This is a genomic window from Edaphobacter aggregans DSM 19364, assembly GCF_000745965.1.
Lineage (GTDB): Bacteria > Acidobacteriota > Terriglobia > Terriglobales > Acidobacteriaceae > Edaphobacter > Edaphobacter aggregans.
The window spans coordinates 1-51,953 of sequence record NZ_JQKI01000045.1; the positions used below are offsets into that span (position 1 = coordinate 1).

Sequence of the window (51,953 nt, forward strand, 5' to 3'; positions counted from 1 at the left end):
CAATCGAGAATACACGCTGCGCCAGCAACTCGCGCAACGAATGTTCGATCTTCCCAGCTTGCCGCTTGTCTTCCAGGCACCCGGCCAAGCCGCCGATCAAGCCGTAGCCTCGCTCGGCCGCCTTCAACAGGATGGCGCCGCCATCGGAACTGCCCTGCCGCTGATCGAACTGCGCCACGACCGGCTTGGGAAAAATCTCAGCGAACAACAAACACTCTGTCGTGCTATTGTCTGACACGCATAGGCCTCTTTGGCTTATTTAAACACTGTCTTGACAGCATGTCCGGAGCTTTCGCTTCTTCAACCTTCAAGAATTATTCGGGCTAATAGCGTCGCTTTTCATTTGAGGCCATAGAACCGAGAACTTGCCGGAAAGCGGACTTTGCGGAAATGGAGGCTCTTTAGTAAACACAAGGAGCGTCTTCTATGAGCAGGTCACTGATGTCAAGGTCTGCTCTACCAAATTCCAACCCACAAATTGAAGAGAGCCGCGCTACTGGGTACTCCTGATTTCTGTCTCCGGGCCTTGATTTTTTGTCCGGGACCGACGTGAAAGTTAAATATCGGGCTAATTTCAAAACCGGGTATCCAACCGGGGTCGGGAGTATTCGCCGCATGGTGAGCGACACCTCCGGCTTGGATCGACATGCTGACTGGCTGCCTACCGAGTGTAACGACCTTTCCCATCTGCGCTCCAAGCGGGATGGTTGCAGCCCCGCCATTTTTCCAGTTGAAGCTGAAGTGATAGTCGCTGAGACCCACGAACCAGCCCTCCTTCAGGTTGAAGGTAAAGGTGGGAGTGATGATCATGTTATTCACGTCTGGTCGGTCAGGGGAGCCCGCATAAGAAATTGGATTTTGTATGATCGCCCCGGCGGTAAGATTCTTGACGCCGGTATACATCAAGGCCACCGATGGACCGGCCTCCCGTTTGCCAACACCCAGCGCAGTCTCCGACGCCGTAGGAAAAACCAGCGCTGGGCCGAAGCCCCAACTTCCCCAGGATTGCTTAATCGAGACGAGATCGAAAAGCTGCAAGTCGCCTATACCCTGTGACACCGAACTCTGGACGCTGCGAGGAGCCGGGCACCACGACAGACAAGGGCACAGCACCAGGAAGCGCGACATACAAAGGCATCGTCAGCTTTACCAATTGGACGTATGGAAACTGTTTGAACGGTCCGATCGGGAGGACCGGTTGCATTTGCAACGAATTGACGACGCCCTTGGCGTCGGCTACGTTGGGCGCGAGTATATTGCGAAACTGAACAAATGTGACTGGAGCCGCCGGATTGTTGACTTGGTTTGCAAGCTCCTGGGCAGAAGGGGGCGTTGTCATGCCTGGGGGCTTTTGCGTTTCACCGGATGATTGAGCAAGCAAATCAAACGGCCCAAGAGGTAGGCCGCTAACAAAGCAGGAAGAAAAGAAGTCGTGCATCCAATTCTCGCCAATCGTCTCGCGCTCTGCGCTAGGTCGAAGCCAACACTGAATTGGCTACTGCTAGATTGACACATCATTGGAACCTCATCTCCGATAGGAGCGGACGGCAACGCCCAGCCTGCCCTACTTCGGTGGTCCCTATGGACTGGCATGTCCATAGGGATCGACAGATACTTCTTCAGGTTGTCCTCGAACTCACCGACGATTCTTAAGCAGTGTGCCAGCAGTAAGAGACAGAAGCGCACACCCACGGAATGGGGGAAGGTTGGCTGGCTCCGCAACGTCGGGCTTCTTTCATACGGCACCCGATAACAAGACGGTAGCACGAACGATTCCTGTGCTATTTCCATAACACCAACCCGAAAAAACGGGGTTAGCGGCAAGTCCGCCCATCGAAGGGCAGCCAACAGCTCGAAGTGGTCGGTAACCCGACTCCTCAGGAACTAATTTGCGAAGCTGCCCAGAGCCTTCCCCCGCATCCGCTATTACGGTTGGCTCGCCAACCGTAATAGCAGAGAGTTGCTGCCGATCTGCCGCTGCCTCCTCCACGAATTACTGCAGGCAACTGCTGCATCGTTGTCCAGCAAGCTTACTACCTGGCCATGCCCTCACTGCCACGGCCCCATGCGCGTGGTCGAGCGGCTTACCGCTGCCCAGATCGCCTTCGCCGAAACCAGACTGGCATGTACGTATGACACCTCTTGAGCGCCCGCTGAACCCGACCCATTGCGCATGCCTCTCGCCATGCTCTCTGAACGTCTGCCCCGTGCCTCGAAACGGCCGTGTGACCATCGAAGTCACCAACACTCTGTGCCCTGACCGCATGCAGGATGCGCACTCCCCACATTCCGGAGTTCGTCGCTTGCCGCGCTTCTCACCAGCCCCTCCAGCCATCAACGGGTTGAAAACCCATAGCCCCGAGCACCCTCCCCCACCGCACCATCGGCTTCCTTCTTACGGCTCTATCCGAACCGCTCCCCGAACAGGTCGAGCCTCGTCGAATGATGTTGGTATGGAGCGGTTCCGATAGAGTACTACCGTGACACGGGAGCAACGCTACTAGCTATTAGTCAGCCGATCATCGGACCACAATCGCGCTAATGTACTGATCCTTATCCTGGGTTATGCCTTCGCTTCAGGCCGCAGTCTGCCTACCAACCATAAAGGGGTCGCCAATAAGCCAGCACCACATCTCGTCCGGCTGGCCGACGTGCAATCTCGATCGCATACACGGAAATTGACTGAGGTGAGGACACCGTCCACTGAGTGTGCATCAATGCGATATCGCCAGATTGAATGATCTGCATGATGGCGATTCGCGAAACCGCACGCAGGATGATTGAGCGCGGCGTGCTGGGCTACTGGGGGGCAAGATGGTGGTGGTTCCGATCGCGCTGCCCTTGTTGCGCTATTGTCGGCAACCAGCCATTTCCGACATTAGCCAAACATGGCTTTGGCCATGGCTTCGAGACGAGTTGAATTATTGAATAGAGCGATGGCGGCGTTGGCCATGGCGTCGACGTCTCCGATGGGAAAGAGCAGGCCGTTTGTGCCATCGTCGATGCTGCACGCCGCACTGCGCAGGACCGCTTCTGCGCTTCACGCAATCATCCCGTTGTACGAGGACTATTACCGCCGCGTCCTTTCAGCGGTATCGGCTAACGTGCGGAACCGTAAAGAGTGGGGTTGAAGACAGCCATCGGCCTGGCGGCTTGTCTAATCCAACCGGGAGTTCCCCCGGCTTTGCAGGGGAGGCAGTAGAAGTTTGACAGTTCCGGGAGTATGCACGGTTTGAAACAGGCTGCCGCCGAAGGCCAGGGAAGCGCGTTGCCTGAACCGTGAAGTGCCGCAGAGATATTGGATTGGCATGATTCTGTCTTTCCACGATTGCGATTAGGCCCTTTGAGGGGCCAGCAATCGTAAAGCCTCCGGCTCTGCCGGAGGATACTTACTAAGAGGACTATTCCCCGACATGGTTGAACAAAACGTTTAAGTAGAATAAAGAGCGCATTTGGAGGTGCAGAAAGTCGTTGCCGCGCTACTCGTCGTCATGGAAGTCCACTTGGATCCGGAGCGAAGTCATCGCCGGTGCTCTGAAGGTACTGGGAGCCGCGTGCCTTCTGGCACAGGCGCATAGTCCAGCGCCGCCGCCACCAGCGGGTGCTAAGAGCCTGGTGTGCAAAGGAAGAGCCATCCCTGAGTTGGTCGACGTTACGGAAAAAGTGGGGGTGCGCTTTCGCCATCTGTCGGCACCGGAGAAGAAATACATCGTGGAGTCCATGAGCGGTGGTGTGCTGATTGTCGACTACGATCGCGATGGATGGCCGGACATTTACTTTACGAATGCGCCTACGGTCGAGATGGCGTTAAAGGGCGAAAAGGCGCGTAGCGCTCTGTATCACAACAATCGCGACGGAAGCTTTACTGAAGTGACGGACAAGGCTGGGGTGGCAACGCCTTGTTTCGCGATGGGCGGAGCGGTTGGGGACTTCAACAACGATGGGTATCCAGACATCTACGTTACATGTCTCGGAGGGAACGTTCTTTATCGCAATAACGGCGATGGGACGTTTACCGATGTCGCCAAACAGGCTGGGGTGCTGGATGGGCGGTGGTCAACGGGTGCTGCCTTTGGCGACTACGACGGCGATGGTTTCGTTGACCTAATGGTGACGAATTATGTGGACTTCAAGCTGAGCGATCTGCCCGGATTCGGCAAGTCGCCGACCTGCCGATACCGGGGAATTGATGTTCAGTGCGGCCCCCGCGGCCTAAAGGGCGCCGGTGATTCGCTGTTCCATAACAACGGCAACGGAACGTTCACCGATGTTTCCAAGACAGCCGGCGTAAGCGATCCCAACGGCTACTACGGGCTGGGAGTGGTGTGGTCGGACTTCAGCAATTCGGGGCGACCGGATATCTACGTAGCGAACGACTCGACGCCAAACTTTCTTTACCGGAACGATGGCAATGGCAAGTTCACTGAGATCGGCCTCGAGTCGGGAACTGCAGTTAGCGCTGACGGATCAGAGCAGGGATCGATGGGCGTGGCTGTCGGTGACTACGACCACAGCGGGCAGTTTTCCATTTATGTCACCAACTTTTCAGACGAGGACAATGCGCTTTATCACAACCTGGGGAAGGATGACTTTCGCGATGTTTCGTACGATGCGGGTGTTGCCGTTGCAACGCTTCCGTGGGTGAAGTGGGGAGATGCGTTTGCCGACCTGGACAACGATGGGTGGTCTGACCTGATCGCAGTCAACGGCCAGGTTTATCCACAGGTTGATTCTCTGCCATCAGGCGCGCGTTACCGCCAGCCGAAGAACCTCTTCATGAACGAGCGAAACGGCACGTTCTGCGATGCCGGTCAGCAGGCAGGGGCGACATTGCAGGAGCCAAGAGTGAGTCGCGGACTGGCTGTGGCTGACCTGGACAATGATGGAAACGTTGACGTTGTGGTATCCGACATTGATGGGACCGCGATGATCCTGCACAACAAAGGTGTTGCAGGCTCGCATTGGGTGAGCTTTGAACTGCAGGGAACGAAGAGTAATCGTTTGGCATTGGGTGCGCGGGTAACGATCACAGCTGGGGGGATGAGTCAGACCGATGAGGTGAGGAGCGGAGGGAGCTATTTGTCTCAGAGCGACCTGCGGTTGCATTTCGGCCTGGGTACGAGTGCAAGGATCGACTCTGTGGAGATACGCTGGCCTTCCGGCAAGGTGGAAAAGTTGGTCGGATTGGCTGCTGATCAGTTTTATTCCGTGGCGGAAGGTAGTGGGATCGTTCCCCGAAGTGGGATCGTGCCCTCCGGGAAGCATCAAGGTCGTTAATAGGACTCCGCAAGTTGTCTCGCTTCTCGGCGGATCGCGGCTCAGACGACAGAGTCATGCGTAAAGAGGCCGGAAACCCACAGGCCTAGTCCCTCGCAAAATCAAATTTGGACTTGACAACGTTGAACTAAACGTTTAAACGTTCTGGCGCGGTTCAAGAGTCACTTTAAAGACAGTTCAAACCGTTTAGTAGAGCTAAAAACTCCACATCGAACGATTCAGTTGCAAGCAAGAAACACTATCAGGGGAGGCAATCACTATGAAGAGACCAGTAGGCTGGTCGCTTCTTGTTGCGTTCATCATGGCTTTGATTTTTTGGCCAGGTTCAGCGCATGCGCAAAAGTTAACGGGAATACTTAGTGGAACGGTAACGGATTCCTCCGGTGCGGCTGTATCGGGCGCAAGGGTCACAGTTGTGAACACAGCCACGTCGAAGACGTTTACGGCTACGACGGACGCACAAGGCAACTACACGTTTGCAGAATTGCCGGACTCAACCTACAACGTCAAGATAGTGTCTGCCAACTTCAAGGAGTTCACGGCACAGGGAGCTGTGGTCCACGTCGCGACGACGACGACCGTGGATGCGCATTTGCAGGTTGGCAGCGTTACTGAAGCCATTACGGTCCAGGCCAACGCTCTGCAGGTACAGACGGACAGCGCTGCTCTTGGCGAAACCGTCGATGGCACGCAGGTGAAGGAACTTCCGCTGAACGGTCGTAACTTCGTTCAACTGACCCAACTCCAGCCGGGCGTATCAGCCGCGAATAACTTCCAGAACACAGGCAAGGGACTGAACGGCGGCGTGGACATGTCGGTAAACGGCAATCCCACCACGAACAATCTCTTCCTGGTCGATGGCGTGAACAATAACGACGTGGGATCGAACCGCACGATCCTGATTTATCCGTCGAACGAGGCTATCGCCGAGTTCAAGATGCTGCTGAACAGCTATGGCCCAGAGTACGGGCAGGCCTCTGGTTCGGTCATCAGCATCATCACGCGCAGCGGAACGAACAGCTTTCACGGCAGCGTGTTCTATAACGGCCGCAACGACGCATTGAACGCATACACCTACTTTTCTGCGCAAAATGCAGGAAAGGGCCTGCCTCTAGACGGTAAGGACAAGCAGCGCCGCAACGATTGGGGCTACTCGATTGGTGGACCCATCCTGCGGGACAAGCTCTTCTTCTTCTTCAACCAGGAGTGGAACCACGAGATCAAGGGCCGCCAGGTGAGTGCCTGCGTGCCGACCGCTGCTGAGCGCGCTGGCGATTTCTCGGTCCCGGGCTGTAACACGGCGAATCGCCCCGACTTCAGCAGGGTTCCTGCGAACAAGCTGGCGGGGCCACTGAAGCTTGCTGCGGTGGATCCATCGGCGACGGCAATGATGCAGATGCTTCCGTTGCCCAATACGGCAAACGGTGCGCTGAATTCGAACGGACAGAACTGGTCGGTGTCGCAGCCGACAGCTCTCAACTGGCGCCAAGAGAACGTGCGCGTCGATTATGACCTGAATCATTCGAACCACATCATGGGACGTTACACGCAGGACACCTGGTCGAACCCCGCCTTCAATGCAGGGTACTGGGGTGATACGGTGTATCCGGCGCTGAACAGCAACTGGGCGCAGCCGTCGAAGTCGATCACAGCTCACTGGACGTCCACCATTCGCAGCACTCTCGTGAATGACGCGGCCTTCAACTACTCCGACAACCGCATCCTGATTACGCCTGGCGGAACGAACGCGAGCATCCTGAGTTCGGTCTCGGGTTCGATCCCGACGCTGTATGCTGCATCCCTGAAGCACAGCCCTCTCGGTGTGCCTTCAGTGAACTTTGGCGTTTATGGAGGAACAACTCAACTTCAGGCTCCATGGCAGAATCAGCTGGATATTTACACCTTCCGCGATGATCTCTCGTGGGTAAAAGGACAGCACACGTTCAAATTCGGTGCATTCTTCGGCTTCAATGGCAAGGATGAGGACGTCAACAGCAGCACGGGAGAACGCCCGACAGTTGGCAGCGTTGCTACCAGCTCCGGCGGCATCGACACTAACGACGCGCTGGCAAATCTCGAGTTGACCGGCAATGTCTTCAATATCAATGAGACATCAACCAACGTTCGCGCACAGCTTCGTTGGCGCGATTATGAGTTCTACGCTGGCGATACGTGGAGGGCGCTGCCGAAGTTGACCCTCACCTACGGTGTTCGCTACTCACTGTTGTTGGCTGCATTCCAACCGAACGATCAGCTCACCAGCTTCCAACCGCAGCTCTACGATCCGGCGAAGCCAGCCAGCGACGCGTGCAACGGCCTGTGGGTTGCGCCGGGTAAGGATCCCTGCGGAGCGGCAAACAGTCAGTTCGGCACGAACTTCAGCCACGGTACTCCGGGACCGAATCGTTCGCTGGTGAAGAACGGATACAATCACTTTGCTCCGCGTATCGGTGTCGCCTACGACGCCTTCGGTACGGGCACGACAGTGATCCGAGCAGGCGTCGGACAGTTCTATCAGCGTGAGCGCATCTCGCGGTACACGCTGGTTGCCAACGCCCCGTTTGCTCTGACGACGAACAACTACGCCCGAACGCTGGGCGGACCGACGCCGGCGAGCCTTTCGGGCACAGCAAGCCCGTCGGGTGGCGCCGATCCAAGCTCAGTGCTGCCAAACTCATGGCAATGGAACCTGGCCGTCGAACAGCAGCTTGGCAGAAACACGATCTTCCAGGTGGCCTATGTGGGCAACCGTGGAATCCACCTGACAAGCTCGTATGACATCAACTCGATCGCTCAGAGCAACTGGATGACGGCGACGTTTGCCAACAGCGGAGATGTCAACAAGCTCCGTCCGTATCCTGCGGGCGGCAATAACGGCACGCTGACCTACTGGGCGCACGGAGGCGGATCGAACTACAACGGTCTTCAGATGTCGTTGAAGACGCGAATCGGCGATATCCTGCAGCTCGGTGCGGCGTATACATGGTCGCATGCCCTAACGGATGTGATTACGGATGATTCAAGCGGAGGCATCGGTAACCAGGCTCGTACGTATTACACGATGCCGCGTTTGGACTATGGCACGTCGAACGTAAACCGGCCGAATATGTTCGTGGCCAATGCCATCTGGTTCCTGCCGAAGTTGCGCGGGGCCAATGCACTGGAGCGCGGCGTACTCGGTGGATGGGAACTGGCGACGATCGTCACCTCGCAGAATGGTAACAGCTTCAGCATTTATCAGGGAGCACACGAGGCAAACCTGGGAGTCAACCCTGTAACCGGGACGACGTACACCAGCCAGCTAAACCAGAGCGGTGCTCTAGTGCAAACCGGCTTCACATCGCCGCTTCGTCCTCTGGCGACGGGACAGAGCTGCGTCAGCGGCCGTCATGACAACACAATCATCAACCCCGGCGCGTTCACGCTGGTTGGCTACGCTCTGGGTACGATCCCGAACAACATGGCCCCGCGCGGTATCTGCGGTGGGCCGAATTTCAACAATACCGACTTTTCTCTTAGCAAGAACTGGCCGGTCTGGCATGAACGAGTCGTGATTAAGTTCCACCTGGACTTCTTCAACCTGCTCAATCACCCGAACTTCAATCCCGGCTCGCTCTCGCAGAACTCGCCCTTCTCGGCGATCAACTGCGGCAGCCAGATTGGAACGGATGCCTCCACGGGCCATAAGCTCTATGCGCCCTGCAGTGCGACGAATAACATCGTCAGCGCTCAGGACCAACAGAGCGGATTTGGAACGTCGAGCGGTCTAATTGGAAATGCGCGGCAGATTCAGTACGGCCTGCACGTGAACTTCTAAGACAAAGGGCCGGGCGGATTGCTGTACGGATTCGCCCGGTTTTCTTTGGCAGGGTTACTCAACCTTCTGTTCGCATGACTTGATTTCAGTCGACCGTGGCACTATTACTCAATGGATCCTGCTGTACGGTTTTTGCAATTGCTTGTATTAACCATCTCCTTGTCCGGCGCTTTGCTGGGGCAATCGCCGAGTCAATCGTCGTTCTCCGAAACAGAGAGCAGAAGGCTTCAGGACCTGTTGGCCACGCGGCGACAGGCTATCTCGCAGGGCGATCCGTCTCAGGTAATCGCGTCGTCACAGGCGCTTACAGAAGTGGCATTAGACGATCTGGCCCAGGTTCACTCTAATCTCAAGAAAGTCCAACGATCGTCGGCGACCAGAAAGCAGCTTGCTGCGCAGGAGCGGCAACTACGGAAGATTCTCGGAAGCGCCTTTGACGATTGGGGAACGGCAGAGGCTCGCCAGCGAAGATATCGCGAGGCGCTGGGACATTTCCAGGACGCTGAGAGATGGGATCCTTCCACTCCAGGCGTGATGAGAAACCTTGGCACGGCTGCCTTCCGGCTGGAGGAGTACGGCGAGAGCGTACGCGCGCTGTCGGCTGCTGTTGCTGCGAATCCGTCGGACCAGAGCTCTCGCCTGATGCTTGCAATGTCTCAGTTTTCACTGGAGCAATTCGCGGAAGCGGCCAAAAACTTCACGCTCGTCAGCGAAGCTGTTCTCAAGGACCCCCGAGCGACGTATGCGTGGGCGTACTCGCTGATCCGGACGAACCAGCCGCAGCAGGGAAACACACTTGCCGGGATTCTGGAGGGCAGAGATCTAAGTCCGGACGTTCGCTTGCTCGTCTGCAAGTTATATACAGCGTCGGAGAACTACGAGCAGGCGATGAAGTGCCTTCGGACGCTGGAGGCATCGGCAGAGTCTGCGGAGGTTCACTACCAGATAGGTGCGACGTTGATTCGGATGAACAGACCGGCAGATGCAATCGCCGATCTGAAAGCGGCGCTGAAGATTGAGCCGCGCGACGCTGACTCCCAGTATGACCTTGCGTTCGCTTTGCTCCAGACCTCGCAGAAGGAAGAGGGAATTGCACAATTGCGCAGCTTGATTGCGGCAAACCCGAACTACCCGCAGGTTCAATATCAACTTGGAAAGGTGTTGCTTGAGAGCGGCCAAACGGCAGAGGCGATTCCATATCTGGAGGCTGCAGCGAAGCTGAGTCCCAAGGATGATTTTGTTCACTATCAGCTTCAGGTGGCCTATCGCCGGAGCGGACGCGCAGAAGATGCCGATCGGGAGCTAAAGAAGTACAAGGAGTTGAAGGCAGCCGCACGCGACAAGGCTGCGGACCGTTTGAATCAAAGCAGCAAGCCGTAGGCTCGTCAGCGTCGCTTCAGTGCTTCCAGTTTAGTTGAGCGGCCTAGCTAGGAAAATTCACGAAGGAGCAACAACGGAAGGCCTCATCTGCTTCAAACATATTGTCAAGACAGTGTTTGAAGAAGCAGAAGAGGCCTTCGCGTGTCAGAGGTTAGCACAACAGAGCGTTTGTTGTTTCCGGATATTTTCGATAAGCCGACGGTGGTGGCCTTCGATCAGCGTCAGAGCAGTGCTGCTGCGGGCGGCCGAGCGGGGCTATGGGTTGATCTCCGGCATGGCTGGCTGCCTGCGCAATGAACGGCACGCTGGGAAGGTTTGCGCAGCGCGTGTTCTCGATTGCCTGCGGCTATCCCGATGCCAACGACTCGGCCCGTCTCGGGGCCGATCCCATTCATAAAATGCTGCTGGACCGTGGTTGCCTGGGTCCGACAGAGCTTTCAAAGCGCGACAGCGTAGGCTGCGAGGCCAGATCAACTCCCGTAACCGGATGACGATTAATTGGATTGGATGCCGCAACAAATCTTCCATTTACACGTATAAGAGAGCACAGTCTTATTGTCTAGCTGGAGGTTCCTTTGGATCGTCGCAGCTTCGTTGCTGGGTTTTCAACTGCCTGCTCTTTCGCCATCGTGAAAAGAGCATTGGCATCGATCAAACACAAATCTCCTCTGGAGCAAAGAGTCCATTCCCAGCGTGATCTTGCTGTCGCTGACGGCCTGACAGTCGGCGCAGTGATGATGGTTGTTCAGCATAAAAAGGTACTCGCATTGGAATCCGCAGGTTACGCAGCGCAACCGGTTGCGCTGCGTTTTTTGCGGTGAATAAAACTGGAACGAGCTAGTTTTTGGAGGCAACATGCAGCAATTAGCAAGTCTACGGATTGCGACCTCAAAGCCGCTTTCGACGATCCGCAATCTGATTCTTCTTGCGGCCGCCTGCGCGATTACGATTTCGGCGCAGGCGCTCGGCGATTCGTTTCTGATAGGTGTCGTACAGGTCTACTTCCTGTTGCAGCACGAACAGCAGTTCCGGACGCCAGTTGCCCTCCAGGCTTTTGGCGATTTCCTGGCTGGCTTGAACCCGCGGATCACTGAGCGTAGCCAGCTTCCGTGGATTGCGTTCGCCGGCCACGATCGCCCGTATGATCGCCTGTCCGGTCAGCCCGCTTATGTCGCTGATCACGTTGGCTAATTGCACGTTCATCTGCGTCAGGGCTTTTTGCATCCGCTGAATGCAGGTCGCCGCTTCACGCACGTGTTCTCCCCGTTGCCGCCAATAGGTTCGAAGCACCCGAATCTCGGACACGGGTTGGAAGGAGTTGTTCAGTAGCCCATAGGTGTGCAATTTCAGCAACCACTGGCTCTCTTGCACGTCGCTCTTGCGTCCTGGCAGGTTCTTGGTGTGCCGCGCATTGACCAGATAAACCTCCAGGCGCCACGCTCTTCCAGAATCTCGTAGAGCGGAATCCAATAAACCCCAGTCGACTGCATAGCGACTGTCTTTACTTCACAACTCTGTAGCCAGTCGGCCAGACGATGGCTCGGCATCTTACTGCGACTTTCCTCCGACGCCTGCATCTAGAAGGCGACGGCCTGATGCGCACTTCGGCATCTTGGCTTTGGCTAGATGCCGAGAGGAGACAAGCGATGTCCTACACCATATCGACTTTGCTGACCCGCAATCTGGCTATTTTTGCCCAACCCCCTCGAAACGGTCTAATTGTCAGTGAGGATTGTTGATGTCTGTTCTCGAAACGTCAGACTCAGTCGAAATGGATATCCTCGCCATGACGAAGCCGATTGTGGAGGAGAACGTCAAGAAGCCCGCGTCGGGCCCCAAAGTGCTTGACGACGAGGACTGGGATCTTTGATTCCATTAGAGTACGTTCTGTCTCGCTGCCGAGGAGGATCGATGCCGCGGCGCTTCGGCCGCGCGTACCCATGACAATAAGATCAGCGCCTTGCTCAGTACAGACACGATGAATTGCGTGCGCTACGTTGGACTCCTCTATAGAACGAGGCACAATCCGGAGGCCATGAGGATCGAATCTCTGGAGAAAGCTTGCGACCTCGTGTTCATCCTTGCGGAGCATCTGGGTCTCCCGTCCGTTATACGTCACGGTTGTGGGATCAAAGTAAACGTGAAGAGCGGTGACCTCTCTGAGGCCAGCCAATATCGCAATGTAAATTGCTTCCTGTAGGGAATCCGCAGAGTGGTCCGAGAGATCTATGGGGGCCACAATGCGCCTGAGTTTCACGGGCGACTCATTCGGAAACAGCCAGACAGAGCACAGGGCCTTTCTAACAAGGCTCCGGGCAAGTGAGCGCCGCGGGTTGTGACTGGCGCTATGACCGACGAGGATCACATCATTGTGCCGTTCAGCAGAGAATTCAACGAGCTTGTCGCATCGGTCGCCCTCCAATAGGTGGTGGAATAGACGATTCGACTGAATGTAATCCGGAAATCTCTCGCCTACCCTCTGTGTTCGATCGTCCAGGATGCGCTGCAGTTCCGGTGCGCGATGCGCGGTGACGTGGACCAGATCGAGTTCGCCAATCCCGTTGATACAACACAACATGGACACGTAATCTAGAAGCTGGAAATCCTGGTCTCCCAATGACAACGCGACTAGGGCCCGCCGATAATGAGCCATACCGTTAAAAGTATATAGATTTGTGGCATGCCCGGAGCGACCAATTCGACCTGCGCGGCTGAGTTGCGCCATGTTTTGAGCTGTGGCCGTTGCCCCTTGGGATCGGCGACCAGCCGGCAATCGCGCTCGACGCCAGCCGATGAACGCGACCCGGCTTACCTGAACACTACAAATCATGCTCCTGTTACACGAATCACAGATCGTGCAAGTCGTGCCGATAAGCCGCTGAAGAGTTATGATATGTGGCAGGAAGGGAGGTCGCTTGATGCGCACCTCTCGAGTCTGGTCGTGCGGCGCGCTTGCCGCGCTTGTGCTGTTGCTCGTCGCGGCGGCTTGTGTTCCTGGCTCGCGCTCCGCTCTGATGAACGCGGGGGCAAGGAGCGGCGCCATGCGCCCCGCGCGCTTCGAGCCGGGCTACGGTTGTGCGCTTGAGGGCGACACCCACTCAGCGGACACTCACTACGCACGACACGCACAATGCGAGTCACTCATCGTTGCTCCGGCCGATACCGACAAAGGCTCCAAGTGCGATGAATCTCTCTCTGCTGCGCTTCCTTCTGGGCGCAGCTTAGCCGGTACTCTCGCGGACGCCCATTCAGCAGCTGTTGACCGCTCTGAACCCCTCCTCTCTGCTCCTGCAGCCGTGTTCCGCGAAAGAGCTCCTCCTGTCGTCCAGTTCGCACTCTTTTTGTGAAGTGTTGGAGTGTGTCCCTGGCCCGTTCTCCTGAACTGAGTGCCTGCTTGTATGCGCTCTGTTGCCGACGGCTAGCCAGGGAGAGAAGTAAGTGACAGGGACAGCAAAAAGGATATAGGCAAGATCTTCTAACGCGCAGCGTGGCTTTAGTACAAATTCCTGAATATACAACGACTGTGTTGCGGTTTTCCGCTTCGCAACGCAATGAGAATGTGGAGCTGAATGCACCAGTAACCGGTTGGTTATCCGGACTGAATTGTATTTGGTCGAGACCGTGACTGGAACGGGCGCACGCGGCCGGCTATACGACATGCGAAGGAGAGGTGGTCCATGAGGAACGGAAGAATTGAAATGCTCAGTTCGGAAGAGATGCTGAAGAAGGAGGTAGTTTCGCCAGAGGGGCTGGCGAACGCTCCGGACGAAACCGATCTGTTGCGTCGGCTTAGATACTTTCTGAATCCAATCGACGGCCGCTATGAGGATCTCCGGAACGGTGATTGGAGACTGAATGTATTCCGCGATTTCACTGCCGGGCTGATCGTCGCTATGGTTGCCATCCCGCTGGCCATGGGGTTTGCGATGGCTTCAGGCCTGCGTCCTGAACAGGGCATTGTGGGTGGCGCGGTGGCTGGCCTTATTGGGGCATTGTGGGGCGGCTCAAAGTACCAGGTCTACGGCCCTACTGCTGCTTTCATACCCGTCATCGCCGGTCTTATGGAGAAATACGATCATTCCGTGCTTGTGCTCGCCTCCATTCTCGCCGGCATCATCCTCATAGTGCTCGGCATTGCGCGGCTGGGTCGGGTTGTGGCCAGGGTACCGCACTCAATCATTGTGGGATTCACTATAGGGATCGCAATCACCATCGCGCTCTCTCAAATTGGCGAGGTTCTAGGCCTCCAAGTCAAGATCGGTCACGGCTTCATCGGGAAGGTGCAAGCGATCGGAGCAAATCTCGAACAGGTAAACATCTACGCGATCGGTCTTGGAATCGGGACCTTTTTGCTGACTAAATACATACTTCACATCTCAATCTTCATCCCTGCGCCGCTACTCGCAATCGGCATCACATCTCTGGTTGCTGCCACGGTCTGGGCCGACGAGGGGCTCACGCTAGTTAGAGACAGATACGGATCCATTCCAAGGAATTTCCTCGTCTTTACCCTTCCAGCAGCCATCGCTTGGAGGGGCGAGTTTCTGGCCGACCTCGGTTACTACGTGGTCGCCATTGTCTTTGTCGCCGCCGTTGAAAGTCTACTGTGCTCCCGTATGGCAGATCGACTAGCGGATAACCGCGGACTTCCATTCAATCCAAACAAGGAACTTTGGGGACAGGGCATCGTTCAGGTGATCGTTCCGATGCTGAACGGCTTTCCGCATACCGGTGCGCTAGCCCGCACTGCCACCAACATCAAGGTCGGCGCCATCTCGCCTCTTGCTGGCATATGCAAATTCGCATTGAAACTAATCCTTGCTGTTTTTCTGGCGCGCTATCTCGAACTCGTGCCTATGGCGTGCATCGGCGGAATCCTCCTCTATGTCGCCACCGTCATGGTGAAGCCGGCCGAAATCAACCAGGTGCTCAAACACAATCGTTTCCATGTTGCCCTGATGATCTATACGGCCGGCATGGTTGTCCTCACCGACTTTCTTACTGGTGTGCTGTCGGCAATCGTTGCTTACGGGCTATTGTTCCGATTCTTCGATAAGCGCCTCGCGAGAAGCTGACGCCGCGTGAAAACCAACTGACTGCTTGCGTCGCCGCGATGGAGGATCAGGCACGTGGTGCGGGGCTCGAGTCCGGGTGGGTCGGGTTCAAAGTTGGGGACGAGAGCCTGGTCAATGCCAAGGCAGTACGGCATTGCCCACGTCGGCGTGTTGTCCGGGTTCAGGCGCTCGAGCCACGTCCCAGTTGTGAACCCAGTTGCTGCCGAGGGCGCTGCGGTCGTCGCTGCGAGAGTTGTAAGTGCGCGTGAACGCCAGCGGACTACTCGCGCCGGGAATAGGAGATCCGTCTGAGATAGATCGAAGCTGCCGTCGCCGAGGAGGATCGGATCCGCCGTCTGTCCTCCTGTGCGTGCGCTGCCGTGATTGAGCGGATCAATTCCCTCCGTGTTGGTGTTCGATCCTGGCTTGGGCTTGTTCGGGTCTGGGCTTTGCGGTGTCTTCTGGTCGGTATCACGCTCCGACTCCTCGGTCTTGGGGGCGGGCGCTTCCTTCTCCGGTTTTTTCTTCGCTACCCTTCGCCTCGATCGTCGCCGCCGGCAACCGATCTCGGACGACCAGGAAGACAGTGCCACTGAATGGCTTCGTGCCGTCACCGTCGCTCAGCGTCGCCAGCGCGCCCGCGGTTCCAGGCGCGTTTGCCTGTGCCGTCACACGAACCGCGCGCTGGACAGTGGCGCGATCCACACGAAAATGTTGTGCGCTTAGCGCCTCCAGAAAGGCGCTTTCGGGCAGCACGATCAGCGGAACTACAGCGCGCCGTTCGATTGCGTCTCCTGACGCACCTGGCTGCGCGGACGCGGGCTGCCGCGAGAGGAGAAGCATCGCGAGAGACAGCGTGGCGATCATCCAGCAGGAAGCCGTCTCTGACACCGGCGCGGGCGGCCGAGTTGCAACGGCGAGTTGCTGATGGCGACTCGAAGGCTGCGCTTGCTCGTGAGTTCGGCATCAGCCGGGATACGCTATATCGGTATGTTCCGGTAAAAAAGCGCCGGGCTGGCAAGCTTGGAAAATGAATTGTATGCAGGGAATCGGAGGAGGGAAGCGATGAGTGAATCGGAGATGCAAGCGGAGTTGGAGCGCCTACGGGCTGAGAATGCCCAGCTCAAGACCAAGACAAGGGCGGCCTTACTTTGAAGGTGAGCGAGAAGGGCGGGCTCTCTCTGTACGGGATGGGCCGGTTTCCGGTCACGCTCTACAAAGAACAGTGGCTCCGCATCCTGGCGAGCGCGCCTGAGATCGAGGCGTTCATCCGCGAAAACGACTCGAAACTGAAGACGAAGGAGTAGGGCTTTGAAGAAAGGAGTCCAGACCGCAATTTGCTGTCCCTGCGGGAATGAGAAGATCCGAGCCCTGGCCTCTGCGCTACCTGCTACACGCTGAAACGGCAGGATGCCGAGTATTACGGCGGCCTGCGAGAGCAGGTCTTAGAACGCGATGGATACGCCTGTAGGGTGTGCGGTGATCCTGATCCCGGAGTCCATCATCGGGAACCGGGCAAGTCTGTTCTGCATCTGATGATCGCTCTCTGTGCGGGGTGTCACGCGAAGGTCCATCGAACGAAGGTCGTCCTTACCGAATTTCCGCCGCTTCTGCTGGTACTGTGGCGAGAGCAGCACCCCGAAGGCCGCGAACAGACGTACCTTGATTTCAACGTTCGCAAACCGCCGGCTCAGAGTTTGCCACTGAACTTTGAAACCGCTAAAGAAGATTGAGCTATCTAAGCTGGGGAAAAACCCAACATTTCTGTCACCAAGGGCAATCTGACTTACTAACTTACTGAAATCTACACTTTCCTTGCACAACGGGATTGGTTCCGGTTAGACCGTCAACCGCCCCAACCGAAGCGGTGTGTGGTGATGGCTCGGGGCCTGTTCCGGCAGTACCCTCCCACACGAGGGCTCTCGGCGTGCCGCCGCCCGGAGCTTCTACGACAACCCCAACGGTTGTGGCTCGATATTTCCACGGTCGCAGTCTTTTCCGGAAATCGGTGCACGGAGGCCACCGATCATGAAGCAGAAACTTCGTTTTGCTCGAACGTTACCGCCTACACGCTTCTTCTGGACACGTTCTCCTGACCAACTCATTGTAGCGGCCGAGCAAATGACAGCTCGTGGCCATCCGGATCGAGCACGTGAAAATAGCGTTCACCCCACGAGGCGTCCCGCGGGCCTTCAGGATCAAATCCCTTTTCCTTCAGATGTGTCCAGAACACATCCACATCCGCAACGTGGAAGATCAGCCTGCCCCACCGCGACACACTGTCGCCTTGTTCGAGGTTGAGGATTGCAGATTCTGAATCGTTTGCTCGCAGCGAAGAGAAACTTGCCCCTTCTCCTCCATAAAGCAGTTCCATGCCGAGCACATTTCGGTAAAACTGGACTGAAGCCTTCATGTTCACAACCCGAAAAGTAACCGCAGAAATCTTTTCAATCGTCGGAGTCATACGCCAGCAGTGTACGTCGAATTTCATCGCCGCAGAGCATCCGGTGAAAGGTCACAGACGCCGTGAGACTTATCCGTGTTGAACCTGCTCCAGTCACTTCGATAAATTTTCCTTCGGTACGCTCCGAAGTGTAGTTGGTGAGATGCTAAACCCAACGCTCACGCGCCGCAGAGTAGTCAGCCGTCTTCAGGCACTATAGAATACGCACTCCTGGAAGTTTGACAACGGGAACGCCGGTAAAGCGAGGTGGAGCATTGCCCGATTCCATTGACTGGCCGCAGACGCATTCGCCGCGGCGCTGGCGCCGCTTCCTTGTTATTGTCGCCGTCGTTGCAGGCATCGTCTTCGGCGGTCGGACTGCGTTGTCGTACTGTGTGGAGGTGCTCTGGTTCAGATCGCTCGGCTACGGGGGGGTGTTCTGGAAAACACTGAGCCTGCAGTGGGGGATTTTCACGGTTTTTGCAGTGGCCACATTTCTCATCTTGTACGGAGCGTTTTCAGCTCTGAAACGGGCGAATCAAGCCGATCTGCCGAGCGGTCACACGATTTTCATCAACGGGCAGCCAGTGAGGCTGGCAGTCGAGCCTGTCATGCGCCTTATCGCTTTCGGCGGTTCACTCACCATTGCCGGTACGACCGGCACCGTGATGTTGGCGGAATGGCCGACGCTGGCGCTCTTCTGGTACGGACCGCACGCCACTGGTAGCGTCCTGGATCCGATCTTTGGCAAGCCGCTGAACTTCTTTCTGTTCACCCTGCCCGCATGGCAGCTCATCGTCGGCTGGCTGCTTATGCTGGCCCTAATTACTTGTGTACTCGCAGTTTTCTTCATCCTCATCACGAGCGGATCGCGTGCGCTCGACGGGCGTCGCAGCAGTTACGCCCCATCGCCCTGGCGCGGGCTCTCCGTCGCGGTTGCATTCCTGTTGCTCATCCTCGCGACGCGTGTGTATGTCGATCGATTCGAGCGCTTGTTCGATCGTCATACGATCTTTGAGGGTGTGACCTACACGGACGCGCACGTAATGCTCCCAGGCATGCTCGTCGTCTGTGCTGCGCTCGTTCTCGGCGCGGTGATCGCGGGGGTCAACGCCGTGTCGGTGCTACGCGGGCGCTGGCTCGTAGCTGCGATCCTTCCGGCCACGGTCTGTTATGCCGCACTTGGGGCAGTTGGCTGGTACGTCAGCAGCTTTGTCGTTAAACCGAACCAACTGGTTCGCGAACAACCCTATATTTCCCACAATATCGACATGACGCGGCGGGCGTACGGATTGGACCGATTCTCGCTACGCGAGTTTCCTGCTGAGGCGACCGTCGAGGCTACCGATCCAGCGAATAATCAGTCTACGCTTCAGAACATCCGGCTGTGGGACTGGCAAGCACTCCGGGACACCTTGCGTCAGATTCAGGCAATTCGCACCTACTACGACTTTCCGGACATCGACATTGATCGCTACGAAATTGATGGCAGGATGCGCCAAGTGATGCTCGCTACGCGCGAACTGAACGTCGACAAGCTTCCGGCGAGCAGCCGAAACTGGATCAACGAGAAGCTGATCTACACCCATGGCTACGGTATTACGATGAACCCGGTGAATGGGTTCACGACCGAAGGGCTGCCGACGCTGATGCTGAGCAACATGCCCGTCCAGAGCACGGTGCACGGTCTCACCGTCACGCGCCCAGAGATCTATTTCGGCGAGCTGACCAACACCGACGTGTACGTCAAGACGCGGCAGCAGGAATTCAACTACCCGCAAGGCCAGGCCAACACCCTCACGTCCTACGAGGGCAACGGGGGCATCGTTCTGGGTGGCTTCCTGCGCCGCATCATCCTCGCGCTCGACCGCGGCGATCTCGGAAAGTTGCCGTTCAGCGATGATGTGAACGCGGGGAGCCGGCTGCTGATGCGGCGCAACGTGCGCGATCGCGTATCGGCCTTAGCGCCGTTCCTCACTTACGATCAGGACCCTTACATCGTGGTGGGCGACGATGGCCGACTGTCGTGGGTTATGGATGCGTTCACGGTATCGGACCGTTATCCATACTCGAGCCACTACCGTCTCGGCAACAATCTCATTAACTACATGCGGAACAGCGTTAAGGTAGTCATCGACGCCTACGATGGGACGACAACGTTTTACGTGTTTGACACCGAGGATCCGGTCCTGGGGGCGTACCGCCGCATCTTTCCGACCCTATTCAAAAATGCGGCGGCGATGCCGGCAGGACTACGCAAACACGTACGCTATCCAGAGTCGTTGCTCAAATTGCAGGCGGAAGTGTACGGCCTGTATCACATGACAAATCCGGGGGTGTTCTACAACCGTGAGGATCTGTGGACAGTCGCCACCGAAGTCAGCATGAGCGAAGGTGGGGAACAAACGGTACAGGTGATGCAGCCGAATTTCGTGTTGATGAAACTGCCGGGCGAAACCGGCGTGGAGTTCGTAGAGATTCTCCCGTTCACGCCAGCCAACCGCAACAATCTGATTGGCTGGATTGCCGGGCGCAGCGACGACGCGCTCTACGGTACATCGGTGGTCTACGACTTTCCTAAAACCAAGGTGGTTGATGGGCCGCTGCAGATCGAGGCGCGAATTGATCAGAACGCGCAGCTTTCAGGACAATTGACGCTGTGGAATCAGCAAGGCTCACACGTGCGACGCGGGGCGCTCTTAGTGATTCCGTGCGGGCGCGCGCTGTTGTATGCGGAGCCGATTTACCTCCAGGCTGAGCGAAGCCCGATGCCGGAGTTGCGCGTCGTCGTGCTCGCGCTTCAAGATCGGCTTGCGTACGGACCGACCTTCGAGGCGGCGCTGACGGCTCTTTTTGGCGGAGGGGTCTCGTCAGTGAGTCCCACGGAGCCGGCGCGAGCCGCTCCGGCATCCGCCGCCGCGCCCCAGCCCGCAGCAGATCTCAACTCACTCATCGCGGAAGCCGCCAAAGACCTTGCCGACTACCAGCGCCTGACAGCGGAAGGCAAGCTTGGCGAGGCTGGGCAGAAGCTTGAAGAGCTGAAACGCACAATCGACAAACTGAACGCGCGTCAACGATAGTTCCCCTGCGACGCTGCGTTCTTACCTGTCGAAATCTTCATAAGAAAAACTACCCAGAGACCAGCTTCGGGGATATTTCCGCTGTTGTCGCATGCCAAGAAGTTGCAGGATTGTTTCCTAATAGCCCCGTCTTCCGGGAGCAACTAAGCGATTTTAGGAACGAACCGCAGGTCACTTCTAGTATGCCGACTAAAAGTCTCGATAACCATGCTCGATACTTTTTTGCCCCGCGTGAACCGCTTCAAGAATCGTCACCTTCGGTGGCACATGCCCAGCGAACGGGATCGTATTCTACACGCAAAGTGTGCCTCTCGGCATCGGTTCCTGCGCTCGGGAGAACCAGACATCCAGGATCACTAACAAGAAGCGCCAATCCTGATCAAATGTGAAGCGAAGGCCCTTGACGTATTCATTGAATGGGGCAACTGTCTCTTTCTTGAGTTCTGAACCAGCACACGGCACCGTGTAGAGACATGCAAAGCAGACAAATGCACTAACCAACATAGGCAAATTGCAAGCGCGTATAAGTACGTGGGCATGCCTACTCTCTCTGGCCCAATCCGCGAATAAGAGTCGAGAAATTCAATACAGCTCTTTGCTTGATCGTGAAAAGGTGTATGTTGGTCAACCAGAGGCAGAACAACGAATCTTTGCGAACGAGCTGTTGGCGCGCGGCTTTCCCCGTTTGCCCAATTAATGGTCTGGCGTTCCCGCACCCGTACCCAGCAGCCGCTGCCGCCACGCCACTGCCTCGTCGACAAAACCCGCCTGCATCAATCCCAACAGAGTGAATGCTGTATCGCGCAGCCAGCAGTAGCGATAGTCCTAGTTGCGCGGTCCACCGATCTTCTCCGGAAGCGACGTCGTCACCGCTGCGACAACGCCTCCGGACGGTTGGTACGTCAGAGCCTTCAGTATCATAAGCGAGCGCTACACCGCGTTCGCATACGCTACCCCTGTACCGACCCGTCCCGCGAGACCAGCGCCGCCGTCTCGCAGTGTCTCCGATTATGCAATAGGCCTCGATTCTTGCCGCATGTAGCGGCCCTTGCGTACGCGGCTTCGGTTCTACCAATGTTCCTCCCTCGTGGCCGGTATTCGTGCTGCAACCACATACCTGCTGGGCGCATCTGTCTACGCGGGAACAGGATGCACAATCTTATTGGATGCGGAAAACGCAGCATCGCAGATGTCCTGAGTCGGTGTAATGTCGCTTTGACAGAATGAATAACAATGCAGCATAAGCTAAATCAGAGACTAGATTGAGATGAAACCGTCCGAGGGTCGCAAGCGCGTCATCATCGAGGAGATTCGTCCACAGGTTGACTGTGGCCGTTACCCAGCCAAGCGCACTCTTGGCGATGCCATCACCATCACCGCGGCCGTCTTCGGCGATGGACATGATCATGTCGCCGGGCGCCTTCTCTACCGCAACGATTCAGAGAGTGACTGGCGTTCGACACCGCTCACTCCGCTCGGCAACGATCTGTGGTCCGCGAGCTTTACCGTCGACAAGCTCGGCTACTGGAGCTACACCATCGAGGCCTGGATCGACCACTTCGAAACATGGTGCGCCGACTTACATAAGCGCATCGAAGCGCAGCCCAGGAACGGCGACAAAAACAACGGGCAGGATATCCCGCTTGCCCTTCGGACCGGCGCCAAGCTTCTTGAAGACACGCTGCCCCGTGCCCGCTCGCAGGACAGCAGGGACGCCAACCTGATCCAGCAGGTCGTCCTCTCTCTGCGCTGGCTTGCCGATCAGAACTCTCCCTACTACGAATATCCCCTCTCCGATGAGCTCCTCGACGTCGTCGCGCGTCATCCCGACCTCACTCTCGCCACTCGCTACCCGCAAGAGCTTCGCTTATGGATCGATCGCGAACGCGCCAGCTACTCCACCTGGTATGAGCTCTTTCCCCGCTCCGCCTCGCCCAGCCTTAGCCGTCACGGCACTTTCGCCGACGTCAAAGCTCTTGTGCCCTCCATCGCCGCTATGGGTTTCGACGTGCTCTACATGCCGCCCATCCACCCTATCGGCCGCGCCTACCGCAAGGGTCGCAACAATAGCGTCACAGCAGCCGCTGACGATCCCGGCAGCCCATGGGCCATCGGCTCCTCCGAAGGAGGCCACAAGGCTATCCATCCGGAACTCGGGACCTTCGAGGACTTCCATCATCTGCTCGCCACCGCTCAAAGTCATGGTATGGAGATCGCGCTCGACATCGCATTTCAGTGCTCGCCCGATCATCCCTGGGTCGCCGAGCATCCGGAATGGTTCGTCATTCGTCCCGATGGTTCCATCCAATACGCCGAAAATCCCCCAAAGAAATATCAGGACATCTATCCGCTCAACTTCGAGTCAGAAGACTGGGAGGCGCTCTGGCAGGCCCTCTACGACGTCTTCATCTTCTGGATTGGCAACGGCGTCCGGATCTTCCGCGTCGACAACCCTCATACAAAGGTATTGCCCTTCTGGGAATGGTGTATCGCGGAGATCCACAGCGAACATCGCGACGTCATTTTGCTCTCCGAGGCATTCACGCGACCGCACATCATGTACTCGCTCGCAAAAGCCGGCTTCACACAGAGCTATACCTACTTCACCTGGCGCAATAGGCGCGACGAGCTCGAACAGTACTTCGAGGAGATTACCCGGCCGCCTATCTCCGACTTTTTCCGCCCGAACCTGTGGCCAAACACCCCGGACATTCTCCACGCGACTCTCCAGCAGGGAGGCCGCCCCGCCTTCATGCAGCGGCTCATCCTCGCCGCCACCCTGGGAGCCAACTATGGCATCTACGGTCCGGCCTTCGAGCTCAGCGAGAATATCCCCATCAAACCCGGCAGCGAAGAGTACCTTCACAGCGAAAAGTACGAGCAGCGCCTGTGGGACTGCGCCTCCAACCATTCGCTCGCTCCGCTCATCACGCGCGTGAACCATATTCGCCGCGAGAACCCTGCCCTGCAAAGCGACCGTTTCCTCTTATTCCACCACACCGACAACCCGCGCCTGCTCTGCTACAGCAAGCAGACCCCCGACAATCTCATCCTCGTCGCGGTGAATCTCGATCCGCGCGAAGTGCAGGTCGGCTGGATCGACCTCGATCTCAAGCAACTCGGCATCCCCCATGACCAGCCCTTCGAGATCGAAGACCTCCTCACCGGTGCTCGCTACACATGGCGTGATCGCAGCAACTACGTCGCCCTCCGGCCCGAGGTTATGCCTGCCCACATCTTTCGCGTCACCCGCCCGCCGCAGACAACGTCTAAACTTGCCTCACCAACGCCTGAACCGGAGAGCTACGAGTGAAGAAGCAAGGAAGCGCCACAGGTCCGCTCTGGTACAAGGACGCCGTCATCTACGAGCTGCACGTTCGCGCCTTCCAGGACTCGAACGCCGACGGCATCGGCGACTTCCCCGGCCTCATCTCGCGCCTCGACTACCTTCAGGACCTCGGCGTCACCTGTCTCTGGCTCTTGCCTTTCTTCCCCTCCCCGCTGCGCGACGATGGCTACGACATCGCCGACTACAACAACGTCAATCCCAGCTACGGCATCCTCGACGACTTCAAGCAGTTTCTCGACGCCGCACACCAGCGCGGCATGCAGGTCATGATCGAGCTGGTCATCAATCACACCAGCAATCAGCACCCATGGTTTAAGCGGGCGCGCCTGGCGCCACCCGGCTCTCCAGAGCGCGACTTCTACGTCTGGTCCCCCACCGACCAACCCTTCAAAGACGCTCGCATCATCTTCACGGACACGGAAAAATCCAACTGGACCTGGGACGAGACCGCGAAGGCATTTTACTGGCACCGCTTCTTCTTTCATCAGCCCGACCTCAACTACAATAATCCGTCGGTCCTTGAAGAGGTCCTCAAGGCCATGCGCTTCTGGCTCGATATGGGTGTCGACGCACTCCGCATGGACGCCATCCCCTATCTCGTCGAACGCGACGGAACTTCGTGCGAGAACCTGCCCGAAACACACGCCATCATCAAACGTATCCGCGCCGCCATCGATGAGGAGTACGCCGGTCGCCTCATCTTGGCCGAGGCCAACCAGTGGCCCACCGATGTTCGACCCTACTTCGGCGACGGTGATGAGTGCCACATGGCCTTCCACTTTCCGCTGATGCCGCGCATCTACATGGCGCTCCGCCAGGAAGATCGGCTCCCCATCACCGACATCATGGCACAGACCCCTCAGATACCCTACAACTGCCAGTGGGGACTCTTCCTGCGCAACCACGACGAGCTCACCCTCGAGATGGTCACCAGCGATGAGCGCGACTACATGTACTTTGCCTACTCGGCCGACCCGCGCATGCGCATTAACGTGGGCATCCGCCGCCGCCTCGCGCCGCTTGTCGACAACAGCCGTCGCCGCATCGAGCTTCTCAACTCACTTCTCTTCAGCTTCCCCGGCACGCCCATCATCTATTACGGCGACGAGATCGGCATGGGCGACAACATCTACCTTGGCGACCGTAACGGCGTCCGCACCCCCATGCAGTGGAATTCTGACCGCAACGCGGGCTTCTCCACCGCAGTTCCCGCCAAGCTCTATTTGCCCGTCATCATGGACCCCATCTGGGGGCACCAGGCCATCAACGTCGAGGCCCAGCAGAGCGATCCATCTTCGCTGCTGCACTGGACCCGTAACATGATCGCCTTGCGCAAGCTATTCCGCGTCTTCGGCCGCGGCACGCTTGAATTTCTTCATCCTGAGAACCGCAAGATCCTCGCGTACATCCGTCACTACGACCCCAACTCCCCCTCGCGCGAACAAACCGAGGCCCACACACGCGACGTCACCTCGCCTGGCACCGAGACGGTTCTCTGCGTCGCGAATCTTTCACGCTTTGCTCAGCCTGTCTCGCTCGATCTCTCCGAATTCGCCGGCATGGTTCCTGTTGAGATGCTCGGCTACGTGTCATTTCCTCCCATCACAAGCCAATCCTATCCTCTGACGCTCGCTCCGTACTCCTTCCTCTGGCTCGAGCTTCAGCCTGCAGCGCAGGCCGTTGAGCCTATCGCGACCGAAGAGACGCAACCCGCCGTCGATCTCGTCACTCCTACGCTCGAGAACATCCTTACAGGCTCTGGCCGTGAAATCCTCGAGCACCTTCTGCCGGGCTGGCTCGCTCGTCAGCGATGGTTCGGAGCCAAGGTCCGCACCATTAAGTCAGTCCACGTCCGGAACTCCGTCCGGCTCGACTCGGCCCTCTCCAATACCGCCGTCGTCCTCCTCGAGATTATCTATGACGACCACCGCCAAGAACCCTCCCCAGATCTCTACCAGGTTTCTCTCGCGATTACTTCGGGAGAGGAAGGTGAACTCTTCCAAACCGACCATCCGGCTGCGATCATCGCCAGGTTGACCACTCCGGCCGGTCCCGCTGTCATTTATGACGCCACCATTCGCGAAGACCTCCGCCAGGCACTGCTCCACCTGATTGAAAGCAGTGCCGAGTTGCCTGCGACTGATGGCATCCTTCGCGCGCAGGCGAGCAGCGTCTTCCTCTCCACGCGCGGCGACGGTCCGCTCCCCACGCGGATATCCTCTGCTGAACAGTCGAACACCTCTCTTCTCTACGACCAGCGCCTTATCCTCAAGCTCTTCCGCCGCCTTCAGCCCGGCGAAAACCCTGATACGGAGATCGGCCGATTCCTCACCGAGGTGGCCCGCTTCCCCCGAATTCCTCCCTTCTGCGGAGAGATCCGCCTGACCTCCGGCGACGAGCCGATTACCCTTGCCATGCTGCAGGGTCTGATCGAAAACCAGGGCGACGGCTGGCAGTGGACCCTCGATGAACTCGCGCGGTACTTCGAAACCATCTCCTCGTGTCCCGCACCGCCCGACGTCGGCTCTCCACCATCGTTCACCGTTCAGTCCCACGTGCCAGCTCAGTCGACTGAATTCGCTGGCTTTACCCTCGAGGCAGCCGCGCTGCTTGGCCGCCGTACTGCAGAGATGCACCTCGCACTTGCCACGCCTACGGATGATCCGGCCTTTACCGCGGAGCCCTTCACTTGCGCGGATCTTGAGGCCGACGCTTTACGCCTGGATTCTCAACTCCATGTGACGCTCGAAGCCCTCAAGCAATCGATGGCGCGCCTCTCCGACGACTCCACTGTCGATTCTGCCGCGCGTATCCTCTCCAACCGGCTCGACCTCATCAGCCGCGCCTCCGCCCTGCGCGCATCCGAACTCGCCTCCGACCAGCCCGGCCAGCGCATTCGCATCCACGGCGACTACCATCTCGGCCAGGTCCTCCGCGCCCACAACGACTACATCATCCTCGACTTCGAGGGCGAGCCCGCGCGTTTACTCAGCGAGCGCCGGCAGAAACAGTCGCCCCTCAAAGATGTCGCGGGTATGCTGCGCTCGTTCAGCTATGCCGCCTTCTCCGCGCTAAACGCCTTCACCGGCCATCATCCTCCCCCCTCCGTCGACCAGGCGCGTTGCCTGGAGGCATGGGCGATTCTCTGGCAAAACGCCGCCTCGACAGAATTTCTGCGCGGCTACCGCGAGGCGATCGCCCAACGGCCGGAGCTTGTTCCCACGCCATCCGCTGCGCAGACACTTCTTAACGCATATCTTCTCGAGAAGTCCCTCTATGAACTCCTTTATGAACTCAACAACCGTCCCGCCTGGGTTCGCATCCCTCTGACAGGTATCCTCGGGCTTCCGCGATAAACTTTCATTCGAAGCACTGATCGAGTTCTGCACTCACCCATGGCCACCTCCTCTCCGAATGCCGTCCCCGCCACCGATGCCGCTCCCATTCCAGCGGGCTCCCTACTTGTCCATCTCGCGCCGCTGCCAGCGGAAGCGCTTGAAGCTGCGCTCTCGAACCTCGCACTCGCCTTTCCCTCACAGACGGTCGTCGTAGCGCTGCCCCAGATGTCAAATCTTACGTCGCAGACATCCTTCAACACGATTCGCCGGCTGCCCTACGCTCCCGTCTCATCGACAACCCGCACCTTGACCGCCGCAGCTTCCGCCCGCTATCACCTCGGCCCCAAGAAGGCCTGGTCAACTCGGCAATTCTCTATCCGCTCAACCGCGCTCTCTTCGGCGCTCGCCCTCGTTTCCTCTCGCCCTCGATCTTCCCTCGCTTCGAATGTCCGAACGCCTGGCCGCCATGGCGCAACGCTTCACCACCGCCAATCAGGAGGATGCCCTGCTCTGGCCCACCGCGGAAGCCGCGGTGGGCTCATATACGTGCACTGAGGTTGATATTCCGTCGCGCACTTTTCCCCAGCCGCCAGCCGTCGACCTCAACACCATTCTCAAGCAGATCGCCAGTTCGCATTTTGCAGAGACCGGAGCTAATGCCGCCTTCTGGCAGCGCGTCAGGACCACTCCTCCGCGCCCCGCCCCTCCGGTACCTACTCCCATCGACGGGCTGCCCGACGTTGCGCCCATGCTCGACTCCTTCCAACTCGCCTACAACAATCTTCGTGAGCTCTGGTCGCTCGTGCTGCCGCCGCAGTCGTTGCTCGGCTTCAAGCGCCTCAATGCTCTTCTTGCGGCCGACTTTCGCATGCCCAATTCGCTCTGGGCATCGCTTATGACTTCGCCGTCGCCTATCGCCTGGGGACCATCAATCGCGGCCACCTGCTCGGCGCGCTTACGCCTCTCTATCTGGCATGGATCGCCTCGCACCTCACGCTCATTCGCAACGGTACGCCGCCCGAAAAGCACGTTGAGGAACTCGCACAGGTCTTTGAGACCGACAAACCCTACTTCGTATCCCGATGGCGCTGGCCCGACAGGTTCAATCCGTGAAGCTGTGCGTATTTCGTTAACCCGCCGACTTGCTGACTCACTGCTTCGCTCATAAACCAGGCATCTAAGGAGAGCAAACCATGTGGCAACAGGTTGAACTCGCACTCAAAGAATCCGCTCATCGCGCCCTGGTCACGCTAGCCAACTTTCTCCCCGGCATCCTCGCCCTTCTCATCGTCGTAATCCTGCTGACCCTGATCGGAGCGCTCGTCGCCGCCCTGCTGCGCCGCCTGCTCACTTCCATGCGCTTCGATGAGCGCCTTGCCCGAAACACGGTCGTCCCTCTCAGCGATTGGGCACCCTCCCACAGCCCTACACTTCTGATCACACGGACCTTCTTCTGGGGCTGCGTCATTCTCGGCTTCATCATCGGCATCCTCGCCTTCGACTCAGCCTACTCCGGCAATTTCCAGGTATCGATCCTGCTTCTGGCATACCTCACCCACTCCGTCGGAGCCGTCATCCTCCTCATCCTCGGCACCCTTATCGCGCGCTTCCTCTCGCGCTCGGTCCTTATCGGAGCGGTCAACCAGAACCTTCAGTACGCGCGCTTCCTCTCGCTAGGCGTCAAGTGGATGGTCCTCGTCATCACTGCCGCCATGGTCCTCGATCACCTTCAGATCGGAGGAACAATCGTCGGCCTCGCCTTCGGCATCCTCTTCGGAGGCATCGTCCTCACGCTCTCGCTCGCAGTAGGCCTCGGCTCGCGCGAGATCGTCAGCCGCTCGCTCGAAAAAAACGTCGACCGTCCACTCGATACCATGCCGCCCGAGAGCGACTACCGGCCCTCATCCACAGAAACCCTGCGCCACTTTTGAGCAGCCCTGTGTTTGATCGCCGGGAGCGATGTCTACTTCTGGCTAGGCGCGACGACTACGATCATGAAGCTTCCCGGCTTCGCAGTCATTTTGCCACCCGGTGCAGCCTCAAACTCCGCCGTAGGCAGATAAATCCTGTCCTCGTCGGATCGGTCCCTATGGTCCTCGCGCCAGTTGGCGTCTTCACCACCTGCTCGATCTCAAACTTCCTCGGGCGACGTCTCCCGGGCGACTGCGAGCGAACCCTCAGGGCTGGGAATCAAAAGAAACCCGGTCTGGCAGCCGGATGGGCAGTTCCTACTGTTTTCTGCAAGTTTTACTGGAAGTTCAATCCGTATCGATCGCATCAAAAGTGATGGCACCGGGACAAGCGAGACAGTTCTCAAGTCGGACGGCTTCGTTGACAACCCTGCGTCAGTTTGTCGCGAAGGCAATTATTTGGCTTTTGCCCAATACCCAAACGTTCCGGGAGGCCCAAGCCTTGAAAGGTCCGCGGTTTGGATACTTCCCCTTACCGGAGACCGGAAGCCTTTCCCTTTGATCAACTCTCAGTTCGGGAATTCGTCGGCTACATTCTCTCACCAACTGTAAGTGGGTTGCCTATGTTTCGATCGAGACCGGACAGCGTGAGGTTTATGTCACCCATTTCCCCGACGCTACGCGCAGATACCGGGTATCGACACAAGGCGGCACACTGCCGCGGTGGCGAGGTGATGGTAAGGAGTTGTTCTATCTTTCTCAGAACAGCGTTCTGGCCGAGAGCGTCGACGAAAAGGCTGATTCGATATCGCTTGGCACCCCGCGTACACTCTTCAGCGCAGCCAACTACGGAGCGGCGAACGTTACCTCCTATGACGTGACAGCTGATGGCCGGCGCTTTCTGATAACCGAACTCAACTCCCCAAAGGGACCTGTCCCCCTCACGCTCGTCACAAACTGGGATGCGGAGTTGAAGACAATATGAGACTCGCCAGGTGACGAGCGCCTTGCAAAGGGGCCTGGAGATACACTTTGGCGTCTTCGACAGTCCCAACAACCGCCGAGAATACTTAAACTCGGCTTGTGGCAGGTTTCTCGGCTCCGTCACATGGTTCCTGGTGACGGCAACCCTTCCATAATCCGGTAAGGGAAGGGGTTGCCGACATCCTGCGAGTAACTGACGACAAGAGCGTTACTGCTCCGCACAAACCTCTGCGTTTCCTTCGACACTGTAAGTTTAAAAAAATGGGGCGAAGAATTGGAACCGTCCCGATCGAACAGCGGTGCAAAAGATTTCACTCGGCCGTCCAGAACGCTCTTGGGAAGATCATCTCCACTCGCAATCCGCCATTAGGGTCATTGATCGCTTGAATGCGACCCCCGTGAAGGCGCACGATCCTTTCTGTGATCGCCAACCCGAGTCCGACGCCTCCTGGGTCGTAGCTGCGCGTATCGGCCACACGATAGAAAGGCTTGAAAATATTCGATAATTCCTGCTCCGGCACGCCAGGGCCGTGATCCCGGATGGAGAGGATGACTTCGTTCTCACTCGTCACTCCGTCGGTTCGCAGGGCTACTTCAACCGCCGTTCCAGTTTGAGTGAACCGGATTGCATTGCGAAGAACGTTCTCGACTGCGCTCCGCAGAAGATTTGGGTCTCCCAGAACGGCAGGATTCGCGGCTTGCACAATGTCGACGCGGCTCCCTCTTTCCTGCGCTTCGAAATCAGCATCGCTGACGACGCTTGAAATTAGTTCGGACAGGTCGACTCGCACAGGCGTCTGCAGCGTAGAGGCCGCCTCGAGCTTGGCGACGGTCAGCAGCCGTCCGATCATCTGGTTGAGTCGTTGCAGGTCGGTCTCCAGGCGGTCCAGGGCGGGATCGTCGCGCACACGGCCCCGCAGCAGGTCCAGGGCTACATTCATCCGCGCCAAAGGCGATCGAAGCTCGTGAGAAACGTCATACAGGAGCTGGCGCTGGCTGGAGATAAGATGTTCCGTCTTGTCCGCCATTCGATTGAAGTCGCGCACCAGGTCGCCAAGTTCATCCCGGCGCAGCTCCATGCTGGGTTCGGCGCGCACGCTGAGCTCGCCCGCCGCAATTTGCTGCGCCGCCGAACGCAGACGGAGAATGGGAGTGGTTAGGTAGAGAGTGAGAAAGTAACAGATGGCGCCAGAGACCAGCAGTGCCACCACAACGCGCAAAGGCGCCATGCCGGAATGCTCGCCGCCTAAGGCTCGTGGGCCTGCCAGCAGCTCCGATGCATAGATGTAGGCACGACCATTGGACCCCTTGATCGGAACGGCCATCCTCGCCAGGCCACGCCGCATGTCGGAGTCCGATGGCTTGCCGCTGACGATGTGTGCCGTCATGACCTCGAACTCCGGGCAATATTCTCCAGCCAATGGGTGTCCGGCATCATCGAAGAGGCAGGCGTGGATGTGGGCGTCCTCGGAGAGGCGATGAATGTACTCGGATGCGGCAGATGCACCGCTTTGTTCGAACGCGCCGGCAGCTGCCGTCCCAAAGTACCTTGCCGTATCTTCAAAACCGGCATGCCAGCGCGAGGGCACGCTTGCAGGCTGCAACACCCAAGCCAGCACAAGCGAGATTCCGGTAAGGATCACGGTCGCCCAGAACCAGAGAAATATCTTGAGGAAGAGATGCCGCATGCTTAGTGCTCCTCGTTTGCCCGGCGCGACGCAAGCAGATAACCGCTGCCGCGCACGGTCTTGATATGTTCGAGGCCGCGATGCACATCCAGCTTCTTTCTGAGATTGCTGATATGAACGTCTATCGTGCGATCGAACACCCCCAGCTTTCTTCCCAGAGCAGCATCGGTGAGATATTCGCGGGTAAGGGCGCGTCCAGCATTGCGGACCAGGACCTCAAGCAAAGCGAACTCGACCGTCGTGAGGTGCAGTGAGCTACCGTCGACCCAGGCCTCTCGTGCTGCGATGTCGATCGTGATGTCTCCCGACGTGAAGCGGTCGGGACCTGAACGCCGCTCATCCAATCGGCGCAGAATCGCTCTGATGCGGGCGACGAGTTCTCGCGGATTAAACGGCTTCGGCAGGTAGTCGTCGGCCCCCACCTCCAGGCCGACGATGCGGTCGATATCGTCTCCGCGAGCTGTCAGCATCAACACAGGAACCGAGGACCGCGAGCGCAGCTCTTTGAGAAGCTCCATTCCTCCCATGCGCGGCAGCATCACGTCCAGGATAACAAGGGAGTATTCGCCGGAGCTTGCCATCTCCAATCCACGCTGCCCATCGTGCGCCGCATGGAGAACGAATCCGTCCTCCTTAAGGCGTTCGGCGAGAAGTGCGCAGAGCTCAGTATCGTCATCGACAATCAGCAGGCGGTTCATGGCAGTCGGCATTCCGTGCTTCTCCAGATGGTAGTCGGAGAAGCCACACCATGCGCAAATCTTTACTTACCTTTACATTCCCTGACCAATCTTTATCGCATGCGCCTTTTCGTAATGCTGTACTCAAGCAGATGGGATTGCGAGGTGTACCGATGAAACGCAAAGCACTTTGGGCAGTATTTGGATTGACTGTAGTTGCTCTTGTCATAACTGTCGCGCGAGCAGACTTCAGGAGAGGACACGGCTGGTGCGGTAACGGATGGCATCATGGTGGGCCGCTGGGCCATGTAGGTCGCGAACTCAAGCTGAGCGATGCTCAGCTTTCCCAGGTCCGGTCAATATGGATCGAAGAGCGGCCGATGATAACGGCCCTGCTCAAAGACTTGACCAGCGGAGCCCATCAATTGGCCAATGCGAGCGTCGGCGGAAAGTTCGATGAGGGCAAGGTGCAGGCAATCGTGGTCACGGAAGGCAATACCTTTGCGAAATTGCTCCTGGAAAAAGAACGCTTCAAATCGCGTGTCTACACCACGGTCCTGAACGAGGAACAGCGCCACTCCGCGGATAAGCTGCAGCAACGCTGGCTGGACAGGATGGACCATGCCGTCGCGCGGCTCGACAGAGGAAATCAGTAGCTAGTGAAACGAAATAACAGGTGCAACCATGCGCAACTCTCTCTCGTTGATCCTGAAAAACGCTGCTCGCAACAAGCGCCGAAGCTTTCTTACGGCAGCCAGTATGGCGACCTCTCTCTGCGTGCTCGGGTTGATCTTCGCCCTTTACCAGATACTTTTTGGGGGCGGAGAAGAGACTCCAGCTACGGCGTTGCGCCTGATCGTCCATCACAAGGTCTCCCTTACTCAGGAGTTGCCCGCATCGTTTGAAGAAAAGATTCGCAAGATTCCAGGCGTCAAGGCCGTTACGAGTCTGCGCTGGTTTGGCGGAACCTATAAGGACCCGGGCGATCCGAAAAACCACTTTGCCCAGTTCGCCATCGAGCCGCAGGCATTTCTCATGGTCCACCCTGAGATTCACCTGTCCGCGCAAGAGCAGCAAGCGTTCCTGACCCAGAAGACCGCAGCCCTCGCAACCCGCGATCTTGCCGACAAGCTGCACTGGCAGCCTGGAGAGCGGATCACTATCGTGAACTCGACATCGACACCTGCGCTGACGCTGGAGCTGACGCTCGTGGGCGTCTACGACGCCTCCAACGAAGGCTATGGAGAGACCATCTACTTCAACCGCGACTACTTGGAGGACAGCCTGCCGGCATCCGACAAGCGCCGCGGCATGACCCAGCAGTATCACGTGGAGGCATCTTCGAAAGAAGACGTCGCCCGCGTCGCCGCGGCGATCGATAGCGCCTTTGCCGAATCGCCTGCACCGACCCTGACGGAAAACGAGCGCGCCTTCATGCTGAGTTTCATCTCGTTCATCGGCAGTTTGAAGGTCTTCATGCTCGCGATCTGCTCCGCTGTCACGTTTACGATCGTCCTCGTATCGGCTACCGCCATCTCCATGTCTGTTAGGGAGCGTACACGCGAAGTAGGCATCCTCAAGACCCTGGGCTTTGCCTCGTCGGACATTCTTCAGATGATTCTCGGTGAATCCCTTCTTATTGGCCTGGTTGGCGGAGTTGCTGGATGCATCGCGGCGGAGGGCCTATGTCTCGCTCTTGCTCGCGCCGCCCACTCGCAAACTGCATTCCGGACCCTCAGCACGCTTTCCATGACTCCGCTTACGGTGCTGCTCACCTTGGCCGCCGCGGCTCTCGTAGCGGCCATCAGCGCGGCCATTCCGGCACGAAGTGCGGCGCGAATATCCATTCTCCATGCATTGGCATACACGGGGTAAACAGATGAAGATTCCACTGCGATATAGCTGGCGAAACCTTATCGTCCGGAAGACGACGACTCTGATGACCGTGTTGGGCATTGCCATAACGGTCTTTGTGCTGATAGCATCGCTTGCTCTTGTCGACGGCCTGCGAAAGGCTTTCACAAGCACAGGGGATCCTCTTCAAATCCTGGCGCTACGTAAGGGCAGCACCTCGGAGCTCGCCAGCGCGGTTACGCCCGAGACGTTCTCCCAGTTGCAGGCTCTTCCCGGTATAGCGGAAGATGCAAACGGCGCGCCTTTGGCATCTCTTGAGATGGTCACTGTCATCAACCTCCCAAGCCCCAAACTCGCGCGAGGGATGAATGTGACACTCCGGGGCTTGTCTCGCGTGGGTGTAGACATGCGCGGTGCTCCTCTGATGCAAGGGCGCTGGTTCCAGGCAGGGCAGCGGGAAGTAGTGGTAGGCAAATCGATCTCTGCGCGTTATCCCGATGCCGCAATTGGCCATCGCCTGAACTTTGGACGAGGCACTTGGCAGGTCGTTGGGGTGATGGATGGCGGCGACTCCGCGCTGAACAGCGAGATATGGGGTGATGTCAATCAGATGAGCTCCGATTACAATCGCCAGGCTTCGCTCAGTTCCATCCTGGTGCGCGCGACAGATCCCGCCGCGATGGCCCGGTTCATTGCTGCTATCGGCGAGGACCGCAGCCTCGGGTTATCCGCCACTTCCGAAAAAGAGTATTACGCGAAACAGACCTCCTCCGGCGTTCTGCTGGAAGCCAGCGGCATCTTCATCGCTTTCATCATGGCGGTGGGAAGCAGCTTTGCGGCAATGAACACAATGTATGCCGCGGTAGCACGGCGAGGCCGCGAGATCGGCACACTCAGAACCCTTGGGTTTTCACGCTTCCAAGTCATGCTGAGCTTCATGATCGAATCTCTCCTGCTCGCATCGATGGCGGGCATCGTTGGTTGTATCGCCAGTCTCCCTTTGAACTACATCACGACCGGCATCGGCAACTTTGCAACATTCAGTGAAATACAGTTTCGCTTTCACGTCGGCTTGACGACAGCCATTGCTGGGATCACGTTTGCGATGCTGCTTGGCCTCGCCGGCGGATTTGTCCCGGCTCGCGCAGGCGCTAAGAAAGAAATCCTTGCCGCGCTAACGGAGAACTAACCTCCATGACCGTGGATCTTAAGCATTTGCGGATTGATCGCTCCTCTGACAAACAGCCGTCGGAGAAAAAGCCTCATGACGGCAGCCGAAAACTATTGCCCGGCGGTAAAAGGCTGTTGCTCGCCGGAGCGGCACTTCTGGTTGTATGCGTTTCAGGTGCGATCTTCCTCGCTACCCGGTCACCTGCACTGCAAGTAGCTGTCACGACGGTGCACGCGGAAAACGTGACTGGTGGCAGTGGCGGCGAGGTTATCTTGAATGCGACCGGCTACATCGTCCCCGCGCATAAGATTGACGTCGCAACCAAGGTAAATGGACGTGTGGCATGGATCGGCGTTGGCAAGGGCGATCAAGCGAGCGCTGGACAGATGCTGGTGCGTCTCGAGTCCGATGAGTACCAGGCCAAAGTGCAGGAAGCCGTCGGCCAGATTAACTACCTCAAGGCAAAACTGGCCGAATTGCAAAACGGGTCGCGGCCGCAGGAGATCGCGAAGGCCAATGCAGACATGGCCGAGATGCAATCGGAGATGGAGAATGCCCGCGTCACCTTGCAGAGGACCCGCCGGTTGGCAGAGGCGCAGGTTCTCTCGAGGCAAGCTCTTGATGATGCGACTGCCAAATTCAATCAGGGAGAGGCAAAGTTCAAGTCACTCGAACGCAGCTACGACCTCGCACGTGTGGGCCCGCGCTCCGAAGAGATCGACGCAGCCCGGGGACAGTTGGAACAAGCTGAGGGCACGCTTGCGTATGCCCGCACGCAGCTTCAGAACACAGTCATTCGAGCGCCCGTCGCAGGCACCATCCTCGAAAGAAATGTCGAGCCAGGTGAGTTTGTCACCACCGGTTTTGTAAGCGACAACGGCGCGCGAGGATATGTCGTTTCTCTCGCTGACCTGCATCAGCTCCAGGTGCAACTCGACATCAGCCAGAATGACTTTTCCCGTCTTGTGCAGGACCAGCCTGCCGTCATCACGACGGACGCCTATCCGGATCGGAGATACGAAGGCGAAATTGAAGAAATCTCGCCTGTTGCCAACCGCCAGAAGGCGACCGTCGAAGTGAAGGTCAAGATACGCGATCCCGATCACCTCCTGCGGCCCGATATGAACGCCTCGGTAGCATTCGTCGCGGTCGCTGCGCAAAAGCAATCCGGAGGAGCGTTGCCGGTTATCTCCGTGCCGAAGACCGCGCTCCGCGATCTTGGAGTCTTCGTCGTCGTGAACGGCAAGGCAGCATACCACAAGGTCCGCACCGGCGCCGCTTCTGCGGATGCAGTGCAAATAATTGAGGGGCTGCAGGAGGCTGATCAGCTCATCGTCAACCCGCCTGCCAGTCTCAGGGAAGGCCAGGCAGTCAAAACTGGAAAGAAGGAATAACCCATGAGTGATATCGCTATCGAAGCAAGAGACCTGACAAAAACCTATACCCACGAAGAATTCAGCGTCACCGCGCTGGACGGCATCAGCCTTACCGTTCCGAACGGCGATTTTGTTGCCCTGATGGGTCCATCAGGCTCCGGAAAATCGACGCTGCTTCACCTGGTGGCCGCCATGGATATGCCAACTACAGGCGAAATCAGGGTCTTGGGCAGCAGGCTCGAATCCATGAAAGATCGCGAGGTTGCCCGTTGGCGAAATGCTCATGTCGGGTTTGTCTTTCAGTTTTTTAATCTCATATCAGTGCTGACGGCCCTTGAGAATGTCGAATTGCCCTTAAACCTTACGTCGCTAAGGCAGAAAGAGAAGCAGAAGCATGCAAAGACCGCATTGAACCTAGTGGGTCTGGGAGATCGCATGGACCATCTGCCGCATCAGCTATCCGGCGGGCAGCAGCAACGCGTCGCTGTTGCACGCGCCCTGGTAACGGATCCCGATCTGATCCTTGCAGATGAGCCGACCGGGAACCTAGACGCTTCTTCCGCCCAGGACGTACTGGCGCTCATGCAGCAACTTCATCGGGAATTCGATAAAACCATCGTGATGGTCACCCACGACAGTCACGCGGCACAGTTCGCCAACCGGACTCTCCACCTTGAGAAGGGACGGCTGCTCGATTGCTAAGGTTTCTCGGAGTTCGCCCTGGGTTCCTTTACATTGGCCTCCGACGGATTCGCCGCCGCCGGAGCATTGATTGTCGAGGGTTTTTGCTTTGTGTGTTGCCCTATCCCAGGCAACGCTTCGACTCTCATCACGCAAATGCTTTTCGATGGTGCAAAGATAGCTTCGTGCCGGAATCATGTCTCTTTGCAGATTTGTACTGACAAAGCGGCATAGCGGAAGTTATCTCGGTTCGTTCTCCAACTCCCTACCTCCGCCCCGGTTGACGGGTAAGAACGAAGCCGCAGCGGCCGCGGCGCCTGCGGCTTCGTTCTTGCCTCCAAATCGAAAGCGCCTCGCTTGAGCAACTCAACCCCAGTGAGGTATCGTGCGTGAGGCGCTTCCGATCTTGGCTAGCGGTAAACAGGACAGAACTGCAAGGCTGGACGTCGGACCATGGTTTGGTGGCACGGAGGCCACAGACCATGAAGCAGACGCCGCGCTCCCGAGTCAATCGCAAGAAAGCCAGGACTGTCTCGCGCCTCCCCGATCTTGAACATGCCAAGACCGCAGTCCTGAACAGCCTGACCAGTGCCGATGCCCAGCGCGGGTATCGCCATGCCATCGACGAGCTCGTTGACTGGTATTGCTCTGAGCCCCGTCTGGCATTCAATCGGATCGTGGTCTTACGGTACAGGAGCTATCTGGAATCCCTGCAACTGGCTCCAGGAACCGTCAACCTGCGCCTGGGCGCTGTGCGGCGACTCGCGTACGAAGCTGCCGATTGCGGTCTGCTCAGTTCGGACCTCGCGGCTGGCATTCGGCGCGTCAAAGGTGTGAAGAAACTGGGTGTTCGCCTTGGAAACTGGTTGACTGTCGAGCAGGCTCACTCTCTTTGGCAAGCGCCAGGTAACCAGGGTCTCAAAGGGAAGCGGGACCGAGCACTTCTTGCGTTGCTGCTAGCGTGTGGGCTGAGGCGGCACGAAGCGGTTGGCCTGAGGATTGATGATCTACAGCAACGCGAAGAACACTGGGCGATTGTCGATTTGTTGGGTAAGGCAGGACACGTCCGAACGGTTCCGATCCCTGACTGGGTGAAAGGGCAGTTGGACGAGTGGCTGGAGGCGGCTGGAATTGCCCGGGGCAGGATCTTTCGCAGGGTCACCAGGATGGGGCGGACATAGGGAGACTGCATGACGGAAAGGTCGATCTGGCACATTGTGAAGGATTGCGCGAAAAGGATCGGTAGGCCTAAACTGGCCCCTCATGACCTGCGGCGGACGTGCACTCGTCTGTGCCACGCTTCAGGAGGCGAACTGGAGCAGATCCAGTTCCTGCTGGGACATGTCTCGGTTCAAACGACAGCGATACCTTGGCTGCAAGCAGCGGATTCGGTCGGCGGTCAATGATCGCATCGGAATCGAACCAAATAGCTGAGTCGCTGGGAGGTTCTGGAAGAGTTGCTGACTAAACGACTATTCATTTTTACGTTTTCCTCCGCCACCTCGTACGGAGAAAAATAGCTACTCCAGCGCCAATGAGCAGGAACGTCGAGCCGATGATTTTAGCGATCGCAGTCCCTTTGTGGGGCTCATCGTTGGGTGGAACAATGGCTAGGACAATCGTCAGCATTGTCGTTATTAGGCCCACCGAAGCAAGGACAACGGCGACAGGCTTCCCTCCCGGAAGCCGCGTCGCTCCATGCGGAACGGGCTCGCGTTGCAGTCGTATCATCGCGAGGAATAGGAATACGAACGGGATAAAGTACGTGATGATGGACATGCTGACGAGCAGGTCGTACGCGCTTTGCACACTACTGCCAGCCTGGCTGAGCAACGCGCAGAGCATTCCTGCGAGACCATAGCAAATAACCGCAACCCACGGTGTACCCCACTTTGCATGAACGCGTCCGAAGGCTTGGGGCAGGTAGCGGTCAATTCCAGCCACAAACGGTAGCCGCGAGGTGGATGAAAGAAAAGAAGCTGCTCCCCCGATGCTGTTTAGAGCGACGAGAAGCGCGATTACCACGGCGATCCACGAAACACCGAGCCTTGAGCACATCAGTTGGATGGCACTTGGGAAACCGCCCACTCCGCTAACTTCCGTGCTTGGCAACGCGATAAGCAGCGCGATCGTTCCGACGATATAACTAAAAGCAAGAATTATCCCCGAGACTATCAGTGCACGGGGGATAGTGCGGCGGGCATTCTTAATCTCCTCGCTCATGAAGGAGCCCGTCTCGCAGCCACCAAATGCGAAGAAAATTGTCGACCAGAAGACCGCATTTTTTAGAGCGGCGTGGGGAGTCATGCTCATTGCGGTGAACTCAGTAGCGGACCCAAACCGGTAAATGCTAATGCCCGCGAGCACCACAAGAATGATGATCGGAACCCAGCTGCCAAATGCGCCAAGGCTGTTTAGCCATTTTCCAAACTTCAGCCCACGGACGTTGAGTATTGTAATGAGCCCAAGACACCCCAGTGCGAACAAGAGATAGTAGATGCCACTACTACTAAGCCTCTGACCGTGCGGAAACGCGAACAGCAGGCTGCCCGCACCGAAGTAGAGCACCGCAGGGAAATAGGGAAGATTACTCATCCAATAGGCCCAAGCAGCAAGGAAGCCGGAGAAGTCACCGAACGCTCGCTGAGTCCAGACGTAGAGCCCGCCTTCCTGCGGATAGCGCGCCGAAAGCTCGAGCACACTCGCAGCGAGGGGAACGAAGAAGAAAAGACACGCGAAAATCCAGACCAGGATCGTGCTGGGACCGGCGGCCGCAGCTGTTGCTATCCAACGCAGGCTCAATCCGCCCGCAATGTAGAACAGTGTCAGGTCGAAAAAGCCCAACTCGCGCTTCAGCAGTTGTTTCTCACCCGGGTCGGGGTTGCTCATCGGGCGCCATTCAGATCGCGCAATACTGCCATCGCAGCGTTTCGCCCATTTATCCCGATGACACTGCCGCCGGGGTATGTGCAGGCACCGCACAAGTAGACGCCCTTCATCGGAGTTCTCGCTGTTAGGCGGTTGCTCCACATGTAGGCGGGAAGGCACTCGCCCTGGAATATATGTCCACCGGTGAGACCGACCTTCTGCTCGATGTCCGGAGGTCCGAGCACCTGCGCATCGACAACGGCCTCTTGTAGATTACTGCAGAAACGGCCGATTGAACCCAATGCCAGGGTCTTGACTTCGCTGCGATGTTCATCCCAACTGCCCGATGCAAACGTATACGGCACATATTGCGCGAAGACACTCATGGTGTGCAGACTTTCTGGAACCACGCTTGCATCATGCACGCTTTGGAAGTAAAGCTCGCCCCAGAGTTGCTCTGGAAGGCGTCCGGCCCGAGCTGCGGCATAACTCGCCTTCCACTCAGTCTTCATCAACGGAGCATTGATCTGGCCATAGTGATGCGGCTCTAGAATTCCCGGCCGGGCAGTGAAGTTCGGCAGCTCCCGGAGCAATACGTTTAGCTTGACCGTGCATCCCTCGATGGGCACCGAGCGCACTCTCTCAGCCCAGGCTGAATCTGCAAACGCATCTAACATGCGCAGTGTGCGGATCGGGTCGGCGTTCGAGACGATAACTGGGGCGGTGATGTGTTCTCCGCTTTCGAGTAGCACGCCTTCTTCGGGCAGAATGCGCGTCACATGTACGCCCGCAGCCACGACCGCACCGGCCTCGCGGGCAGCATCGCAGAAGTAGAAGGACACCATTCCCATGCCACCCTTCACATAGCCCCACATGCCCGGCATATCGCCGAGCCGGCCTGAGGAGTGATGGAAGCGAATGGAGGCTGTTCCAGCATCAAAGGGACTCGCGTTCGTGCCGATCACTCCTTGGCCGAGGTAGGCAGACTGCAACTGTTCGTCGATAAGATAGCGCTCGACGAACTCCACCATCGACCAGTTGAAAAGAAGATTGGACGCTTCTGTGTCGCCTGCAAGAAGATCTTCGAGTCGCTCTTGCGTGGGCGCATCGCCTATCCATAAATCTCTTGAGGCCTCGTGTGGGTTGTCGGCAAAAAAACCGCTCGCAGGCCGAAGCGCATCTCGCAATCTGCGGATCACGTCATTCATCGCGCGCCAGCCTTCGACGTCTCTGGACGAGAAGCGGCGAACCTCCTCTTCGCATCGAGTGTCGTCGTCCCAAAGCTGGATGCTGCTGCCGTCCAGGAAGGGCACAAAAAGGCCGTTTGCAGCCGGCGTCCAATCAAAGCCGCGGCTGGGCAGTCCAAGTTCCTTAATCACCAGCGGATGCAGCAGTCCGGCAAGATATGCGCAGGGCGACATCCGGACATTAGGAAACGGCTCTTCGACCGTACAGGCACCTCCGACTCGTTCGCGGCTTTCCAGCACGAGCACCCGTTGACCCGCTCGCGCCAGGTAAGTGGCACACACCAACCCGTTGTGACCTGCCCCGATCACGATCACATCCCAGCGACGCGCGGCAATTTCCTTGAGTGGTGCTGGAAGCCCGACCTTGCCCAAGATTGCTGCCGTCGCGGACATAATGGCAGTATCTACGCCCGGCTTCCGATAGCAAAGAAGAAAACGATTCTCCGCGACATTATATGGATTACAGTCACTTTGCCCGACTTGAACGAAGCCGACGGCACAGATGCGGCGTCCTGTATCTCGTACTCCACGGCAAGATGTATTTACGGACGAGGGCCTTAAAGGTGCACGGCTGCGTGGTGGATGTAGTCGAGCTTATCTTCGCCGAGGCCGTGCAGCTCGTTCTCGTTGAGGCGGCCACCGCGGAGGAGGTTTGCGAGGACGAGCGGGAGGACAGAGTCGCGGTAGTCGTACTTGCGGTCGATCTCCTGGCGGCGCTGAGTGAGGTACTGTTCCAGTTCCCAGAGGCCGGACGGCTCTTGGATATTCGCAGCCTTGCTTTTGGCTTCTAAGATGACCGCCTCCAGCTCCCGCCCAAGCGCCCGGTCGAAGGCCTTTCGAGCGATGGTTTTCTCCGTTGGCGACCATTTCAAGTCTCGCATCGCAGTGCCGGAGCCTGAGACTGCCCGACTGGATAAGCTGGTCATGTTCCGGCCCTCCAATGCGACATTTTATCTCCGTCCGGTTGTCCTGTGCATAGCGAGCATCCATTTAGCGGTTGCCCAGGTTTTGTCGGTATCCGAGATAGCGCTCCGTTTTCAGAACAGATGCATGGCCAAGCAGATGCCTCGCTTCTTGGCAGATAGGCAAACATAATTCCGCCATGACTGGCCGGACTTCCGTGTGGCCGACCGCACGCCCAGAACTCGGAATGTATGGCCAAGGAGCTCTGACCCGCTGAGCACTTGCACGCAATCTGGTTGGATTGCCTCAACCTCGACTAGAAAGCTATAAGATCTGATGGCACCTTTCATCGTTCTTGTCACGCTGTTCGCGTTGCTCAGCATTCTGGGTCATTTTCGGATTCCTGTCGCGTTTGGTTGGTGGACATCCTTGCGTCTTGCGCTCGCGGGTATGTTCTTGCTGACGGCCTCGGCACACTGGGGCAAACGTCGCCAAGATCTTATTCGGATGGTTCCGACTTCTTTTCCCCGACCGGATCTTCTGGTCACCGTGACTGGAGTTCTGGAAATTTTGGGCGCGATTGGCCTGGTGCTGACGAAGGTGGCGCCGTACGCCGCGTTGGGACTGGCGATCATGCTAGTGGCAGTCTTCCCGGCAAACATCCATGCAGCTCGACAGCGCCTGACTATTGCAGGTCGGCCCGTGGAACCGTTGCTTCCTCGAGCACTCCTGCAAATCGTGTTCTTGGCGGCGACAATCGCGGTTTTTGTTGCCGGTAAGTGAAGCCTGGTGCTGGCTCACTTTCTATGGACTTCTTGATATTTGCTCGAATCCGATTCGCGAGATTTCCCCGGAGTGCCTGGCAGGCGCTGCGAGTTTCCACAGAATTGCGAGCGACGGGCAAACGTTAGCTTACCGATTAGGGAAGGTTTGCCGACTAACCGGGAGCAATCCCTTCTCCGACTAGGAACAGGCAGTTTGGGACAGTTCGCGAAAAGCCCTGATGCGGATGAATATGATGAGGAGGGCCGCCCTTCTGGCGGGTAGTGTGCTCGATGATGAACAACTCACTGTTTGTGTCTCGAGTAAGAACCTTAAAGGCGATCGATGTAATTCCGAAGCTGTGAGCTTCATCTAGACGGTCCTCGCCAGACAGTACCGGATGAATTAGAGAGGGGCTGTTAGGCGTAGGTGATTGACACAGGCAGCAGCAGATGCTGCCGTGATCGCAAGTGACAGGAAAGGACGACGCTGGATAATAACCTCCTATTATTTGAAACGCTCAGTTCAACGATCTATTTCTGGCTTGGTAGATGTCGTCTGCAACACCCGGGATAACTCGCAGGAAGAAGGTTTATTCCCGCATCCAAGGCTCGACATATGGAGCTTCCGACTGGTTAGTTGAGGGGCCATCCGAAGTTTTCTGATAGAGAGTAGAAGAGCGCAAAGAGTCGGTTGGCTACTGACGCGTCAATGAGAGATCTTCTCCAGCGCGAGCCCACGCGTGCGGGGGCCCATGAAGCCGATCACCGCCATCACGATTAGCATTGCCGCTGCAACTCCTTGCTTTGGCCTTTGGAAGTGCACTTCCTTAGCCTTAGAGTCCCACGCATGCTGTTTGGTTACAGTGGTCCTCAGACATGGATATGGATTTTCTCGTTTCTTTGGCTAGCCCTCTGAACACACCGCTGTTACTTCTGCCTGCTGTTTTTCCTGTCTTTGATATACCCATCTATCGAGAAGGGGCCGGAGCCACCCAGGACTAAGGCAGCGAGGCAGGCGATGTACAGAAGGTCACATTCATAGCCCGGCGGTCCGAACTGGGCGCGGCCGTTCGTCACACTCATAATCTTGATCGAGCTGAATCCGTAAGGCAGATGCACGGTTATTATCGCTACGAATAAGACCGCGGCCATTGGCAGACTGGCAAGCCACACGAATGCGCCCAGGATCACAGCCAGGCCTCCGAAGATCTCGACGAGGATGGTTAACCAAGCCATCATATGGGGCCCGGGCACACCGATCGCGTGGAGAATACCCGCGAAGGCGTCTGGCCCCTTATTCAACTTGGCAAAACCATGGGCCATGAACCCGTACCCAACGATAAGACGCGCCGGAATAGGAGCCCAGCGGGCGAACGAAACTCTGTTTCCAATGGACGATGCTTCTTCAGGCGCTCGGCGCAATGTGTTCATATGCTCGCAACTCTCCCAGTCATTTGATTTCATAAGCCCGTGACTCGGCATCGCAGGATATCTACGGCACCCGTCATCGCTCTTGACAATATGACGTTATAACCAGTCAAAGGTGACAGATTTTTGATGATTATTCGAATTCTCTGTTTACCGGTGTGTACCGCCATTGGAAACGCCGATGTGAGGGCGCGTCGTTAATGTAAGGAGTATAAGAAGCAGATTCTGGGGAACCTGCTTCGGGGGCAGTCTCAGACAATATAAGCATATGATGTATTAATGGCTGCCACTCAGGATTCTCTGCTCTATTCACAGGTTGAAACAGTGCTTGCATCCGAAATTGGCAACGGGGCGTTGGGCGTAGGCGAGCAACTTCCAACTGAAGATGAACTGATTCAGCGGTTTGAGGTCAGCAGGATCACGGTTCGACGTGCAGTTCAAAACCTCGTCGGTCGCGGCCTCGTCGAGATTCGCCGTGGCAAGGGTACGTTCGTTGCCAAACCTCGGATCACGCAGGAACTCACTGAACTGACCGGATTTGTAGAGGATATGCAAGCGCTCGGTCGCAAGCCGTCGGCTCGCGTGATCTCAAAAGAAATCGTCGTTGCCAATGCAAGTGTTGCGAAGCAGCTTGCTCTGACCAAAGGGGAGCGCGTGGTCAGAATTCGTCGGGTGCGGTTAGCTGATGGCTTTCCTTTGTCTTTTGATGAGACCTACCTTCCTCTCGAAATCGGCAAGAAGATCATGAAAGACAATCTCAAAGTTGAACCGATATTTTCTCTGCTGGAACGAAAGTACAACGTGCCCCTCGTTGAGGCCGAATACAAGTTGGAGGCAGTTCTGGCGGAAGCCAACGTCGCAGAGGCTTTGGAAATGAAGGTGGGCAGTCCCATTTTTCGAATCGAAAGAAATTCCTACTCAAGGAACAATCATCCAGTCGACTACGAGAGGCTTCACTACAGGGGTGATTTGATCCGCTTTGTGACGCGCTTGGCGAGGAAGGCTGCGAAGTAGTAAATTCACAACCCGGAGATTGTCTTTCCCGTCCCCTGCGGTGCGCGCAGTTCGGTGAACTCCGCCGTCTGTGCGTTTCGCTCCAAGTCGTCCGACACTTCTTTTTGTTTGACGAGTAGCTTCGATCTTTGCTTCTCCTATAGTGGGTGACACCCCTGCAGCTTGCTTCTTCCGCAAAAACTTGCGTACTGTGCTGACCCGGCCTCTGCGAGCAAGGATCGTTAGACGGCAACCATCTTTGAAGTACAGGGAAGTTTTCAGTGGATAGTCACCCTATCGCCGCCTTATCCGCTTATATCTGCTGTCGCTCTGCAGCACTTGCAAGTGCTGCTACATCAGTCGATTGGCTCTGCTTTCCAGATTGTGGATCCGCCTGGACGGAGCCCAATGGGTGTCGGCGGATCCAGTTCAGAGTCATGCGGCGACTGTTCCGGGTCGTGGAATGGCGACGACGATTGTGAGAATGCGCGAAAGGACGTGTACTGAAACCGTATCTTTTGCGAAGACGAGATCGAGAGTCCAATCCAAAAACCACACGAAGACGCTTTTCGAGCCCCGGCAGTTTGCTGAGATAGATCGTCCTCCACATCCACCAAGCGATAAAACCTGAGAAACGTCGACCGAAGAGCTGGCCGACCCCCGGTCCGACGTCCAATTGCGGCCAGCTGGCCGATCGTTCTGAACGAAAAGGGTTTAAGAGCTTCGCCTCGTATTGAAGCAACAAGGTTTCTCGCGGCCGTCCTCGCTTGGCGCAGCGCGTGCTGAGCAGTGGGCGGGTGAAAGCCACAATTTCCGTCAGGAATAGATGCGCAGTCCCCCAGAGCCCAAACTCCTTCCTTTCTTTCAACCTGTAACATCAGGTTGGTATCAATTCGACCGCCTCGGTTAGCAAACGGCAACCCCGCAACGACGGGGGAAGGAGAGTTCCCCGCAGCCCAGACCACAAACTTGTCCCAATGAACATACCGTCGTCGAGAGTTACACCTGCGTCTGTGATCGACCTCAGCCTTCGCTGCGTGAGGACTTCGATGCCACGTTCACGCAGTTTCCTCTCTGCGTAGCGGCCGAGCTGCTCGCCGAGCTCGGGCAGCAGGTGTGCTCCCGCATGAACTAGTACGACACGAATCTGGAGCGGGTCCAGATTGGAGTAGGAACGGATCGCGGATTGCATGAAATCGTGAATGCCCGCGACAGTCTCCACGCCGGCGAACCCGCCCCCAGCACCAACCGAAGTCAAGAGATCATGTCGGGAAGATACAGAATAAAGTGGATCTGCTTCTTCCAGATGCGCAATCATGCGGTTACGAAGTAGGATTGCGTCCTCAAGTGATTTCATAGTGAGAGCGCGTTGTTCCAGGCCTGCCATGCCATGAAAATTCGGGACCGATCCTAAGGCAAGTACCAGATGATCGTATGTAAGGCTGTGACTGCGCCGCTCGAAGCCATGCATGACCTTGACGCTCTTGTTATCGGTGTCGATGTTTCAACATCTGCCACAATAAATTCAGTACGTCGAATCAACTTGCGAATAGGGTTCGCAACTGTCGAGATGTCGAGATCGCTCGCTGGGATTTCATGAAGCATTGGCGTAAAGAGGGCAAAGTTATCCCGACTGACCAGTTGGAGTATCGCCTCGTCCGGAGAGAGGAGTTTCTCGAGCTCACGTGCTACTTCGACTCCGGCGAATCCGCCACCCAGAATCAATATCTTTGGCCTCATTGCGGCATCCCTTTCGATCCGTCCATATTCGCAGTGGTTTGCGAATGTCATGCATACTCAAATGCTTCCTTTTGAAATCACTTGCTGGGACTGGACCAAGCAACAGATGCTTGCGCTCGGACTGTTTTCCTAGACTTATTTATGACGTTATAATGTCATAATGGTTACCGCCTCTGACAGATTTTGGCGTCAATGTAACAGCCCCGTCCTTCGGACCAGTCATGCCGCAGGATGAACTTTTCGCTGCTGTGCAGCGACCAACCTTCAGCGAAGCGCTGCGTTTCTGGTTCAAGCTGGGATGGATCAGCTTCGGCGGCACCGCCGCTCACATCGCCATCATGCATGACGAATTGGTCCAGAAGAAGCGCTGGATCAGTAATGGAAGTTTCCTCCATGCGCTAAGCCATTGCATGATCCTGCCGGGACCGGAGGCGCAACAGCTCGCCATCTATATCGGGTGGAAGCTACATGGCAAGCGAGGCGGAGTCGTTGCTGGAACGCTCTTCGTTCTGCCCTCCATGTTCGTGCTTCTCGCCCTGAGCCTGATCTATGTCAAATTCGGCAACCTGCCGTGGATCGCAGCGATGTTCAACGGACTCAAGCCTGCCGTCATCGCTCTCGTGGTCATCGCCCTCCATAGAGTTGCCAAAAGGGCTCTGCGCGGACCTGTGCAAGGTGGCGTCGCAGCAGCCGCGTTTGCCTGCATCTGTTTTTTTGATGTTTCGCTGCTGCAGGTGATGCTCGGCGCCGTTGTTCTTGGAATCGTCCTCGGGAAGCTGTGGCCGGGTCTTCTTCACAGACCGGGCGAGGTGGGCGCCGAAGAGGACGAAGGAGGCTATTACATTAGCCGAAACTCGATGACACCGGAGCCGGCGCCTCTCCTCACGCCAGCGGCGAAGCTGACTGCAATCGTTCTGCTGCTGTGGCTTCTGCCGCTGAGTGCCTTCTACTTCTTTGTTGAGGACTTCCATTTCTGGAAGAGCCTGGTGCTGTTCTTTACCAAGGCCGCATTCGTGACCATCGGCGGCTCGTACACAGTCATTCCGTACGTAGCGCACATTACGGTATCGAAGCTGCACTGGCTGACCAGAGCCCAGATGACGGACGGCTTCGCATTGGCCGAGACAACGCCCGGGCCTCTGATCATCGTGGTGACTTTTGTCGGATTCATGGCCGGGTACAACCACTTCCAAGGCTCACTGTGCATGGGTACGCTCGGCCTGCTGGCAACAACGTTCTACACCTTTCTACCGTGTTTTCTCTTCGTATTTGCCGGCGCGCCGCTGGTGGAGCGAACACAGGGTAAGCCGACGATTCAGGGCGTCTTGGGATTAATCACTGCTGTCGTTGTCGGCGCGATCCTCGACCTGACACTCTTCCTGGGGAAGGCTGTCCTCTTTCCCTCAGGAGTAGTAGCGCTCAGACGACTGGATGCAATCGCCCTGGGCTGCGTGATATTTTCGCTTGCGCTACTCCGGGGTTTCAAGCTAACTGTGATTCACCTGATATTGCTGAGCGTTGGGGGCGGCTTGATCCGCTATTTACTGGGCCTATAACAGAATCGTGCATTCCCGGTGTCGGCAGTTCTGAAGTTCGGTTGGCGCATAATCGCAGATGCACTCAGCGAGCGCTCCAAACCGCATTGGAGAACCTGCAACCTTTCGAGTTCCGGGCGAGTGACGGGCAAACAAACCGCACCTTACTGCCTGTTGCTCCGACCGGAGTCACCATGCCGCCTCGTACAGCTGGATTTGGCAATCGAGACCGATTCGGATTGAATGACAAGATTGGATTGCACCCGGGCGGCAGGTTAATTATGCATTGGGAATGCTGCCAGGTAGCAGCATAGCCTTGCACTCATTGGCAGCATTCCATTGCAAACCAGCATCTCTCTGAAACTCTATCGAGTCAGTGTCTTCTCGAGGAGTTCAATGGAGTGTTTCAATTGCTGGTCGTTGCCACGACGAGCTTCACGCCAATCGAACGCAACGCTTTGGTCCGGCTCGATCGGAGTGCCTTCAAGAACCGTCCTTTCCAGGTGTAGTACGCCCACGTGGGGAAGGCTAAGCGGTAGCCATGCCCGACCTTTGCGGAGGTGGCAGATAGAAGTCGACCTGCCTTCTTTTCACCGACAATTACGGCGAGCGAGTTTTCCTGCGCGAAGGCGACGATCATTTCGGCGGCACTGGCCGTGTGCCGGTCCACCAGGAGTACGACCCTTCCATGGAAGGTTTATCTCCCAGCCCTTCGGTCTCCAGGACGATGGGAGATTTCTTCACGAGCGTGGGCGCATAGCGCAGCGCGAGTAGCCATAGCCTGTTCTTCGAGGCTGGAATCCTGTCGAAGCGCCGGAAGCTGGTCTTTGCGTCCGCAATGTTTTGTTGAGCAGACTTCCGATCGAGCGCGAATCCGACTGGAATCTGCTTGGGAGTCAGCAAACTCATCACGCACAGCGCTCCGATTCCTCCCCCAGTATTACCGCGAAGATCGATAATCAGGTGTTCGACATTGCCCAACTGCTCCACCTGGCTCGATATCTCATTGGCAACTTCTACGCCTACCATTCCAGGGAACATTGCCACTTTTAAGTAGCCAATGCCGTCTTGAAGACGATTGCCGACAACAAGCTTAGGCTCGACAAAATGCAGTTTCTTGCCTTTGGGTCGAGCGACCGTGACGTTCTTCGTACGCTCTTCACCGTCGGCACTCAGAACAGTGAGTTCTGTCGTTTGCCCCATCGGGAAAGTAGGATGCGTTGGAGGAACAATCTCCTCTGCGCCTACGCGCAACAGGATGTCGCCGGGCTCGATGGCAGCGAGCGAAGCTGCACCTCCCGCGTGCACATCCTGGAAGATCGAGCGACGACCTTCATTCGTATCGTCCGCGAGATAAGTAGCGCTAAGGGCAACTTCGGCTTCCTCGCCAACCGGCAACGTGCAGCGCTGTTGCCCCTCTGCTTCCGCGCACTTCAGAGTCTGACCCCACCAACAGAACCAGCGGTTCAGATCATCCAGGCACCGCGAACGCAGTCCCTTCCCGAAGTGCCCTCGTTGCGGCGGAGCGAAGCTCGTCCTCGAACGACTCACCTCAGCGCAGCTACAGCTCCGCGCTCCGCCATGCACCGACAGGTGTCCGCATGAACGCTCAGCTACAGACTCGGACCACTCACATGCTTCTGCGTGCCTGCTCCTACTACGCCTTGAGGCTCATCAGACCATCTCAACTCCCTGCTCACATCGCTCACCGAAGCTCGCAGCCCATCGACCTCTCAGACTGCCGCTTCCGTCATCCGCACCTTGAAACCCTCCCGAGACTCCCGCCAGTAGTGCCGGTCGCATAGAAATCCCATACGTGCCCCTTCCGGACGGGCGGCTTCCTTCAAGTCGCTGTATCCGAAGCGTCCACACACGCCGGCGCTACACGGCCATTTCCCACGGACGCTTCAGATACAGCCCTGAGCGGGGGCCACCCCGTCGGGGTGGTTATGTGACCCTGAAACTCTGTCAGAGTTCGATGGCGTAGTAGAGGCGCGGACTTGACGCAGTTAGAATCTCAGTCACAACCTGGCCCGGCAGCTAAGGCCGCAGTTTCTTTGGAGCGTTTCTGCCCGACCCTAAGCATGGCTCCGGTATTGGCGATTGCGTAGATGGTGGCGGCGTTGTCCTGAAAAGGAGAACGGCCGACCCCGATGGGGAGACTGAGTGAGTTTCGCCAACCGGGCCGGGCCACGTTGAATTCAACGTGGAGAGGTTAACATGAAAGCCAAGCCACAGGGGAAAATCCAGAAAGCAACCGACCCTTCAACGCGCGGCCATTGGAATGAGATGAACCGCAAGCAACGGCGCGAGATAATGCGGAAGATCCAGAGCGAAGACCTCAGCTTGGAAGTGGTCCATCCCCATGCTGCAGGCATTGACATTGGCAACGAATC

General features: G+C 57.2%; 40 protein-coding genes and 3 pseudogenes. 24 read left to right on the forward strand and 19 right to left on the reverse strand.

Annotation, left to right across the window (positions count from 1 at the left end; all coding sequences use genetic code 11):
• From Q363_RS46350 to Q363_RS40655, 3 genes are all read right to left on the reverse strand, one after another.
• On the reverse strand, window positions 1–238 hold a 238-nt coding region (locus Q363_RS46350), incomplete at its 3' end, for a transposase (RefSeq protein ID WP_425387699.1).
• A 218-nt stretch (window positions 239–456) separates the two neighbouring features.
• On the reverse strand, window positions 457–1,038 hold the full coding sequence (locus tag Q363_RS36225) for a hypothetical protein (protein ID WP_169747022.1): 582 nt from the start codon (window positions 1,036–1,038) through the stop codon (window positions 457–459).
• Window positions 1,010–1,438 carry a hypothetical protein gene (locus tag Q363_RS40655; protein WP_157467054.1) on the reverse strand — a complete coding sequence of 143 codons (429 nt, stop codon included), beginning with the start codon at window positions 1,436–1,438 and terminating at the stop codon, window positions 1,010–1,012. Before Q363_RS40655 ends, Q363_RS36225 begins: the two co-directional genes overlap by 29 nt.
• Window positions 1,439–3,471: 2,033 nt before the next feature.
• On the opposite strand from Q363_RS40655, the gene Q363_RS17260 reads away from it, so the two are divergent.
• The 4 genes from Q363_RS17260 to Q363_RS40660 all read left to right on the forward strand — a co-directional run bounded on the left by Q363_RS17260 (window position 3,472) and on the right by Q363_RS40660 (window position 11,295).
• The gene (locus Q363_RS17260; RefSeq protein WP_084080466.1) at window positions 3,472–5,277 is read left to right on the forward strand and encodes a CRTAC1 family protein; all 1,806 of its coding nucleotides are present in this window, start codon (window positions 3,472–3,474) and stop codon (window positions 5,275–5,277) included.
• A gap of 301 nt (window positions 5,278–5,578) precedes the next feature.
• The gene (locus Q363_RS17265; RefSeq protein WP_281176018.1) at window positions 5,579–9,094 is read left to right on the forward strand and encodes a TonB-dependent receptor; all 3,516 of its coding nucleotides are present in this window, start codon (window positions 5,579–5,581) and stop codon (window positions 9,092–9,094) included.
• 237 nt (window positions 9,095–9,331) lie between these two features.
• Window positions 9,332–10,474: a tetratricopeptide repeat protein gene (locus Q363_RS17270; RefSeq protein ID WP_051978908.1), complete on the forward strand. Its 1,143-nt coding sequence runs from the start codon at window positions 9,332–9,334 to the stop codon at window positions 10,472–10,474.
• 575 nt (window positions 10,475–11,049) lie between these two features.
• Window positions 11,050–11,295: a hypothetical protein gene (locus Q363_RS40660; RefSeq protein ID WP_157467057.1), complete on the forward strand. Its 246-nt coding sequence runs from the start codon at window positions 11,050–11,052 to the stop codon at window positions 11,293–11,295.
• A gap of 67 nt (window positions 11,296–11,362) precedes the next feature.
• On the opposite strand, the gene Q363_RS40665 is transcribed toward Q363_RS40660, so the two are convergent.
• Window positions 11,363–11,728: a hypothetical protein gene (locus tag Q363_RS40665; RefSeq protein ID WP_157467060.1), complete on the reverse strand. Its 366-nt coding sequence runs from the start codon at window positions 11,726–11,728 to the stop codon at window positions 11,363–11,365.
• A 484-nt stretch (window positions 11,729–12,212) separates the two neighbouring features.
• Here Q363_RS40665 and Q363_RS45510 point away from each other — a divergent pair, with 484 nt between their 5' ends.
• A complete protein-coding gene (locus Q363_RS45510; RefSeq protein WP_281176014.1) occupies window positions 12,213–12,344 on the forward strand; it encodes a hypothetical protein in 132 nt (43 codons plus the stop codon).
• 33 nt (window positions 12,345–12,377) lie between these two features.
• Here the strand turns inward: Q363_RS45510 and Q363_RS46355 are convergent.
• A pseudogene (locus tag Q363_RS46355) lies at window positions 12,378–13,304 on the reverse strand (universal stress protein); the annotation flags it as partial.
• Window positions 13,305–13,392: 88 nt separating this feature from the next.
• Here Q363_RS46355 and Q363_RS42080 point away from each other — a divergent pair.
• Both Q363_RS42080 and Q363_RS17295 read left to right on the forward strand, forming a co-directional pair.
• Window positions 13,393–13,821, forward strand: coding sequence for a hypothetical protein (locus Q363_RS42080; RefSeq protein WP_035352516.1), 429 nt, complete (start codon window positions 13,393–13,395; stop codon window positions 13,819–13,821).
• Between the two features lie 330 nt (window positions 13,822–14,151).
• Entirely contained in the window at window positions 14,152–15,549 is a 1,398-nt protein-coding gene (locus tag Q363_RS17295) for a SulP family inorganic anion transporter (RefSeq protein ID WP_211256218.1), read from the forward strand.
• A 111-nt stretch (window positions 15,550–15,660) separates the two neighbouring features.
• Here Q363_RS17295 and Q363_RS46360 read toward each other — a convergent pair whose 3' ends face one another.
• Window positions 15,661–15,843: a DUF6531 domain-containing protein gene (locus Q363_RS46360; RefSeq protein WP_425387700.1), complete on the reverse strand. Its 183-nt coding sequence runs from the start codon at window positions 15,841–15,843 to the stop codon at window positions 15,661–15,663.
• A 156-nt stretch (window positions 15,844–15,999) separates the two neighbouring features.
• Window positions 16,000–16,395, reverse strand: coding sequence for a hypothetical protein (locus tag Q363_RS46365; RefSeq protein WP_035352518.1), 396 nt, complete (start codon window positions 16,393–16,395; stop codon window positions 16,000–16,002).
• On the opposite strand from Q363_RS46365, the gene Q363_RS45520 reads away from it, so the two are divergent.
• The gene (locus Q363_RS45520) at window positions 16,314–16,562 is read left to right on the forward strand and encodes a helix-turn-helix domain-containing protein (RefSeq protein WP_281176015.1); all 249 of its coding nucleotides are present in this window, start codon (window positions 16,314–16,316) and stop codon (window positions 16,560–16,562) included. The two genes, Q363_RS46365 and Q363_RS45520, sit on opposite strands and share 82 nt — an antisense overlap.
• A 123-nt stretch (window positions 16,563–16,685) precedes the next feature.
• The gene (locus Q363_RS42840) at window positions 16,686–16,835 is read left to right on the forward strand and encodes a hypothetical protein (protein WP_211256219.1); all 150 of its coding nucleotides are present in this window, start codon (window positions 16,686–16,688) and stop codon (window positions 16,833–16,835) included.
• A gap of 794 nt (window positions 16,836–17,629) precedes the next feature.
• On the opposite strand, the gene Q363_RS17315 is transcribed toward Q363_RS42840, so the two are convergent.
• Complete coding sequence (locus Q363_RS17315; RefSeq protein WP_211256220.1) at window positions 17,630–18,019, reverse strand: VOC family protein; 390 nt, start codon at window positions 18,017–18,019, stop codon at window positions 17,630–17,632.
• A 227-nt stretch (window positions 18,020–18,246) separates the two neighbouring features.
• Between Q363_RS17315 and Q363_RS17320 the strand changes: the two genes are divergently transcribed.
• Window positions 18,247–21,051 (forward strand): UPF0182 family membrane protein, encoded by a 2,805-nt coding sequence (locus Q363_RS17320; protein WP_035352525.1) that lies wholly within the window; start codon window positions 18,247–18,249, stop codon window positions 21,049–21,051.
• Between the two features lie 693 nt (window positions 21,052–21,744).
• Here Q363_RS17320 and Q363_RS45875 read toward each other — a convergent pair.
• A pseudogene (locus Q363_RS45875) lies at window positions 21,745–21,864 on the reverse strand (hypothetical protein); the annotation flags it as partial.
• A 454-nt stretch (window positions 21,865–22,318) separates the two neighbouring features.
• On the opposite strand from Q363_RS45875, the gene Q363_RS17325 reads away from it, so the two are divergent.
• The 5 genes from Q363_RS17325 to Q363_RS17345 all read left to right on the forward strand — a co-directional run bounded on the left by Q363_RS17325 (window position 22,319) and on the right by Q363_RS17345 (window position 30,633).
• Window positions 22,319–24,364, forward strand: coding sequence for an alpha-1,4-glucan--maltose-1-phosphate maltosyltransferase (locus Q363_RS17325; protein ID WP_051978912.1), 2,046 nt, complete (start codon window positions 22,319–22,321; stop codon window positions 24,362–24,364).
• On the forward strand, window positions 24,361–27,756 hold the full coding sequence (treS, locus tag Q363_RS17330) for a maltose alpha-D-glucosyltransferase (protein ID WP_035352528.1): 3,396 nt from the start codon (window positions 24,361–24,363) through the stop codon (window positions 27,754–27,756). Before Q363_RS17325 ends, treS begins: the two co-directional genes overlap by 4 nt.
• Window positions 27,757–28,183: 427 nt before the next feature.
• Window positions 28,184–28,906: a hypothetical protein gene (locus tag Q363_RS44205; protein WP_051978913.1), complete on the forward strand. Its 723-nt coding sequence runs from the start codon at window positions 28,184–28,186 to the stop codon at window positions 28,904–28,906.
• 25 nt (window positions 28,907–28,931) lie between these two features.
• Complete coding sequence (locus tag Q363_RS17340) at window positions 28,932–29,669, forward strand: hypothetical protein (protein ID WP_035352531.1); 738 nt, start codon at window positions 28,932–28,934, stop codon at window positions 29,667–29,669.
• A 724-nt stretch (window positions 29,670–30,393) separates the two neighbouring features.
• Entirely contained in the window at window positions 30,394–30,633 is a 240-nt protein-coding gene (locus Q363_RS17345; RefSeq protein ID WP_035352534.1) for a hypothetical protein, read from the forward strand.
• A 310-nt stretch (window positions 30,634–30,943) separates the two neighbouring features.
• On the opposite strand, the gene Q363_RS17350 is transcribed toward Q363_RS17345, so the two are convergent.
• Together Q363_RS17350 and Q363_RS17355 are read right to left on the reverse strand one after the other, a co-directional pair.
• The gene (locus Q363_RS17350; protein ID WP_051978914.1) at window positions 30,944–32,320 is read right to left on the reverse strand and encodes an ATP-binding protein; all 1,377 of its coding nucleotides are present in this window, start codon (window positions 32,318–32,320) and stop codon (window positions 30,944–30,946) included.
• 2 nt (window positions 32,321–32,322) lie between these two features.
• Window positions 32,323–33,030: a response regulator transcription factor gene (locus tag Q363_RS17355; protein WP_245632287.1), complete on the reverse strand. Its 708-nt coding sequence runs from the start codon at window positions 33,028–33,030 to the stop codon at window positions 32,323–32,325.
• 38 nt (window positions 33,031–33,068) lie between these two features.
• Between Q363_RS17355 and Q363_RS40675 the strand changes: the two genes are divergently transcribed.
• The 6 genes and pseudogenes from Q363_RS40675 to Q363_RS17385 all read left to right on the forward strand — a co-directional run bounded on the left by Q363_RS40675 (window position 33,069) and on the right by Q363_RS17385 (window position 39,485).
• Entirely contained in the window at window positions 33,069–33,653 is a 585-nt protein-coding gene (locus tag Q363_RS40675) for a Spy/CpxP family protein refolding chaperone (RefSeq protein WP_157467063.1), read from the forward strand.
• A gap of 28 nt (window positions 33,654–33,681) precedes the next feature.
• Entirely contained in the window at window positions 33,682–34,872 is a 1,191-nt protein-coding gene (locus Q363_RS17365; protein ID WP_035352540.1) for an ABC transporter permease, read from the forward strand.
• 64 nt (window positions 34,873–34,936) lie between these two features.
• Window positions 34,937–36,040 (forward strand): ABC transporter permease, encoded by a 1,104-nt coding sequence (locus Q363_RS17370; protein WP_245632289.1) that lies wholly within the window; start codon window positions 34,937–34,939, stop codon window positions 36,038–36,040.
• A 5-nt stretch (window positions 36,041–36,045) separates the two neighbouring features.
• Window positions 36,046–37,416 carry an efflux RND transporter periplasmic adaptor subunit gene (locus Q363_RS17375; RefSeq protein ID WP_035352545.1) on the forward strand — a complete coding sequence of 457 codons (1,371 nt, stop codon included), beginning with the start codon at window positions 36,046–36,048 and terminating at the stop codon, window positions 37,414–37,416.
• 3 nt (window positions 37,417–37,419) lie between these two features.
• Window positions 37,420–38,100, forward strand: coding sequence for an ABC transporter ATP-binding protein (locus Q363_RS17380; RefSeq protein WP_035352547.1), 681 nt, complete (start codon window positions 37,420–37,422; stop codon window positions 38,098–38,100).
• A gap of 461 nt (window positions 38,101–38,561) precedes the next feature.
• Window positions 38,562–39,485: pseudogene (locus Q363_RS17385) on the forward strand (tyrosine-type recombinase/integrase).
• Between the two features lie 76 nt (window positions 39,486–39,561).
• Here the strand turns inward: Q363_RS17385 and Q363_RS17390 are convergent.
• The 3 genes from Q363_RS17390 to Q363_RS17400 form a co-directional block, all read right to left on the reverse strand.
• Window positions 39,562–40,968, reverse strand: a complete 1,407-nt coding sequence (locus tag Q363_RS17390) for an APC family permease (RefSeq protein WP_035352549.1) — start codon at window positions 40,966–40,968, stop codon at window positions 39,562–39,564.
• Window positions 40,965–42,587 carry a phytoene desaturase family protein gene (locus Q363_RS17395; RefSeq protein ID WP_051978915.1) on the reverse strand — a complete coding sequence of 541 codons (1,623 nt, stop codon included), beginning with the start codon at window positions 42,585–42,587 and terminating at the stop codon, window positions 40,965–40,967. The genes Q363_RS17390 and Q363_RS17395 overlap by 4 nt, the downstream gene beginning before the upstream one ends.
• A 164-nt stretch (window positions 42,588–42,751) precedes the next feature.
• Window positions 42,752–43,120 (reverse strand): hypothetical protein, encoded by a 369-nt coding sequence (locus Q363_RS17400; protein ID WP_211256223.1) that lies wholly within the window; start codon window positions 43,118–43,120, stop codon window positions 42,752–42,754.
• 313 nt (window positions 43,121–43,433) lie between these two features.
• Between Q363_RS17400 and Q363_RS17405 the strand changes: the two genes are divergently transcribed.
• Window positions 43,434–43,880, forward strand: coding sequence for a DoxX family protein (locus tag Q363_RS17405; RefSeq protein ID WP_035352555.1), 447 nt, complete (start codon window positions 43,434–43,436; stop codon window positions 43,878–43,880).
• A gap of 908 nt (window positions 43,881–44,788) precedes the next feature.
• Here the strand turns inward: Q363_RS17405 and Q363_RS17410 are convergent.
• A complete protein-coding gene (locus Q363_RS17410; RefSeq protein WP_051978919.1) occupies window positions 44,789–45,292 on the reverse strand; it encodes a DoxX family protein in 504 nt (167 codons plus the stop codon).
• Between the two features lie 276 nt (window positions 45,293–45,568).
• Here Q363_RS17410 and Q363_RS17415 point away from each other — a divergent pair, with 276 nt between their 5' ends.
• The gene (locus tag Q363_RS17415; protein WP_035352558.1) at window positions 45,569–46,303 is read left to right on the forward strand and encodes a GntR family transcriptional regulator; all 735 of its coding nucleotides are present in this window, start codon (window positions 45,569–45,571) and stop codon (window positions 46,301–46,303) included.
• Between the two features lie 335 nt (window positions 46,304–46,638).
• Here the strand turns inward: Q363_RS17415 and Q363_RS46370 are convergent, their stop codons facing one another.
• Window positions 46,639–47,247, reverse strand: coding sequence for an NAD(P)/FAD-dependent oxidoreductase (locus Q363_RS46370; protein WP_157467066.1), 609 nt, complete (start codon window positions 47,245–47,247; stop codon window positions 46,639–46,641).
• The gene (locus Q363_RS36230; RefSeq protein WP_281176019.1) at window positions 47,160–47,783 is read right to left on the reverse strand and encodes an NAD(P)/FAD-dependent oxidoreductase; all 624 of its coding nucleotides are present in this window, start codon (window positions 47,781–47,783) and stop codon (window positions 47,160–47,162) included. Before Q363_RS36230 ends, Q363_RS46370 begins: the two co-directional genes overlap by 88 nt.
• Before the next feature lie 487 nt (window positions 47,784–48,270).
• Between Q363_RS36230 and chrA the strand changes: the two genes are divergently transcribed.
• Window positions 48,271–49,578 (forward strand): chromate efflux transporter, encoded by a 1,308-nt coding sequence (gene chrA / locus Q363_RS17425; protein WP_245632288.1) that lies wholly within the window; start codon window positions 48,271–48,273, stop codon window positions 49,576–49,578.
• 385 nt (window positions 49,579–49,963) lie between these two features.
• Here chrA and Q363_RS45525 read toward each other — a convergent pair whose 3' ends face one another.
• Entirely contained in the window at window positions 49,964–50,227 is a 264-nt protein-coding gene (locus tag Q363_RS45525) for a S41 family peptidase (RefSeq protein WP_035352564.1), read from the reverse strand.
• Window positions 50,194–51,108: a S41 family peptidase gene (locus tag Q363_RS45530; RefSeq protein ID WP_169747024.1), complete on the reverse strand. Its 915-nt coding sequence runs from the start codon at window positions 51,106–51,108 to the stop codon at window positions 50,194–50,196. Before Q363_RS45530 ends, Q363_RS45525 begins: the two co-directional genes overlap by 34 nt.
• Window positions 51,109–51,953: the final 845 nt, after the last annotated feature.

Excerpts from the sequence above, each read along its gene's own strand:
- Q363_RS40655 (WP_157467054.1), bottom strand. The coding sequence starts at position 1,438 with ATGCACGACTTCTTTTCTTCCTGCTTTGTTAGCGGCCTACCTCTTGGG.
- Q363_RS17265 (WP_281176018.1), top strand. The coding sequence starts at position 5,579 with ATGGCTTTGATTTTTTGGCCAGGTTCAGCGCATGCGCAAAAGTTAACG.
- Q363_RS45510 (WP_281176014.1), top strand. The coding sequence starts at position 12,213 with ATGTCTGTTCTCGAAACGTCAGACTCAGTCGAAATGGATATCCTCGCC.
- Q363_RS42080 (WP_035352516.1), top strand. The coding sequence starts at position 13,393 with ATGCGCACCTCTCGAGTCTGGTCGTGCGGCGCGCTTGCCGCGCTTGTG.
- Q363_RS17295 (WP_211256218.1), top strand. The coding sequence starts at position 14,152 with ATGAGGAACGGAAGAATTGAAATGCTCAGTTCGGAAGAGATGCTGAAG.
- Q363_RS46365 (WP_035352518.1), bottom strand. The coding sequence starts at position 16,395 with ATGATCGCCACGCTGTCTCTCGCGATGCTTCTCCTCTCGCGGCAGCCC.
- Q363_RS17315 (WP_211256220.1), bottom strand. The coding sequence starts at position 18,019 with ATGAAATTCGACGTACACTGCTGGCGTATGACTCCGACGATTGAAAAG.
- Q363_RS17325 (WP_051978912.1), top strand. The coding sequence starts at position 22,319 with ATGAAACCGTCCGAGGGTCGCAAGCGCGTCATCATCGAGGAGATTCGT.
- Q363_RS44205 (WP_051978913.1), top strand. The coding sequence starts at position 28,184 with ATGTCCGAACGCCTGGCCGCCATGGCGCAACGCTTCACCACCGCCAAT.
- Q363_RS17340 (WP_035352531.1), top strand. The coding sequence starts at position 28,932 with ATGTGGCAACAGGTTGAACTCGCACTCAAAGAATCCGCTCATCGCGCC.
- Q363_RS17350 (WP_051978914.1), bottom strand. The coding sequence starts at position 32,320 with ATGCGGCATCTCTTCCTCAAGATATTTCTCTGGTTCTGGGCGACCGTG.
- Q363_RS17355 (WP_245632287.1), bottom strand. The coding sequence starts at position 33,030 with ATGCCGACTGCCATGAACCGCCTGCTGATTGTCGATGACGATACTGAG.
- Q363_RS40675 (WP_157467063.1), top strand. The coding sequence starts at position 33,069 with ATGCGCAAATCTTTACTTACCTTTACATTCCCTGACCAATCTTTATCG.
- Q363_RS17365 (WP_035352540.1), top strand. The coding sequence starts at position 33,682 with ATGCGCAACTCTCTCTCGTTGATCCTGAAAAACGCTGCTCGCAACAAG.
- Q363_RS17370 (WP_245632289.1), top strand. The coding sequence starts at position 34,937 with ATGACCGTGTTGGGCATTGCCATAACGGTCTTTGTGCTGATAGCATCG.
- Q363_RS17375 (WP_035352545.1), top strand. The coding sequence starts at position 36,046 with ATGACCGTGGATCTTAAGCATTTGCGGATTGATCGCTCCTCTGACAAA.
- Q363_RS17380 (WP_035352547.1), top strand. The coding sequence starts at position 37,420 with ATGAGTGATATCGCTATCGAAGCAAGAGACCTGACAAAAACCTATACC.
- Q363_RS17390 (WP_035352549.1), bottom strand. The coding sequence starts at position 40,968 with ATGAGCAACCCCGACCCGGGTGAGAAACAACTGCTGAAGCGCGAGTTG.
- Q363_RS17395 (WP_051978915.1), bottom strand. The coding sequence starts at position 42,587 with ATGTCCGCGACGGCAGCAATCTTGGGCAAGGTCGGGCTTCCAGCACCA.
- Q363_RS17400 (WP_211256223.1), bottom strand. The coding sequence starts at position 43,120 with ATGACCAGCTTATCCAGTCGGGCAGTCTCAGGCTCCGGCACTGCGATG.
- Q363_RS17405 (WP_035352555.1), top strand. The coding sequence starts at position 43,434 with ATGGCACCTTTCATCGTTCTTGTCACGCTGTTCGCGTTGCTCAGCATT.
- Q363_RS17410 (WP_051978919.1), bottom strand. The coding sequence starts at position 45,292 with ATGAACACATTGCGCCGAGCGCCTGAAGAAGCATCGTCCATTGGAAAC.
- Q363_RS17415 (WP_035352558.1), top strand. The coding sequence starts at position 45,569 with ATGGCTGCCACTCAGGATTCTCTGCTCTATTCACAGGTTGAAACAGTG.